This window comes from Ruegeria sp. YTSA144 (assembly GCF_059610125.1).
Window position 1 is genome coordinate 225,858 of sequence record NZ_JBXWNA010000006.1, and the last position, 56,298, is coordinate 282,155.

56 protein-coding genes (2 of these 56 running past the window's edge) are annotated in these 56,298 nt (G+C 58.9%); 30 read left to right on the top strand and 26 right to left on the bottom strand.

Going from position 1 to position 56,298, the window contains the following annotated elements:
• The 5 genes from AC2FF8_RS14495 to miaB form a co-directional block, all read right to left on the bottom strand.
• Positions 1-211, bottom strand: partial view of a hemolysin family protein gene (locus tag AC2FF8_RS14495; RefSeq protein WP_257600179.1) — the start only. Its footprint begins 677 nt before the window's first position; the window shows 211 of its 888 coding nt (coding positions 1-211); the start codon lies at positions 209-211; its stop codon lies off the left edge, out of view.
• A gap of 36 nt (positions 212-247) precedes the next feature.
• Positions 248-742, bottom strand: coding sequence for an rRNA maturation RNase YbeY (gene ybeY / locus AC2FF8_RS14500; protein WP_480685325.1), 495 nt, complete (start codon positions 740-742; stop codon positions 248-250).
• A gap of 36 nt (positions 743-778) precedes the next feature.
• Positions 779-1,801, bottom strand: coding sequence for a PhoH family protein (locus tag AC2FF8_RS14505; protein ID WP_170344912.1), 1,023 nt, complete (start codon positions 1,799-1,801; stop codon positions 779-781).
• Between the two features lie 136 nt (positions 1,802-1,937).
• A complete protein-coding gene (locus AC2FF8_RS14510; protein WP_496880057.1) occupies positions 1,938-2,666 on the bottom strand; it encodes an outer membrane protein in 729 nt (242 codons plus the stop codon).
• Between the two features lie 209 nt (positions 2,667-2,875).
• A complete protein-coding gene (miaB, locus tag AC2FF8_RS14515; RefSeq protein ID WP_496880017.1) occupies positions 2,876-4,195 on the bottom strand; it encodes a tRNA (N6-isopentenyl adenosine(37)-C2)-methylthiotransferase MiaB in 1,320 nt (439 codons plus the stop codon).
• A gap of 123 nt (positions 4,196-4,318) precedes the next feature.
• On the opposite strand from miaB, the gene AC2FF8_RS14520 reads away from it, so the two are divergent.
• Positions 4,319-5,182: a hypothetical protein gene (locus AC2FF8_RS14520; protein ID WP_496880018.1), complete on the top strand. Its 864-nt coding sequence runs from the start codon at positions 4,319-4,321 to the stop codon at positions 5,180-5,182.
• On the opposite strand, the gene AC2FF8_RS14525 is transcribed toward AC2FF8_RS14520, so the two are convergent.
• Positions 5,165-5,986: a phytanoyl-CoA dioxygenase family protein gene (locus AC2FF8_RS14525; protein WP_496880019.1), complete on the bottom strand. Its 822-nt coding sequence runs from the start codon at positions 5,984-5,986 to the stop codon at positions 5,165-5,167. The genes AC2FF8_RS14520 and AC2FF8_RS14525 overlap by 18 nt on opposite strands.
• An 84-nt stretch (positions 5,987-6,070) precedes the next feature.
• Between AC2FF8_RS14525 and AC2FF8_RS14530 the strand changes: the two genes are divergently transcribed.
• Positions 6,071-6,967 carry a LysR family transcriptional regulator gene (locus tag AC2FF8_RS14530; RefSeq protein WP_170344908.1) on the top strand — a complete coding sequence of 299 codons (897 nt, stop codon included), beginning with the start codon at positions 6,071-6,073 and terminating at the stop codon, positions 6,965-6,967.
• Positions 6,968-6,973: 6 nt separating this feature from the next.
• Here the strand turns inward: AC2FF8_RS14530 and irrA are convergent, their stop codons facing one another.
• On the bottom strand, positions 6,974-7,390 hold the full coding sequence (gene irrA / locus AC2FF8_RS14535; RefSeq protein ID WP_170344907.1) for an iron response transcriptional regulator IrrA: 417 nt from the start codon (positions 7,388-7,390) through the stop codon (positions 6,974-6,976).
• Between the two features lie 186 nt (positions 7,391-7,576).
• Between irrA and fabA the strand changes: the two genes are divergently transcribed.
• From fabA to AC2FF8_RS14550, 3 genes are read left to right on the top strand one after another with little or no spacing between them, the layout of a single operon-like run.
• Positions 7,577-8,086, top strand: coding sequence for a bifunctional 3-hydroxydecanoyl-ACP dehydratase/trans-2-decenoyl-ACP isomerase (fabA, locus tag AC2FF8_RS14540; RefSeq protein ID WP_152457158.1), 510 nt, complete (start codon positions 7,577-7,579; stop codon positions 8,084-8,086).
• 31 nt (positions 8,087-8,117) lie between these two features.
• Positions 8,118-9,347 carry a beta-ketoacyl-ACP synthase I gene (gene fabB, locus AC2FF8_RS14545; protein ID WP_170344906.1) on the top strand — a complete coding sequence of 410 codons (1,230 nt, stop codon included), beginning with the start codon at positions 8,118-8,120 and terminating at the stop codon, positions 9,345-9,347.
• A gap of 5 nt (positions 9,348-9,352) precedes the next feature.
• The gene (locus AC2FF8_RS14550; protein ID WP_170344905.1) at positions 9,353-10,144 is read left to right on the top strand and encodes an enoyl-ACP reductase FabI; all 792 of its coding nucleotides are present in this window, start codon (positions 9,353-9,355) and stop codon (positions 10,142-10,144) included.
• A 271-nt stretch (positions 10,145-10,415) separates the two neighbouring features.
• Here the strand turns inward: AC2FF8_RS14550 and AC2FF8_RS14555 are convergent, their stop codons facing one another.
• Positions 10,416-10,844, bottom strand: coding sequence for an FKBP-type peptidyl-prolyl cis-trans isomerase (locus tag AC2FF8_RS14555; RefSeq protein WP_496880020.1), 429 nt, complete (start codon positions 10,842-10,844; stop codon positions 10,416-10,418).
• Between the two features lie 126 nt (positions 10,845-10,970).
• Here AC2FF8_RS14555 and AC2FF8_RS14560 point away from each other — a divergent pair, with 126 nt between their 5' ends.
• The 9 genes from AC2FF8_RS14560 to AC2FF8_RS14600 all read left to right on the top strand — a co-directional run bounded on the left by AC2FF8_RS14560 (position 10,971) and on the right by AC2FF8_RS14600 (position 19,161).
• Positions 10,971-11,657: a haloacid dehalogenase type II gene (locus tag AC2FF8_RS14560; RefSeq protein WP_257600173.1), complete on the top strand. Its 687-nt coding sequence runs from the start codon at positions 10,971-10,973 to the stop codon at positions 11,655-11,657.
• On the top strand, positions 11,657-12,487 hold the full coding sequence (locus tag AC2FF8_RS14565) for an alpha/beta fold hydrolase (protein ID WP_496880021.1): 831 nt from the start codon (positions 11,657-11,659) through the stop codon (positions 12,485-12,487). Before AC2FF8_RS14560 ends, AC2FF8_RS14565 begins: the two co-directional genes overlap by 1 nt.
• Positions 12,484-13,458, top strand: coding sequence for a threonine ammonia-lyase (locus AC2FF8_RS14570; RefSeq protein WP_496880022.1), 975 nt, complete (start codon positions 12,484-12,486; stop codon positions 13,456-13,458). Before AC2FF8_RS14565 ends, AC2FF8_RS14570 begins: the two co-directional genes overlap by 4 nt.
• Before the next feature lie 60 nt (positions 13,459-13,518).
• Complete coding sequence (pcaD, locus tag AC2FF8_RS14575) at positions 13,519-14,307, top strand: 3-oxoadipate enol-lactonase (RefSeq protein WP_496880023.1); 789 nt, start codon at positions 13,519-13,521, stop codon at positions 14,305-14,307.
• A 12-nt stretch (positions 14,308-14,319) separates the two neighbouring features.
• On the top strand, positions 14,320-15,009 hold the full coding sequence (locus tag AC2FF8_RS14580) for an alpha/beta fold hydrolase (RefSeq protein ID WP_496880024.1): 690 nt from the start codon (positions 14,320-14,322) through the stop codon (positions 15,007-15,009).
• 123 nt (positions 15,010-15,132) lie between these two features.
• Positions 15,133-16,332: a TCR/Tet family MFS transporter gene (locus AC2FF8_RS14585; protein WP_425079837.1), complete on the top strand. Its 1,200-nt coding sequence runs from the start codon at positions 15,133-15,135 to the stop codon at positions 16,330-16,332.
• Positions 16,333-16,414: 82 nt separating this feature from the next.
• Positions 16,415-17,509, top strand: a complete 1,095-nt coding sequence (locus AC2FF8_RS14590; RefSeq protein WP_170344897.1) for a Zn-dependent alcohol dehydrogenase — start codon at positions 16,415-16,417, stop codon at positions 17,507-17,509.
• A gap of 19 nt (positions 17,510-17,528) precedes the next feature.
• A complete protein-coding gene (locus AC2FF8_RS14595; RefSeq protein ID WP_496880025.1) occupies positions 17,529-18,761 on the top strand; it encodes a mandelate racemase/muconate lactonizing enzyme family protein in 1,233 nt (410 codons plus the stop codon).
• A 112-nt stretch (positions 18,762-18,873) separates the two neighbouring features.
• The gene (locus AC2FF8_RS14600; RefSeq protein ID WP_171205760.1) at positions 18,874-19,161 is read left to right on the top strand and encodes an ArsR/SmtB family transcription factor; all 288 of its coding nucleotides are present in this window, start codon (positions 18,874-18,876) and stop codon (positions 19,159-19,161) included.
• Between the two features lie 3 nt (positions 19,162-19,164).
• Here the strand turns inward: AC2FF8_RS14600 and AC2FF8_RS14605 are convergent, their stop codons facing one another.
• The gene (locus tag AC2FF8_RS14605; protein ID WP_496880058.1) at positions 19,165-22,161 is read right to left on the bottom strand and encodes a cyclic nucleotide-binding domain-containing protein; all 2,997 of its coding nucleotides are present in this window, start codon (positions 22,159-22,161) and stop codon (positions 19,165-19,167) included.
• A 244-nt stretch (positions 22,162-22,405) separates the two neighbouring features.
• Here AC2FF8_RS14605 and AC2FF8_RS14610 point away from each other — a divergent pair, with 244 nt between their 5' ends.
• A complete protein-coding gene (locus AC2FF8_RS14610; RefSeq protein ID WP_374041614.1) occupies positions 22,406-22,768 on the top strand; it encodes a DUF3307 domain-containing protein in 363 nt (120 codons plus the stop codon).
• On the opposite strand, the gene AC2FF8_RS14615 is transcribed toward AC2FF8_RS14610, so the two are convergent.
• The 7 genes from AC2FF8_RS14615 to AC2FF8_RS14645 form a co-directional block, all read right to left on the bottom strand.
• Entirely contained in the window at positions 22,723-23,505 is a 783-nt protein-coding gene (locus AC2FF8_RS14615) for a hypothetical protein (RefSeq protein WP_496880026.1), read from the bottom strand. The two genes, AC2FF8_RS14610 and AC2FF8_RS14615, sit on opposite strands and share 46 nt — an antisense overlap.
• Positions 23,506-23,561: 56 nt before the next feature.
• Positions 23,562-24,866, bottom strand: a complete 1,305-nt coding sequence (locus tag AC2FF8_RS14620) for an NAD(P)/FAD-dependent oxidoreductase (RefSeq protein ID WP_496880027.1) — start codon at positions 24,864-24,866, stop codon at positions 23,562-23,564.
• The gene (locus tag AC2FF8_RS14625; protein ID WP_170344892.1) at positions 24,863-25,537 is read right to left on the bottom strand and encodes a TetR/AcrR family transcriptional regulator; all 675 of its coding nucleotides are present in this window, start codon (positions 25,535-25,537) and stop codon (positions 24,863-24,865) included. Before AC2FF8_RS14625 ends, AC2FF8_RS14620 begins: the two co-directional genes overlap by 4 nt.
• Positions 25,538-27,082 (bottom strand): trimethylamine methyltransferase family protein, encoded by a 1,545-nt coding sequence (locus tag AC2FF8_RS14630; RefSeq protein WP_496880028.1) that lies wholly within the window; start codon positions 27,080-27,082, stop codon positions 25,538-25,540.
• Between the two features lie 2 nt (positions 27,083-27,084).
• Complete coding sequence (locus AC2FF8_RS14635) at positions 27,085-29,487, bottom strand: GcvT family protein (RefSeq protein ID WP_496880029.1); 2,403 nt, start codon at positions 29,485-29,487, stop codon at positions 27,085-27,087.
• Between the two features lie 111 nt (positions 29,488-29,598).
• The gene (locus AC2FF8_RS14640; protein ID WP_496880030.1) at positions 29,599-30,228 is read right to left on the bottom strand and encodes a glutathione S-transferase family protein; all 630 of its coding nucleotides are present in this window, start codon (positions 30,226-30,228) and stop codon (positions 29,599-29,601) included.
• An 18-nt stretch (positions 30,229-30,246) separates the two neighbouring features.
• Entirely contained in the window at positions 30,247-30,744 is a 498-nt protein-coding gene (locus AC2FF8_RS14645) for a class I SAM-dependent methyltransferase (RefSeq protein ID WP_368040345.1), read from the bottom strand.
• A gap of 233 nt (positions 30,745-30,977) precedes the next feature.
• On the opposite strand from AC2FF8_RS14645, the gene AC2FF8_RS14650 reads away from it, so the two are divergent.
• Genes AC2FF8_RS14650 through AC2FF8_RS14670 form a run of 5 tightly spaced genes read left to right on the top strand, consistent with a single transcriptional unit; the run spans position 30,978 to position 38,202 of the window.
• On the top strand, positions 30,978-32,750 hold the full coding sequence (locus AC2FF8_RS14650) for an ABC transporter ATP-binding protein (RefSeq protein WP_496880031.1): 1,773 nt from the start codon (positions 30,978-30,980) through the stop codon (positions 32,748-32,750).
• Entirely contained in the window at positions 32,743-34,656 is a 1,914-nt protein-coding gene (locus AC2FF8_RS14655) for an ABC transporter substrate-binding protein (protein WP_496880032.1), read from the top strand. Before AC2FF8_RS14650 ends, AC2FF8_RS14655 begins: the two co-directional genes overlap by 8 nt.
• 14 nt (positions 34,657-34,670) lie before the next feature.
• Positions 34,671-35,699 carry an ABC transporter permease gene (locus AC2FF8_RS14660; RefSeq protein WP_152457137.1) on the top strand — a complete coding sequence of 343 codons (1,029 nt, stop codon included), beginning with the start codon at positions 34,671-34,673 and terminating at the stop codon, positions 35,697-35,699.
• Positions 35,696-36,850 carry an ABC transporter permease gene (locus AC2FF8_RS14665; RefSeq protein WP_170344886.1) on the top strand — a complete coding sequence of 385 codons (1,155 nt, stop codon included), beginning with the start codon at positions 35,696-35,698 and terminating at the stop codon, positions 36,848-36,850. Before AC2FF8_RS14660 ends, AC2FF8_RS14665 begins: the two co-directional genes overlap by 4 nt.
• Positions 36,847-38,202, top strand: a complete 1,356-nt coding sequence (locus AC2FF8_RS14670; RefSeq protein ID WP_496880033.1) for a CoA transferase — start codon at positions 36,847-36,849, stop codon at positions 38,200-38,202. The genes AC2FF8_RS14665 and AC2FF8_RS14670 overlap by 4 nt, the downstream gene beginning before the upstream one ends.
• Before the next feature lie 86 nt (positions 38,203-38,288).
• Here the strand turns inward: AC2FF8_RS14670 and AC2FF8_RS14675 are convergent, their stop codons facing one another.
• Positions 38,289-40,664 (bottom strand): mechanosensitive ion channel domain-containing protein, encoded by a 2,376-nt coding sequence (locus tag AC2FF8_RS14675; RefSeq protein ID WP_496880034.1) that lies wholly within the window; start codon positions 40,662-40,664, stop codon positions 38,289-38,291.
• A 386-nt stretch (positions 40,665-41,050) separates the two neighbouring features.
• Here AC2FF8_RS14675 and AC2FF8_RS14680 point away from each other — a divergent pair, with 386 nt between their 5' ends.
• The 7 genes from AC2FF8_RS14680 to AC2FF8_RS14710 are packed head-to-tail and all read left to right on the top strand — an operon-like array spanning position 41,051 to position 47,544.
• Positions 41,051-42,265, top strand: coding sequence for a glycosyltransferase family protein (locus tag AC2FF8_RS14680; RefSeq protein ID WP_496880035.1), 1,215 nt, complete (start codon positions 41,051-41,053; stop codon positions 42,263-42,265).
• Positions 42,262-43,509, top strand: a complete 1,248-nt coding sequence (locus AC2FF8_RS14685; protein ID WP_496880036.1) for a glycosyltransferase family 4 protein — start codon at positions 42,262-42,264, stop codon at positions 43,507-43,509. Before AC2FF8_RS14680 ends, AC2FF8_RS14685 begins: the two co-directional genes overlap by 4 nt.
• Entirely contained in the window at positions 43,509-44,585 is a 1,077-nt protein-coding gene (locus AC2FF8_RS14690) for a glycosyltransferase family 4 protein (RefSeq protein WP_496880037.1), read from the top strand. Before AC2FF8_RS14685 ends, AC2FF8_RS14690 begins: the two co-directional genes overlap by 1 nt.
• On the top strand, positions 44,582-45,166 hold the full coding sequence (locus AC2FF8_RS14695) for a histidine phosphatase family protein (RefSeq protein ID WP_496880038.1): 585 nt from the start codon (positions 44,582-44,584) through the stop codon (positions 45,164-45,166). The genes AC2FF8_RS14690 and AC2FF8_RS14695 overlap by 4 nt, the downstream gene beginning before the upstream one ends.
• Positions 45,163-46,305 carry a glycosyltransferase family protein gene (locus AC2FF8_RS14700; protein WP_496880039.1) on the top strand — a complete coding sequence of 381 codons (1,143 nt, stop codon included), beginning with the start codon at positions 45,163-45,165 and terminating at the stop codon, positions 46,303-46,305. The genes AC2FF8_RS14695 and AC2FF8_RS14700 overlap by 4 nt, the downstream gene beginning before the upstream one ends.
• Entirely contained in the window at positions 46,302-47,057 is a 756-nt protein-coding gene (locus AC2FF8_RS14705) for a polysaccharide deacetylase family protein (protein ID WP_496880040.1), read from the top strand. Before AC2FF8_RS14700 ends, AC2FF8_RS14705 begins: the two co-directional genes overlap by 4 nt.
• 10 nt (positions 47,058-47,067) lie before the next feature.
• Complete coding sequence (locus AC2FF8_RS14710; protein ID WP_496880041.1) at positions 47,068-47,544, top strand: class I SAM-dependent methyltransferase; 477 nt, start codon at positions 47,068-47,070, stop codon at positions 47,542-47,544.
• Here the strand turns inward: AC2FF8_RS14710 and AC2FF8_RS14715 are convergent, their stop codons facing one another.
• Positions 47,545-48,687, bottom strand: a complete 1,143-nt coding sequence (locus AC2FF8_RS14715) for an alpha-D-ribose 1-methylphosphonate 5-triphosphate diphosphatase (protein ID WP_496880042.1) — start codon at positions 48,685-48,687, stop codon at positions 47,545-47,547.
• Positions 48,688-48,739: 52 nt separating this feature from the next.
• Here AC2FF8_RS14715 and AC2FF8_RS14720 point away from each other — a divergent pair, with 52 nt between their 5' ends.
• Complete coding sequence (locus AC2FF8_RS14720) at positions 48,740-49,423, top strand: DUF1045 domain-containing protein (RefSeq protein ID WP_496880043.1); 684 nt, start codon at positions 48,740-48,742, stop codon at positions 49,421-49,423.
• Here the strand turns inward: AC2FF8_RS14720 and phnN are convergent.
• The 8 genes from phnN to phnG are packed head-to-tail and all read right to left on the bottom strand — an operon-like array spanning position 49,405 to position 54,998.
• On the bottom strand, positions 49,405-49,953 hold the full coding sequence (gene phnN / locus AC2FF8_RS14725) for a phosphonate metabolism protein/1,5-bisphosphokinase (PRPP-forming) PhnN (protein ID WP_496880044.1): 549 nt from the start codon (positions 49,951-49,953) through the stop codon (positions 49,405-49,407). The genes AC2FF8_RS14720 and phnN overlap by 19 nt on opposite strands.
• Positions 49,950-50,633 (bottom strand): phosphonate C-P lyase system protein PhnL, encoded by a 684-nt coding sequence (phnL, locus tag AC2FF8_RS14730; RefSeq protein WP_496880045.1) that lies wholly within the window; start codon positions 50,631-50,633, stop codon positions 49,950-49,952. The genes phnN and phnL overlap by 4 nt, the downstream gene beginning before the upstream one ends.
• A 22-nt stretch (positions 50,634-50,655) precedes the next feature.
• On the bottom strand, positions 50,656-51,426 hold the full coding sequence (gene phnK / locus AC2FF8_RS14735; protein ID WP_496880046.1) for a phosphonate C-P lyase system protein PhnK: 771 nt from the start codon (positions 51,424-51,426) through the stop codon (positions 50,656-50,658).
• Positions 51,423-52,283 (bottom strand): alpha-D-ribose 1-methylphosphonate 5-phosphate C-P-lyase PhnJ, encoded by an 861-nt coding sequence (locus AC2FF8_RS14740; RefSeq protein WP_496872869.1) that lies wholly within the window; start codon positions 52,281-52,283, stop codon positions 51,423-51,425. Before AC2FF8_RS14740 ends, phnK begins: the two co-directional genes overlap by 4 nt.
• Positions 52,280-52,876, bottom strand: coding sequence for an HAD family hydrolase (locus AC2FF8_RS14745; RefSeq protein WP_496880047.1), 597 nt, complete (start codon positions 52,874-52,876; stop codon positions 52,280-52,282). The genes AC2FF8_RS14740 and AC2FF8_RS14745 overlap by 4 nt, the downstream gene beginning before the upstream one ends.
• The gene (locus AC2FF8_RS14750) at positions 52,873-53,961 is read right to left on the bottom strand and encodes a carbon-phosphorus lyase complex subunit (protein WP_496880048.1); all 1,089 of its coding nucleotides are present in this window, start codon (positions 53,959-53,961) and stop codon (positions 52,873-52,875) included. The genes AC2FF8_RS14745 and AC2FF8_RS14750 overlap by 4 nt, the downstream gene beginning before the upstream one ends.
• A gap of 3 nt (positions 53,962-53,964) precedes the next feature.
• A complete protein-coding gene (phnH, locus tag AC2FF8_RS14755; protein ID WP_496880049.1) occupies positions 53,965-54,540 on the bottom strand; it encodes a phosphonate C-P lyase system protein PhnH in 576 nt (191 codons plus the stop codon).
• On the bottom strand, positions 54,540-54,998 hold the full coding sequence (phnG, locus tag AC2FF8_RS14760) for a phosphonate C-P lyase system protein PhnG (RefSeq protein WP_496880050.1): 459 nt from the start codon (positions 54,996-54,998) through the stop codon (positions 54,540-54,542). Before phnG ends, phnH begins: the two co-directional genes overlap by 1 nt.
• Positions 54,999-55,101: 103 nt before the next feature.
• On the opposite strand from phnG, the gene phnF reads away from it, so the two are divergent.
• Complete coding sequence (gene phnF / locus AC2FF8_RS14765; RefSeq protein ID WP_496880051.1) at positions 55,102-55,812, top strand: phosphonate metabolism transcriptional regulator PhnF; 711 nt, start codon at positions 55,102-55,104, stop codon at positions 55,810-55,812.
• 169 nt (positions 55,813-55,981) lie between these two features.
• Positions 55,982-56,298: the start of a ribulose-phosphate 3-epimerase gene (gene rpe / locus AC2FF8_RS14770; RefSeq protein WP_480685294.1), read on the top strand. Its footprint extends 373 nt past the window's final position; only the first 317 of its 690 coding nucleotides appear in the window; the start codon lies at positions 55,982-55,984; the stop codon falls past the right edge of the window.

Genomic DNA, 56,298 nt, shown 5'->3' on the forward strand with positions numbered 1-56,298 from the left:
CTTCGACGCGCATCCGGCGCAAGTTCATCATCCCATGAGGCCGAGCGGCCGCTGCGCTCTGCCCATTCATCACCGGGTTTTGAGGAGTCTCCTGACCCGAAAACGCATCGAAAATTCGGGAAATAAACCCGCTTTTCTCTTCTGTATCATTGCCGCTGTCCTGAGGTTGCGCGCTTTGCGCTGCCCCAGAACTGCCGTCTGTTTCGCCCATTACCTTTTTCCAACTGATCGGGTCACATGACCCACTTTATACCTTATATGGGTCATCTATACCCAACTTGCCAAGTATCTCGACCTCAATCCCTTCCATCAAAGCGGCATCGGGGTCACGAATGTGATCATATCCCAGCAAATGCAACGTTCCGTGAACAAGCAAATGAATGACGTGATCGTCAATGTCCTTGCCTGCCTCATCGGCCTCTCGCGCACATGTGTCGAAGGAAATCGCAATATCGCCCAAAGGAATTTCACCGGTGAAATCCGGCTTTGGCGGATGCGGCGCTTGCCCGGCTTCGTCCGGGGCCAAATCTTCTGCCGGCCAGCTCAGAACGTTGGTGGCGGTAGGTTTGCCGCGAAACTCGGCGTTCAGTTCCGAAATGCGCGCGTCATCGCATCCCAGAACGCTGACCTCGCAACACTCCGGGTCCAGTTCCGCATGGGACAGGACGGCGGATATCGCCTGCCGCGACAAAGCTTCAAGCCCTTGCCACCGGTCGTCTTCGACAGTGAGTTCCAGATTCATCTTATCGCACAACAGCCCTGTGAATGAGCCTTGCAATCAACTGGTTTCGCGGCCCGCATCCGCCTCATACGCCTCGATGATCGCGGCCACAAGCGGGTGGCGAACCACGTCTTTGGACGTGAAATAGTTGAAGCTGATATTGGGAATCGTTTTCAACAGTCTTTCCGCATCCTGAAGCCCGGACTGAACGCCGCGTGGCAAATCGACCTGAGACCTGTCGCCGGTGATTACCATGCGGCTGCCCTCGCCCAGACGAGTCAGGAACATCTTCATCTGCATGGTCGTGGCGTTCTGTGCTTCGTCCAGCACCACGAACGCATTGGCCAACGTGCGTCCACGCATGAACGCCAGCGGCGCTATTTCGATTCGCTTTTCCTCGATCAGCTTGGCCAGTTGCTTGCCGGGCAGAAAATCATTCAGCGCGTCGTACAGCGGCTGCATGTAGGGATCGACCTTGTCTTTCATGTCACCGGGCAGATAGCCCAGTTTTTCCCCCGCCTCGACCGCCGGGCGGCTGAGGATGATTCGATCCACATGTCCGCCAATGAACATCGACACGCCCACGGCGACAGCCAGATAGGTTTTCCCCGTGCCGGCAGGTCCGATGCCAAATGCAAGCTCGTTTTGAAACAGTGACTGCACATAAGCCTTCTGGGCGTCCGTGCGCGGTTCGACCAGTTTCTTGCGGGTTTTGATCTCGACTGAACCGCCCTTGAACATTTCCAGCTGATCGCCGTCTCGGCTGCCGGTCCCCTGTTCCGAACCACCCATCCGCAGTTCCCGGTCCACGTCCGCGGCCTCGACCTCACGCCCGCCTTCCAGCCGCGTGTAAAGCGATTGCAGCACCTCGATAGCCTGCTTCTGAGCGTCCTCATCGCCCATCACGACAAGCTGATTGCCGCGGCGTACGATCTGGACGGAAAGCTTGCTTTCGATGTCGGTCAGATTGCGGTCGTATTCGCCACACAGGTCAATCAACAATCGGTTGTCGGGAAACTCTACAAACGCCTCGCGTTGGGGCATTTCATCTTGCGGTGGGGTCAGGGCACCGATGGCCAATCCGTTCTCCTGTCTTGGCGGTTCACCCCGAGCGTAGCCAACAAATCTCGGTGGGCGCAAGCCACAGTTTCAAAAATAAGCCCACGGATGACAAAAGCGCCGATCACAGTAAAGAAAAATGCATGTCAGACGGACATCAGAAAGTATAGTTCAGCCCGAATCTCAAACCGCCGTATTTCGGTGTCGACTTCGTGGAAAAGCCCGAACCGAATTGAATGTCTTCGGATTTGAACTGGACGTATTCGTATTCGCCGGTGACTGACCAATTGTCGGTCAGCTTGTGTTCGGCACCGATGCTTGCGGTGTATCCGCCCCGCCTGTCCGACGCCGAAAAGCTCTGTACCGAAGTTCCCGATGTGATGCTGTTGGTCGTTTCAACATCGCCCCACAGGTACCCGACGCTGAAAAAGTAGAGAACCCGACCGTTTCGGCTTGTCAGGCCGCTTCGATATTTGAGGGACAAAACGTCAGATATCTCGGCCCCACCCTCGACGTTAGACCCGCCGATCTGCGCCCGTACACTGTCATCCAAGGATCCGAAATCATAACTGACTTCAAAACCATAGACGAAATCACGCCCCCACCTGGAAGGCAGAACACCGCGCCAACCACCGCGAAAGCCACCATAAGTTCCGGACACTTTGAGGTCGCCGACATCAAACAGCCCGGCGGGCGTTCTCAGACCAAATCGATCGTCCCTGCCCGAACCGTAGCCACCAGAAATCCCCAGGTAAAATGCACTGACGTCACTGCTGAATTTCTTGGGGCTAATTACAACTGGATCGGTTGTTTTGCCTTTCAAATCCCCGGCAATCGTCGCGCTGGCAAGTAGAGTGACCGCGGAAGCCAGGGGCAAGGTTTTCACCAGGCTCAAGGCCCTGAAGCTCTTCAAGATTGACACTCGTACCTCCATCACTCCGACCTTCGGATCGGCGTATAATCGTTTTTTAGACGCAAAAACTGGCGCCCCAAAAAACATGGCTCCTCTCGGAACATAGTTCCAAGCAATAAATCAAGGGTAAATTTTGGAAACAAACACCAACTATGGTGCCTGAACGGCGGAATCTCACCGTCTCAGAGCAGTTCGCCCGCCAAAGAGTTGGCGCCTGACTCGGTGATCCGGACCTCTTTCAGATCACCAACGGCAATCTCGGGGCCTTTTACGTGAACCGAGTGAAGATACTCGGATTTTCCGACCATTTGACCAGGCAGACGGCCCGGTTTTTCGAACAAGACGCGGACTGTACGGCCAACCATACCGTCCTGAATTTCCCTTTGATGACGGGTGATAAGGGCCTGAAGACGCTGCAACCGATCATCCGCCTCAGCCGGATCAACCTGAGCCCGCTCGGCCGCAGGTGTTCCCGGGCGTGTGGAGTATTTGAAGGAATAGGCGTAGCCGTATTTGACCTCTTCAACCAAATCCATCGTTGCCTGAAAATCCTCTTCGGTTTCTTCGGGGAAGCCGACGATGAAATCCCCCGACATCACGATATCCGGGCGTGCCGCACGAATGCGCTCGATCAGGCGCAGATAGCTTTCTGCCGTGTGGCTGCGATTCATTCGCTTGAGGATACGGTCCGAGCCCGACTGAACCGGCAGGTGCAGATACGGCATCAGCTTGTCACAGGTGCCATGCGCCTCGATCAGGTCATCGGCCATGTCATTGGGGTGGGACGTGGTGAAACGGATACGTTCCAGCCCGTCAACCTTGTTCAGTTCCCAGATCAACCCGGCCAGGGTCATATCTCCGTCGGGTCCGGCCCCGTGGTAGGCGTTGACGTTCTGACCCAACAGCGTGATCTCGCGCACGCCGCGTTCAACCAGATCATGGGCTTCGCGGATGATGCGATCCGCCGGACGGCTGACTTCGGCCCCACGTGTATAAGGCACGACGCAGAAGGCGCAGAACTTGTCGCAGCCTTCCTGAACCGTCAGAAACGCCGTCGGGCCGCGTTTGGCCTTGGGACGGTTCTTCAGCTTTTCGAACTTGTCTTCTTCTGGGAAATCAGTGTCCAGCGCCTTTTCGCCCGCTCGGGTCTTGGCCTCCATCTCGGGCAGACGGTGATAGCTTTGCGGGCCAACGACCAGATCGACCAGCGGCTGGCGGCGCATGATTTCTTCACCTTCGGCCTGCGCAACACATCCCGCCACACCGATTTTCAGGTCAGGCTTTTCGGCCTTCAGCCCCTTGAAGCGACCGAGTTCCGAATACACTTTCTCAGCCGCTTTTTCGCGGATGTGACAGGTGTTCAGCAGAATCATGTCGGCATCGTCAGGCGTTTTGGTTTCGACATAGCCCTGCCCGCCCAGCGCCTCGGACATGCGTTCGCTGTCATAGACATTCATCTGACAGCCATAAGTCTTGATAAACAGCTTTTTCGGTTCGGACATGGGACGGGCCTTTGCATTCGCTGGATCGGCGTCATCTATACACTTCGAACGCCGCTTGCAATGCGGGCGCAATTACCCGAATTTGGCAGGACTTTCCAGAAAGGCCGGACCAAAAAGCACCCGATGACGTACGATTCCCTCGACCATTTCCTGAAATCGGGACAGGCCGCACTGGCCAAAGGCCCCGTAGCATTGATTTTTGCCGAGGACGAAGTGGAGCTGGCCAGCACGCTGCACCATCATCTGAGGCTGGGCTTCAAATCCGTCATCGTCTTTGCACCGGACGAGTTTCACCTGACAGAAGACCTGTCCGCCAAGGTGCATCGGGTCAATTTGAAGTGTTTTCCCCGGCTGGTCGTCTTCGAAACCATAAACAGGATCATTCAGGCCGCACCCGGTATCTGGATGTATTATTGCTACAACGCCGAATACCTGTTTTTTCCCTACTGCGAAACGCGCAGCGTGGGCGAGATGCTTGTCTTTCACAGTGAAGAGCGTCGCAATGCGATGCTCAGCTATGTCATCGACCTGTACGCACAGGATCTGATCGCACATCCCAACGGCGTGGCCCCCGATCAGGCCATGTTCGACAGCGCTGGGTATTATGCCCATACCCGCCACGACCCAAGCGGCCAACCGCTGGACCGTCAGGTGGATCTTTCAGGCGGGTTGCGGTGGCGGTTCGAGGACCACATTCCCTACGAACGTCGCAGGATCGACCGTATCGCAGTGTTCAAGGCGCAAAAGCACCTGGTGCTGAGGCCCGACCACACCTTCAACGAACCGGAATACAATACCTATTCCTGTCCCTGGCATCACAACCTGACGGCCGCCATTTGTTCCTTCCGGGCCGCGAAAGCGCTGAAATCCAATGCAGGGTCAACATTTGACATCCGAAGCTTTCGCTGGCGCAACTCGGTACCGTTTGAATGGCAGTCCCGCCAGTTGCTGGATCTCGGACTGATCGAATCAGGACAGTGGTTCTGAGCCGGCCTGGCGCTGCAACAAAATCGGAAACCAATCCTCGCGCAGGCGCTGCCCCGGCGTCATGTCATGACCGGGAAACGGGGGCGAGGTTCGGCCGGGGCGCTCTACATACCGGGCATCGTCGCCAACCAGCCGCAAGGAAAAGGCGCGGCGACGGCTGTCTGACTGGTTTCCGCGCGCGCCGTGCAGCGTGCGATAGTTGAATGCAACGGCATCGCCGGGCTCCATCTCGAATTCGATGACCTTCATACCTTCGGCATCCGGATCCGGCACGGGGATGTACTGACCTTCATCCGGGAAAAAGCCGTCCTCGGAAACCCAGCGGGTCGGCAGAACCTCTTTCTTCCAACGGTGTGACCCGGCAACACAACGCAGCGTGGCCTGCCTGACCGGATCAAGCGGAGACCAGAAGCTGATCGTCTGCTGACCCTCGACGAAATAATAGGGACCGTCCTGATGCCATGGTGTCGCCATCGACGTACCGGGTTCCTTGACCAGCACGTGATCGTGAAACATCTGAACGCGTTTCGATTGCATCAGATCCGCGGCGACCTCGGCTGCGGGAGATGTCTCAATCACTTCGCGGAACTGTGGAATCCGGGTCCAGTTGCAATAATCATCAAAGAAACGACCTGTTTCACCGGCCTTCTTGTTTTCGGACGCATACGGACCGGGATCGGCCATATTCGCAGCCACCCCGTCCCGCAACTGATCCACGTGATCGGCAAACAGCCCTTTGACCAGTACGACGCCATCCGCCTGATAAGTGTCGATCATCTGCTGAGAAACAAGAGGGTGTGGCATCGGAAGCTCCTGAAGTTTTTTTTGTTTTTGCCCGCAACAGTGTATTCTGTTCAAATCATATCTTTCGAAGTTATTATTAATCTCATGTTATATATTTCGCTGCGCCAATATGAATATGTCTGTGCAGTCGGGCGTCACGGCAGTTTGTCGGCGGCGGCCCAACATCTCAACGTTTCACAACCGGCCTTGTCTACTGCGCTGACGCGCGTTGAAGCCCATTTGGGGTATCCGCTGTTCGTCCGCCGGCGTGGGGCGGCCATGGCACTGACACCTCAGGGGCGTACGTTCATAGATCATGCCGAGGTCCTGCTGAAAAATGCCGCCCGAATCGAGGCGTCCGATACCTCCGTACCGGAAACAACCAAACTGAGATTGGGCTGCTTTACGGACCTGGCCCCCTTCCTGTTGGCTCCGGCCCTGCAACTTCTTCGCGACACATTCGCCGATATCAACCTTACGTATGTGGCCGGGTCCTTCGAAGGGCTGCTGAATGGATTGATGGATGGCCAGATTGACATCGCAATCACATACGACCTGACCATGGATGCGGGGTTCGCCCGTACAAAGCTGTTCGACAGCAGACCAAAGGCCTTGATGTCCCCGGATCATCCGTTGGCGGCAACCACAGAAGTCACCCTTGCAGCGCTGGAAGGTTATCCGCTGATTCTGTCTTCGGAAGGATTGTCCGCTCAACACATTCTCGGCCTGTTCCGCCAACACGGGCTGCGCCCTACCGTCGCGCACCGGGCCGCATCCCTTGAGATTCAACGCAGCCTTGCGGCTCATGGTGAGGGAATCGGGATCAGCTATGCCAGCCCACCCAGCAGCTTCAGTTATGACAACAAGCATCTGGTCAGCGTGCCGATTGCCAATCCGGACACAGCAGAATCCGTCGTTCTGGCACGGCACGGAACGGGACCCTCTGACACGGTCATAGAAAAGACAGAACGCGTTTTGGTGGCCGGGCTGACAGGCGTTTAAGGTCTTTTACTTCTTGCGCAAGCGAATGACGACATCGACAGACGCGATTTCGACACCTTCCGGCGCCTCGGGAAGACGCTGAATGACCAACTGATCCGATGGCGCATCACTTAGCCTTGCGTCGTCTTCCCAATAAAAATGGGGATGATCATGCGTGTTCGTGTCGAAATAGCTTTTGGATCCGTCCACTGTGATTTCTTGCAGCACACCTGCATCGCAAAAAGCACGCAGAGTGTTGTAGACCGTTGCCAGAGACACGGCATCACCATTCGCCTTTGCCGATTCAAAAAGGCTTTCTGCGGTGACATGGCGATGGCGGCCGTCGCCCACCAGAAGCTCGGCCAGCGCCACGCGCTGACGCGTCGGTCGCAAGCCGGCATTCACCAGCCAACCCGTTGCGATTTCGCGGCTCTGAGGTGTCATCGATCCGATACCCATTATTGCTGCCTTTATATATAGGGGCGCATCACCGGCAATTACAAATGAAATTCATTCGCAGGATAAGAACCAACACAACATGATGTGGCGCACCGCTCTTGCAGGACCTTGCAAACGGGTGCTAGACGAGGCCAGATATAAAGACAGACCCCCGGCAGGAAAGGCGGCAGAATGGCCCAGTTCCCAAGCAGTTTTGACAAAGATGATCTGCTGAAATGCGCTCGCGGCGAGTTATTTGGCCCCGGCAACGCACAATTGCCCGCCCCACCGATGCTGATGATGGACCGGATCACCGACATCTCTGCCGATGGCGGCCTGCACGGCAAAGGCCATGTGCTGGCCGAATTCGACATCACACCCGACCTTTGGTTCTTTGAATGCCACTTCCCGGGCAACCCGATCATGCCGGGCTGTCTGGGGCTGGACGGGCTTTGGCAGCTGACCGGTTTCAACCTTGGCTGGCGTGGATGGCAGGGGCGCGGCATGGCCGTCGGCGTCGGCGAAGTAAAGCTGACCGGCATGGTGCGCCCGGACCGCAAGATGCTGACGTACAAAATCGATTTCAAAAAAGCGATTCAAACGCGTCGCCTGACAATGGGTGTGGCAGATGGCATTGTCGAAGCCGATGGCGAGATGATTTATGATGTCAAGGACATGAAGGTCGTTCTTTCCGAGGCCTGAGCCCGAACGGTCTGAAACAAGGAGTGCGCACATGCGTCGAGTAGTCGTCACCGGTCTGGGGGTTGTATCCTCGATCGGGAACAATGCCGAAGAAGTTCTGACCTCGCTCAAAGCAGGTAAATCCGGGATCGTGGCAAGCGAGCAGATGGCGGAACATGGTTTTCGCAGCCAGATCGCGGGTACGCTCAAGATCGACGTGGCCCAGCATGTGGACAAGCGTACACTGCGCTTCATGGGTCCCGGGGCCGCCTATGCACATATCGCCATGAGCCAGGCGATTGCCGATTCCGGGCTGACCGAAGACCAGATCGTCAATCCCCGCACCGGACTGGTTGCGGGCTCTGGCGGACCATCGACCAGCGCCATGCTGACGGCGCATCAGACCGTTCTGAAGACGGGCGCGACCAAACGGATCGGGCCATTTGCCGTGCCGAAATGCATGTGCTCGACGATCTCGGCCAATCTGGCGACCGCGTTCAAGATCAAGGGCATCAATTATTCGATCACGTCCGCCTGCTCGACTTCGCTGCATTGCATCGGCAACGCGGCCGAACAGATCATGCTGGGCAAGCAGGATGTGATGTTCGCCGGCGGCGGCGAGGAACTGGACTGGACCCTGTCCTGCCTGTTCGACGCAATGGGCGCGATGTCGTCGAAATACAATGACACACCCGACAAAGCCTCGCGCGCGTTCGACGAAAACCGCGACGGTTTCGTGATCTCGGGCGGCGGCGGAATCGTTGTTCTGGAAGAGCTGGACCACGCCCTGGCCCGCGGCGCCAAAATTTATGCTGAAGTTACGGGTTATGCCGCAACTTCAGACGGCCACGACATGGTTGCCCCTTCAGGTGAGGGCGGCGAGCGCGCGATGCGTCTTGCGCTGGATACCGTGCCCGAGGGGCGCAAGGTTGGCTATATCAATGCCCACGGCACCTCGACCCCCGTCGGCGATGTGGGTGAGGTCGAGGCCGTGCGCCGCATCTTTGGCGAAGGCAATGTGCCCCCCATCTCGTCGACCAAGTCTATGACAGGCCACGCTCAGGGCGCGGCTGGCGCGCTCGAGACGATTTTCTGCCTGCTGATGCTGGACAATGATTTCATTGCGCCATCCATCAATGTCGAAACGCTTGCCGAAGGCATTCAGCCCGGTGAAATTGCAACTCAAGTGGTTGAAAATGCAGGACTGGACAGTGTCATGACCAACAGCTTCGGCTTTGGCGGCACGAACGGATCCATGGTTCTGTCAAGGTATAACGGGTGAAAGTAATGTCGGATCTTCTCAAAGGTAAACGCGGCCTGATCATGGGCGTGGCCAATGACCGCTCGATTGCGTGGGGCATTGCCAAGGCCATGCACGAGGCTGGCGCCGAACTGGCATTCACCTATCAGGGCGAGGCATTCGGAAAGCGGCTGGAGCCGCTGGCTCAGAGCCTGGGCAGCGATTTCATGGTCGATGCGGATGTCACCGACGACGAGTCGCTGGATCGCGCTTTTGGCGAGCTGGCCGAACGCTGGCCAACCATAGACTTCCTGGTCCATGCGATCGCCTATTCGGACAAGTCCGAGCTGACAGGTCGGTTCCTGAATACCACACGAGCAAATTTCAAACATTCGATGGATGTCTCGGCCTATTCCTTCATCGAGGTCGCGCGCCGCGCCTATCCGTTGATGAAAGACAATGGCGGGTCTCTGCTGACCCTGACTTATCAGGGCTCCAACCGGGTTGTACCCAACTACAACGTGATGGGTGTCGCAAAGGCTGCGCTGGAATCAGCAACGCGCTATCTGGCCAACGATCTTGGCCCCGATGGCATCCGCGTGAACGCGATTTCCCCAGGGCCGATGAGAACCCTTGCCGGTGCAGCCATCGGCGGCGCCCGCAAGACCTACAAATTCTGCGATCAGAATGCACCGATGCGCTCTAACGCCACACTTGAAGCTGTCGGCGGTACGGCTGTGTACCTGACGTCAGATGCAGGTGCCTGCACGTCGGGTGAGATCATCCGCGTTGACGGTGGTTTCCACGTACTGGGCATGCCACAGCCCGAAGCCATGTGACCATATCTTTCCCTGCCGCTGCCCAGATTTTACCATCATTGCGCGGCAGGTAATCGATATGAGCAAACTTGACCAAATCATTGCAAACAATGCACGCGCGACGCAAAGCCGGCGAAAGCCCGGCTTTCTCAGCCAACGGGCCAGGGTGCTATTGCTTACGTTGACTTCACTGTTGCTGGTGTTTGTCTTCTTTACGCAGCCACAGGTGCGGGCCGCGATTCACGCTCTGATAGGGTGAGATCCGGGCCGGACGTCCGGCCCGAAACATGTCTCAGTTGACTGAAACGACTTCGATCTCGAAAATCAGATCCTGCCCTGCCAGCGGGTGATTTGCATCCAGGGTAACGGTGTCTTCGTTTGCATCCACGACCGTTACAGGCACGGCCTGACCTTCTGGCGTTTGCATCTGCAACTGTGTCCCGGGATCCAGGGGGATGTCGTCTGGAATGCCTTCGCGGGGAATTTCCTGACGCATCGCAGGGTTGATCGGGCCGTAGGCGTCCGTGCAGGCAATCTCGACCCGCGTCTTGTCCCCGGTGGACAGACCCGGCATGGCACTGTCCAAACCTGGGATGATCTGGCCCGACCCGACCACGAATTCCAGCGGATCACGCCCGTCCGAGCTGTCAAAGACTTTGCCGTCCAGCAACGTCCCGGTGTAGTGGATGCGAACCGTGTCGCCCTGTTTTATTTCAGTCATCGTGGCCTCCGGCCGTTCTAAGGGGTTAAGCAGCCAACCCTAGAGGTTGCCACAATGTTGTAAAGCCTCGGCCCTTTCACCCCATTCCCCGATGTGCCAACCTGCGCGCAATCAGAGGAGGATCATATGGCGATCACGACCTGTGTGTTCGACGCCTACGGAACACTGTTCGACGTTGCTGCCGCTGCCCGACAGGCGGCAGACGAGCCGGGTTTCGAAGCCCTGAAAGACAAGTGGACCACAGTTGCGGCGCATTGGCGTCTGAAACAACTGCAATACACATGGCTGCGCGCCGTGGCGGATGCACATGCGGATTTCTGGGACGTTACCCAGGACGGGCTAGATTGGGCTCTGGAGGCCGCAGGCCTGCAAGGCGACCCGGACCTGCGCCAACGTCTGCTTGATCTCTATTGGGAATTGCAGGCCTATCCCGAAGTTCCGGCCATGTTGAAAGCCCTCAAGGAAGCCGGGCTGCAAACGGCGATCCTGTCCAACGGGTCACCCCCCATGCTGGATGGAGCCGTGAAATCCGCCGGAATCGGGGATGTATTGGATGATGTGCTGTCGGTCGAAAGCGTCGGCGTCTTCAAACCCCATGCACGCGTCTATGATCTGGTGCAAGACAGGTTTGGCTGCGCACGCGGTGACGTGTTGTTCGTCAGTTCGAATGGCTGGGATGCTGCCGGGGCCAGCGGGTACGGTTTTGTGACCGCATGGGTCAATCGAATTGGTGAACCCATGGACCGCCTTCCCTGGACACCTGCGCATGTGCTGTCTGATCTGACCTCGATTCCCAAGCTGGCCGGTCTCTGATGTCAGAGTTCATGACAACGGACGGCAGGCGCATCTATTTCGAAGAGACCGGCACCGGCACGCCGCTTTTGTGTCTGGCTGGTCTGACCCGAAACAGCCGCGACTTTTCGTTTTTTGCGCCACATGCCTCGGGCCTGCGCATGATCGCCATGGATTACAGGGGGCGCGGGCGTTCGGAATACGACCCCGAATACATGAACTACAATATCTTTCGCGAGTCCCATGACGCGATTGAACTGCTCGATCATCTGGGGATCGCGAAAGCAGTCATTCTGGGAACATCGCGCGGCGGGCTGATCGCCATGGCGCTGGCCGCAAGCCATCCTGAACGTCTGGCCGCCGTAATTCTGAATGACGTGGGGCCGGTAATCGAGCCGTCAGGTATCGCCAAGATCATGGCCTACGTGGGGGCGCAACCCACGGCCAAAACCTATGATGAAGCCGCCGCCGCATTGAAACACGTAATGGAGCCGCAATTTCCCGGTGTTCCACTGGAAACCTGGCGCAAACAGGCAGAATTTCAGTATGAAATGCGCAAAGATGGGCTGAAGCTGCGATACGATCCAGCCCTGCGCAAGGCGCTTCTTGAACAAGCTGCAAGCGGGGCAGCCCCTGATCTATGGATGTTCTTCGAAGCCTTGCGCGACATTCCCACCGGTGTGATCCGGGGCGCGAATTCCGATGTTCTGGGCGTGGCCACTCTGGCCGAGATGCACAGTCGCCATCCTGGCCTGATCTCGGTCGAGGTACCGGATCGCGGGCATGTTCCGTTCCTGAACGAACCCCAATCACTGGACCTGATACAGAAGGTATTGAAGAACGCCGCATGAGCACACTTGAGATGATCGAAGCCGCCGCAGATCGGCTGAAAGGACACGTCCGCGAAACACCGATCCTGTCGTCGCCCTTTCTCGACACCCTCGCGGGCCGCCGGATCTGGGTCAAACCGGAATGTCTGCAACATACCGGCAGTTTCAAGTTTCGCGGCGCGTGGTCGGCCATTTCGGCGCTGGATGAGGGCATACGCAAGCGCGGCGTGATCGCATATTCATCGGGCAACCACGCGCAGGGCGTTGCGATGGCCGCTTCGAAGCACAGGATTGCCTCGGTCATCGTCATGCCGTCGGACGCGCCGCAACTCAAGATCGACAATACCCGCGCGCTGGGCGGAGAAGTCGTTTTGTACGATCGCGCGAATGAAAGCCGGGAGGAGATTGGCGAAGCCATCGCGGCAGAACGTGGTCTGACCCTGATCCGCCCCTATGACGAACCGCAAGTCATCGCGGGGCAAGGCACAACCGGGCTGGAAATCGCCAGGCAGGCAGCGGAAATTGGGGTTTCGCAGGCGGATGTTCTGATCTGTTGCGGCGGCGGAGGTTTGACCTCGGGCATTGCGCTGGCGCTGGAGAAACACGCGCCGAATTTGCGGGCGCGCCCCTGTGAGCCGGAAGGGTTCGATGACGTCAAACGATCATTGGCGTCAGGTCGCATTCAAAACAACACTGCGGCGTCGGGTAACATATGCGATGCGATCCTGACACCGCAGCCTGGCGATATCACCTTTCCGATCCTCCATCGTCTTTGTGGGCCCGGACTCTCTGTCACCGAAGACGAGGCGTTGCAGGCCATGGCCCATGCCTTTCTGCGCCTTAAAATCGTGTTGGAACCCGGCGGCGCCGTAGCCCTGGCCGCGGCCCTTTTCCGGGGTGACGAGATCGAGGGTGACGATGTGATCGTCGTCACATCGGGTGGGAATGTCGATCCGGGAATATTTGCTAAGGCGTTGGAATTCCTGACCTGACATGGGTGCGAAAGCTGTGCAAATTGCATCAGGACCGCCGTGACGACAAGGACCTTTGTCATGATGATCGCTGATCTGGGCGACGTGAAACTGAACTATCGCATCGACGGCCCCCCGGACGGTGCACCCATTGTGTTTGCCAATTCCCTGGGAACCGACCTGCGTCTTTGGGATGCGGTGCTGCCATACATGCCCGACGGGCTGCGCATCATCCGGTATGACAAACGTGGGCACGGGCAATCCTCGGTGCCCCATGCACCCTATTCGATGGGCGCTTTGGTGCGGGATGCCGAAGCGCTGCTGGATCATCTTCAGGTTCGCGATTGCGTCTTTGTCGGCCTCTCGATTGGCGGGATGATCGCACAAGGGCTGGCAGTCAAACGCATGGACCAGATACGTGCGCTGGTGCTGTCGAACACCGCTGCCAAGATCGCCACGCCTTCGATCTGGCAAGAGCGCATTCAGGCGGTGCGAGAGGGCGGGATCGAGGCTCTGGCCGATGCCACGATGGAGCGCTGGTTCTCGCGCGAATTCCGCCGCGCGCAAAACCACCTGCCCTGGCGCGATATGATGGTCAGCCAACCAGTCGAAGGGTATCTGGGCTGCAGTGCCGCCATTGCCGGTACCGATTTTTATACCCCCACAAGCGGCCTGCGCCTGCCCACGCTTGGGATTGCGGGCAGCGAAGACGGATCGACCCCACCCGATCTGGTGCGGGAAACGATTGATCTGGTTCCCGGATCCCGGTTCCAGCTGATGCGCCGCGCAGGGCATTTGCCTTGTGTTGAGAAACCCACGGAATACGAAGAAATCCTGACCGGATTTCTGACCGAAATCGGACATGTCTGAAGGAGAATGACAATGGCATCCTTCCTGTTGGTCCATGGCTCGTGTCACGGCGCCTGGTGCTGGCGCGACCTGATCCCCGCTTTGGAAGCCCTGGGCCATACCGCCCGCGCCATCGACATGCCCAGCCATGGTGCAGATCCCACACCGGTGGCCGACGTCACGCTGGACAGTTGCCGCGATGCCATATTGAACGGCTGTACACCCGATACGATTGTCGTGGGCCATTCGTGGGCCGGCTTTCCGATCAGCGCCGCGGCCGAGGCGCGCCCAAATGCAATGCGCGCCTTGGTTTACCTGTGTGCCTATGTCCCTCGGGATGGTCTTTCGATGGCAGAAATGCGCAGGCGCGGGCCACGGCAAACCATTGCGCACGCAGTGGAAAAATCTGCGGACGGGCTTTCCTACACCGTATCCGTGGATGCCATCCCACAGCTGTTTTATCACGATTGCCCGGACGACATCCTGCCATACGCATACGCGCGCTTGTGTCCGCAAGCCATCCATCCACAAGAAACACCGCTGCCGGTTGGTCCGCGCTTTGCCAAAGTCCCCAAGGCCTATATCCGAACAACCGATGACCGCACGATTCCAACCGAGTACCAGGCAGACATGAGTGCCTGCGTTCCCGAAGATCTTCGGCGCGCAATCGACAGCTCACATTCACCTTTTTTTCACATCCTCAGGAATTGGCCAAGCTTTTGACCGAACTGGCAAACGAACTTTAGTAACCTGTCGCGACGACATGGGGCATGAGGGCGAACTCTCTCTTCCCTCATTCGTCGGGCGCGCCTAGGGTGCCGCACACAACTCACTTGTTCAGGTCCTATGCGTCTGCCGTTTTTCTTCATCCTCAGCATCGTCATGATCGATGCCATGGGCATTGGCCTTGTGATGCCGATCATGCCGCAACTGATTGTCGAGGTTCAGGGCGGCACCCTGGCCAATGCCGCAATCTGGGGCGGTGTGCTGAGTACTGCGTTTGCGGCAATGCAATTCATCTTCGGGCCCATTCTGGGAAACCTGTCCGATGCTTACGGACGCAGAACGGTATTGCTGGTGTCCCTGTTCGTCATGGCGCTGGACTACATGGTCATGGCCGTGGCGGGCAGCATCTGGCTTTTGCTGGTCGGACGCATCATTGGAGGCATCACGGCGGCCACCCATTCTACAGCGGCGGCTTTCATGGCGGATGTGTCCGACCCAAAAGACAAGGCCGCAAATTTCGGCCTTCTGGGTGCCGCTTTTGGCGTAGGTTTTGTCCTGGGTCCGGTGATCGGCGGATTGCTTGGCGAATTTGGAACCCGGGCGCCATTCTGGGCTGCGGCAGGGTTGGCGGCGCTGACCTTTTGCATCGGCTGTTTCGTGATGCCCGAAACAGTGACCGCCGAGAACCGGCGTGAATTCAACCTGCGGCGTGCAAATCCGGTGAACTCGCTTCGCGCCATTGCAGCATTGCCGGGAATCCGGCCGATGCTGTGGGTCTATTTCCTGTATTCGGTTTCAATCTACGTCTATCCCGCCATCTGGTCTTACTTCACGACCGAGCGCTTCGGTTGGTCCGCGCAGATGATCGGCCTGTCGCTTGGTGTCTATGGTATCGGCATGGCCGTCGTGCAAGGCGGCCTGATCCGCCCGGCCATCCGGCTTTTGGGCGAGCGGGGTACAATCATCTATGGCATGGTTTTCGAAATCATAAGCTTCGCCATTCTGGCCTTTCTGACCAACGGCCTGATCGCACTGCTTCTCATCCCAATCACCGCCATTGGGGCGGTCATCACGCCCGCTCTTCAGGCCATGATGTCAAGGGCCACTCCAGATTCGCAGCAAGGCGAATTGCAAGGTGTCCTGACTGCGTTGCATGCGCTTTCCATGGTGATCTCACCGTTGGTGATGACCAGCGTATTCGCGCAGTTCATTCGACCCGACACCCCGCTCTACCTGCCCGGCGCCCCTTTTCTGTTGGCACTCTTGTTGATGCTGGCAGGATTTCTTCTGTTTAGACGGTCCCGGCCTGTCGTAGCGTAACAACGACATGCAAATGGCGGTTTCTGCCTTGCGAGCCGCCTTTTCCCGCGCCACCGTGAACCCAACGGGAATGAGGGAAAACATGCAAAAAATCAAAGCCGCAGTCTGCCGGGCATTTGGCGAACCACTGGTGATCGAAGACGTTCATCTGGCCCCCCCCGGCACGGGCGAGGTCGAGGTGACACTGGAGGCCGTGGCCATCTGCCATTCGGACATTTCCTATGCCGACGGCGCATGGGGAGGGTTCCTGCCAGCCGTTTACGGGCACGAAGCCGCAGGCGTGATCAGCGCGGTCGGAGAGGCGGCCGGGGACTTCAAGGTCGGCGACCCAGTGGTGGTGACCCTGATCCGCGCCTGCGGGTCTTGCCCTGCCTGCGCAGGCGGGAAACCGACTATTTGCGAAACGCCCTACGATACTGTCAAAGGTCCGTTGAAAACAGGCGATGGCGGCCCGCTCGAACAGGCGATGGCATGCGGGGCCTTTGCCGAAAAGGTCGTGGTAAGCCACCGCCAGATCGTCAAAATCCCGGATGACCTGCCCAAGGAACTGGCCAGCCTGCTGTCCTGCGGTGTGATCACCGGGGTCGGCGCTGCGGTGAATGCGGCGGGCGTGCGCCCCGGTCAGGACGTGGTGGTCATTGGGGCGGGTGGTGTCGGCCTGAACGCAATTCAAGGCGCGCGGATTGCAGGCGCGCGGCGGATCGTGGCCGTGGACATGACCGAAGAAAAGCTTGAGATCGCCAAGGAGTTCGGCGCAACCCACGGCGTCCTCGCCAGCTTGGATCAACCATGGAAAGCCGCATACAGGGCGCTGGGGGGACGCGGCGCCGATGCCGTTCTGATCACTGTCGGCGCGATTCCCGCCTATGATCAGGCCCCGCGCTATCTTGGGCGCGGCGGCAAGGCGATCATGATCGGGATGCCACATTCCGGTGACATGGCCAGCTATGAACCCGTTGTATTGGCAGCCCTGGGTCAGGGCGTTGTCGGGTCGAAAATGGGCGACGTGGTCATTCAGCGCGACATACCCTGGATGGTGGACCTGTATAAACAGGGGCGGCTGAAACTGGATGAGCTGATCTCGGGCCGCTGGTCACTGGATCAGATCAACGAGGCCATCGCCGACACAAAAACCGGATCGGCCAAGCGAAATGTGATCCTGTTCGACAGGACCTGACCCACCGAAAGGATTTGGGATGAAACTTCGGGATCTCGACGTCATCGTCACCGCCCCGCCCGCCCCGGGCTGGGGCGGGCGCTACTGGATACTTGTCAAAGTGACGACCGATACCGGCATCACGGGCTGGGGTGAGTGTTATGCCTCGTCCGTGGGGCCCGAGGCGATGCGTCATGTCATTCAGGACGTGTTCGACCGGCATATGTTGGGCGAGAACCCCGAAAACATCGAGCTCATGTTCCGTCGCGCCTATTCCAGCGGCTTTACGCAGCGCCCGGACCTGACGGTGATGGGCGCATTCTCGGGGTTGGAAATCGCCTGCTGGGATATTCTGGGCAAAGATCGCGACAGACCGGTCCATGCGCTGCTGGGTGGCAGGATGAATGATCGGATCCGGGCCTATACTTACCTGTATCCCCTGCCTCAGCACAACCTGAACGATTTCTGGACCTCGCCCGAACAGGCGGGCGAAACGGCGGCGGAAATGGTGCGCCGCGGCTACACCGCCGTGAAATTCGACCCGGCCGGTCCCTATACGATCCGCGGCGGCCATATGCCCGCGATGAGTGACATTTCCATGTCTGTCGCCTTCTGCAAAGCGATCCGCGAGGCCGTGGGGGACAGGGCGGATCTTCTGTTCGGCACACATGGCCAGTTCAACACGGCCGGGGCTATTCGGCTGGGACAGGCGTTGGAACCATATCAGCCCCTTTGGTTCGAGGAACCTACACCGCCTGACAATATCGAAGACATGGCCCGCGTCGCCCGCAACGTACGCATTCCGGTTGCAACCGGAGAACGGATGACCACAAAGGCCGAATTCGGAGCCGTCCTGCGCGCCGGAGCCGCCGAGATTCTGCAACCGGCGCTGGGACGTGCAGGCGGAATCTGGGAGATGAAGAAAGTCGCAGCCATGGCCGAGGTCTTCAACGCGCAGATGGCACCGCATCTGTATGCCGGTCCGGTCGAATGGGCCGCCAACATCCATCTGGCAGCTTCCATTCCCAATCTGCTGCTTTTAGAAACCATCGAAACACCGTTCCACGATCAACTGATCAAGGGCTCGATCCGGGTCGAGAATGGGTTCGTCGCCGCCCCGGATGCTCCGGGCCTTGGGATCGATGTCGACGAAGACCTGGCCCGCGCGCACCCATATGACGGCGACGGGTTGCATCTGCAAATGCAGGAGGACCCATGCAATTACGTTGAAGGCAACGCTTTTCAGGGGGGTGCGCCGGCAACCGAGGGGTGACAATACCAGTCGCCTTGATGCATATTGCCATCACAAATCGCGATATGACGGTCAGAAAGTGGCACTTAACGAAACCGAAGCTCAGGCACGCCCAACGGACGCTCTGCCGGACATGAAAGACAATGCTGCACGCGCGGCTGCATTTCTCAAAACACTGGCGCATGAGGGGCGCCTGATGATCTTGTGCCATCTTGGCGGTGGTGAAAAATCCGTCGGCCAGCTTGAGGAGCTGCTTCAGTTGCGGCAGGCCGCAGTCAGCCAGATGCTGGCGCGCCTGCGCGAGGAAGAGTTGGTCTCGACGCGTCGGGAAGGCAAAACGATCTATTATTCATTGCGCGACGGAGCCACGGAAAAAGTGATCCGTCTGCTTTACGATTTGTTCTGCGGCACGGACTGCTGATCGCTAATTGGACACATAACCGGCGATAACCTGCAACAGCTTGAATGCGGTCGCTGCATCGTTTTCCACAACGGCAAGGAATTCTTCTTCACCGATCCGCAAGCAGGAAAGCTGGGTTTCCGCCACCATGCTCAGCGCACGTGGTTCTTTTCTGATCAGGCCCAGCTCTCCGACCAATGCGCCGGGCCCGACTTTGGTGATCAGTTGGTCAGGCCCCTGTTCTTGTGGCAGGTACAGACCTGCTTCGCCCTCCAGCACCACATAGGCACCGTCGGTGGGCTGGTCATCTTTCAAGAACACCACCTGCCCCGGCTCGGCATCAAACCAGCGCGCGCCAAAGGCCAGCAGGCGCAGCTGACGCCGATCCAGACCCGAAAACAAGGGGGTTTGCTCCAAGGCGCGTAGTTTCCGCGTCAAATCCGCCGATGCCGCACTGTCTTCCTCCACCTCCACAGGCCCTCCGTCCGAGACCACACGACCTTGCCGGATTTCCACATACATGTCGAATGCACCGGGGTTTTCGAACTGATCATTCAGATAGACAACAGTGGTGTCCGGCAGCAGTTCACGGAGCCGTTTATAGACCGCCACCTGCGTTTTCATGTCGTAGCTGGCCAGCGCATTTTCCAGAATCAGGATGTCAGGTTTCTTGATCGTCGCACGGGTAAAGGCCAAGGGCTCGGCAAATACCGCCGGAAGATTCTGACCGCCCAAAGCAACCTGGACATCATATATCAACTCTGTGACCAATGGGCGCGCGCCGTTTTCAGCCAACACATCGACAATCAGCTTGCGGGCTTCGTCTGAACGGGAACCGCCAATCTGGCTGACTTTTCCGAATAGCGCATTTTCCATGACCGTCAGTCCGGGCGCAAAGACATTTGGATCCAATGGAACGAAGACGTCTTGCAAACGCTCCATCAGTTTCTCGGAATGGCTGTGCCGCAGTTCGAGGATGCGATCCTTGAGTTCATCGGTGAACGCAGGTCCGATCTGTTCGGCAGAGATCACAAATGGCACCGCCAACATGTTTGCAAGCTGCTCGTCATCCAGCCCGTCCGAACCATCTTTGCGAGTCTGGTCCACCAGATCCACGGCAATTTCATAGGTTTTTGCATCAAGACCAAGTTTTTGAAACAGCGGGTGGTCCGTTCCATCGATCCCGAAGATCTGGCGCAGCATTTCGATCACGTCGCGAGTCAACGCGATCAGTGTCTCGTCCAGCCCCAATTCGCGCAACTGTCCCAGAAAAACCTTCTGTTGCGCAAGCAAAGCTTGTGTCACGGGAACACGTGGCGTTGCGAAAAGCAGGTTTTCAGCCACAGGCAGGGCCGCGTTATACGCGTTCCGGTCAAAGACAAGCGCCTGTTGTTCCAGCCCGGCATCACGAACAGCCTGCTGAACAACCGGGCGCAGCTCGATCAGTTTCTTTGCCAGTTCACAATGCTCGGCCGCATCGAAAATCTGTTCGGCGCCCCGTTGGAACAGCGCTGCGCCAAAACCCATTCCGTCAATCAGCTGCAACCACCAGGCACGCAGTTCTGCGGCGTCCTGAAAACCGGCCAAAGTTGGGTCCAGCCATTCCGCTCTGAACGGATCGGCACTGTTTCCCGCCCTCAGGGTTTCGAGAAAGTCCGGATCGTCCGGCGGGTCAGTCAGCGGTTTGAACCGCATCGGCATCATCACGTTGTCGCCCAGCGTACCCTGAAACATGACAGGGCGTGATGTGACATACCCGATACGCGCGGCGACAACCGCCTGATGCAGCTCGGCCAGTTTCAGGTCCCCGATCCGCACCTGGCCAGCACTGGGGCGTATTTCCCGTGTCAGCAATTCGCCGATGGCGCGTCGATCTTCCTCGCTGGGGGCGGCGATCCCGATTGTCTTTCCAGCAGGAAAGCTGAGGTCCAGATCATCGAGCACCTGATTGCCATCCATGTCACGCACCGAAACGTGGTCCAGCACGATGTTGCCGTTCAGGTGCGGCCACTCGGCAGGTTCACCTTCAAACAAGGCTTCATCGAGCATTCCGGCCGGAGCAAACCGGTCAATGACCACATCCCAACGCAGCGACATGTCCTGGGTCTGGTTGTAATAGGTCAGCAGCTCTTTCCATGGTGAGCTGAGATCCTTGTACGCGGCCAATGCGGCAACCAGCGCCCCCAGCGAAACCGAACCCTGAAGCACCAACAGACCGCCAACCAGATAGAACATGAACGGTGTAAGTTGCGAGATGAAGTTGTTCAGGAACTTCATGAAGAACTTCTTTTGATAGATCTGGAAACGGATGCCGAACAGGCGGCCCAATTGCTCCGAGACCATCGACCGGCGATAACGCCAGCCGCCATTGGTCCGCAGGGTGGACGCGCCCACCGCGTTCTCGCCGATCTGCGCCGCCAGAACGCGAACCTCCTGAATGCGTTTTTTGTTCAGCAGGTTGATCTGGCGTTGCAGCTTGGGGATCAACCAGGCCTGCAAGGGTATCAGCGCCACGGCGGCCAGCCCGAACCAGACGCTTTGCAGGAACAGGAAGGAAAGTATGGTGATCATTTGGCCGGCCTGAAGAACCGGCTGGCTGATCGCGTCGCCCATCAGGCCGCCCATCGGCTCGCTTTCGGCGGTGATCATTGACACCATTTCACCCTGGCTGACACGCTCGAAATAGGGTTGAGGAAAGCGCAGCGCCCGGCTGATCAACTGATACCGAAAGCGCCGCAGCATCCGTTCGCTCAGCACGCCTTTCATGGTGTTGATGCGCATTTTCATCAGGCCGTGGCACAGCACAGCCGCCAGAAAGGCAAAGCACAGAACAATCAGAAAATTGGTCTGCGACATGGAATAGCCCCAGACCGTTACCTCAGTGGTGGACGACCCGATCGCGTCATTGATTATTCGTTTTGGCAGCTCAAGTGTGAGGTACAGCAAAGGAAACAACGTCGCTGTCACGGCCAGCAGGATCAGCTGTTCGCGTTTGGAGTATTTCCAGATAAAGCGGAAAATCGTGCGTTCTATGGAACCTGCCCCTGCTGCTGACCGACGACGCGGATTGAACGTAATGCATGCAATTTCAACAGCATGAATCAAATACCATCCAGACAGGATAAGCAAATTTTTCCCTTTTGGAAAATTTCTTGACCGTATGTGAACTAGTTCATTTACGCGCGCCCGTTTTATTGCCTAATGTTGGCGTGAGAACGATATCGGGAGGGTTCTTTTGACTGCCAGTATTGGCGCAGTGTTTCTTATGCTTTGTCTTTTGCTGATCAAGCATATGTTCGCTGACTATTACCTCCAGACACCGAAGATGCTTTCCGGCCGGGGTGAGTATTTTCATTTGGGACGCGCGCAACATGCCGCTGTGCATGTTGTGGGTTCTGTCGTCGTTTTTTTGGTGTTCGGCGCGCCGCTGCTTTTTATTCTGATCGTCGCGGCGCTGGAATGGTTCATCCATTTCAATATCGATTTCGTCAAGGCCAGCTATTCAGACAAAAAGCGGCTTGAGCCAACGCAACCCGCGTTTTGGCGCGCCGCCGGTTTGGATCAGTTGATGCACAACCTGACTTATGTGGCGATGGTTTGGGCCTGGGTTACCTTCGCCGCCGCCTGACCCTGCCAGGCCGCGTTTTCCGATTCGGCTAGCTGATAGGCCCTTAGCCACATCCGATCCAATACATCAATCTCATCAGGATCGAACCGGTGTTCAACTTCCCAATACCGGCCCGAAGCAACATAGTATCCAAGTTCATCTTCAATTTGCCGCACATTGTGCATGGCAGTTACATCGGGAAGCGGTACGGTCGTCAGGTCAGATATGTTGACGGACGGAAATACAAGCCGGCTTGGCGCGCTGGACAACCGCACGGTTCTGCACCCCTGTGCGGCTGCGTAGAGCCCCAGGCGGGCGGATTTCGCTTCAAGCGAACGCAGTGTCACGTCCTCTCGCAAAGGGTCCGCAGTGCCATTTCCGTAAAAATGTGTTCGTCCCGATCCTGAATACATCATGTCGCAGCCGGAAAAAGCCAGAACATCCGGCTTCAGGGCTGACAAAGCCCAATAGCCTGCCGTGAAAGCCATCGTTCCGCCGGCATAGACGAACCCACCATAGTCATTCTGTCTTGGGACGTATTCGTCGGCAGTGACTATGTGTTGAGTACCAAGAACTTTATCAGGGCGGCGCTCTGCCGGGAAGTCTTCGGGATGGATCAGGTAATCCCAGTCTTCTCGGATGCGCCATGCGTTGTTGATGGCGACGATATGTGTGAAAGGCGCGCGCGACCATGCCCGCGCCGCCAGCGCCGATGGGGCGCTGCCAAGGATCAATACGGTGGTCTTTGGGTCGGTCATAGTGGGGCCACGCTTGTTGACAGCCCCACATGACATAGACCTATTGCGAACCGCGGCTAGCCCAGAACCGAGAAACTGCTTTCCTCATTGATCGGGCGTTTGCGTGAGTAGAAACCCACGTCGATTGTCCGCTTGATGTATGGCAATTCAAACTGCAAAGGGTTCGCGTCGTGATCGGCGCCGTTTTCACAGTAATCGATCAGTGCCGCCATCATCTTGCCCGCAATCGGCGCATTCTTGTACTGGTTTCCGCTGGAACCACAGGCCATGTAGAACCCCGGCAGGCTGGATTTGTCATAGATCGGAATCCAATCGGTAGACGCATCATACAGGTCAACCACGCCCCGCGTTTTTGAAGGAATGCCAAGGCTGGGCACACGCTGCGCGTACCGCATGGCCTGTGTGGTCCATTGGTCGGTGAATTCCCGATTGTAGTTCACATCGTCCTCGCACCACTGATGCGGATCACATTCCGGGTCTTCCGATCCGACAAGGATGTGATTGCCGTGTTCCGGGCGGCAATAGCAGGCGATGTCACTGTCCGAAACGATGGTTCCGTCGTGTTCAAAATCGAACCCATCGGGGGCGGGAACATGCACGACCTCCTGCCGCAAGGGCCGGGTTTTGATGGTCATATCGTCCAGAACGCCGGCCATCTTGTTGATGATCGACGAACCAGGTCCCGCAACATTGACAACGACCTTGGCGTGGATTTCCTCGCCCGAAGCCAGCTTGACGCCGGAAACGCGCCCGCCCTCGGTCAGAATCTCCGTGACTTCAGCGCCGGTTCGCACCTCGGCCCCGTGCAGCTTCGCAGCATCCATCAGGTTCTGCGCCGACAGGGCCGGGTCGGTGACATAGCCCGCCTGCGGCCAGTACACCCCGCCCGTCATTTTGCGCCCGTTGGGCTGGCCGAATTCCGGATCGTCCATGCGCCGCGCCGGGGCAAAGCTGTCCAGCGAATAGACCGGCAAGCGGTCCAGCACTTTTTCACCTGACCATTCCTCGAACGGGCAATCCAGCTCGGACGAATTGCGCATGTGCTTCTCCAGCATCCCGTTCGCCTCGGTCTTCATGACCAGACAGCCGGTTTCGCGGAACTGCGCAAGGTTGGCGTCTTGCGGCAAGCCAAGATACTCGGCCCAGTCGCGCCAGTAGTGGTAGCCTTCCCAGGCAAACGCGGTTCCATCGAATGTGGAATAATGCATCCGGATAATTGCGCAGGACCCCGCGGTAGAACCGTGCCCGACCTGAGAATTCCGGTCCAATGACAGGGTTTTCCAACCTGCCTTGGACATCTCGAACGCAATGGCCGCGCCGATCACGCCAGTACCGATGATGATTGCGTCTGGTTGGCTCATGTCTGGTTTCCTTTCCAAAAGCGCAGAGAATACGCGCTGAATTCTTCAACTTCTTCAGGCTTCGGCTCGACACCTGTGAAGGCGTAAAGGTAATGCGGCACCATCGACAGCCGCATCTCGATAGGTTCGTTCAATTGCGCCAGATCATAACCGATCTGCATGTAATACAGCACGCGTGCCCGGGTTTCGGCTTCGATCTCGGAATAGCCGTAGCGGGCGAACATGGCGTGCAGGGCTTCCAGCCTGCGGGCGTCCGACTGGTCCAGCATACGCCGCACCTTGCCTGACTTTCGCGCCCAGTCACGTACGGCAAAATCCAGCGCAGTATCGAACAGATCGGTGTTCACCACGCACCGATGAACGTTGCAGACGGCCGCTGTGATCGTCTTGGCCGGAGCTTCGGCCTGCGCGATCAAAGCGGCTGTGTTGGTGGCCTGCCAGCGGGCCAGCAGCGCATCCAGCAACTCTTGTCGGGATTTGAAGTACCAATAGAACGACGACCGCGATACTGCCATCCGTTCGGCCAGGTTCAGAACCTTGATCTGATCCACCCCGTCCGAAATCAGCACATCCATCGCCACGTTCAGCCAGTCGTCACGCGTGACCTTGATGTTGCCGATCAAGGGTTCGGCCTCGGGGTCATCGCGATGAAGGATCGGTTTCGGGCTCATTCAACTCTCCGGCGGTGCCCCGCCATCGGCGGTACGACGGGCAATGAAGTCATGTAAATCACCTATCCGATCATTGTCGACAGCGGGCGCCTGAAAGTCATTCAGAATGCCCTTCCAAACGTCCGTTGCCCGATGGTTTGCGTCCACGGACCCGCGCTCGGCCCATGTGCCGAAATTGGCGTAGTCATGGACATGCGGTTGATAGAATTCAGTGTTGTAGCGCTCCATCGTCTGGCTTGATGCAAAGAAATGGCCACTGGGTTCAACCTCACTCAATGCAGATTCAAACCCAATCTCGGACGGCCCCGCCTGCGCACCTGCGCACAGTTCGGCGACCATGTTCAGCACATCCGCATCGCAGACCAGCTTTTCGAAGGAAACCGTCAACCCTCCTTCCAACCAGCCTGCGGAGTGGATGATCACCGTTGCCCCGGCCATCAGGCATCCCCAAAGGCCAAACTGGTTCTCGTTCGCGGCCTGCACGTCGTTGATGTTTGACGCCGATCCGGCAGCCGAACGCCAGGGCAAACCAAGATGCCGCGCCAGTTGACCGGCAGCCAGCGATGCCTGAAAGTGCGACGGCGTCCCAAAGGCGGGCGCGCCGGACTTCATGTCCACGTTACTGGTGAACGTGCCATAGCAGACCGGAGCACCAGGATTGGCAAGTTGGGTCAAAGTCAGCGCGGCAAGGGCCTCGGCATGAGACAAGGTGATCGCCCCGGCCACGGTGATCGGTGCCATCGCGCCCATCAGGGTAAAGGGTGTGATGATCGACATCTGACCGTGGCGGGCAAAGTCGATCAGACCTTGCGCCATGGGGATATCCAACGTGCGCGGGCTGTTGGTGTTGATGATGGTGTAGCAGTGGGCATGGCCCCGGAACGCATCATCCGAAAGACCGCGGGCCGTGGTCAGCATCTCAAAGCAGTCCATCACCTGCGGGGTTCCACGCGAAAAGAAGAACGGAAACTTGTCCGTCAGTTCCATCTGCGCCCGAGTCGTGAAGTAATGACGCAGATGGGTCGGCACATCCTGCGGCTCGACCTGTGGCGAGATCATCTGGAACACGTCGAAATGATGGGTGAGCTTGAGGAACTCCAGATAATCCTGACCCGTCGCCGGGCGCCGACCGCGTTCAAGATCGGTGGCATTCGGGGCGCCGGCTCCGGGCTGGAAAACCAAAGAACCCAATTCCAGCGTGAAATTGCGACGCCGGGCACCGGCGCGACAGGCGATGGATTTGGGCGCTGACGCGACTGCGGCTTCAACCATCTCGCGCCCGATAAACACCATCTCACTGTCTTCATCCACCCGCGCGCCGCCCTGTTTGAACAGTTTCCGCGCCTCGGGAAGCAGGGTCTTTACCCCCAACTCTTCCAGTGTCCGCAACGCGGTGTCATGCATGTCCGCGATTTGGTCGGCCGGGAACACTTCCATCAATGGAAAAGGATTCCTGAGCTGGCGATAGTTCACATCGCGACCGGGCTGCGGGGCGGCTTCAGCCCCCCGCCCCCGCCGTCGGCGTCCGCGCTCCGCAGCAGTCATGATCAGCCTCGCATCGCTTTGCCCTGAGGATCATAAGGCGACGGCGCAATCACGCGCGCCGGACGTTCAACGCCCACCACATGGACGGACAGTTCCGTGCCCGGTTCCGCCTTGTCCCGATCGATCAGGGCCATCGCCAAAGACTTGCCGGTATAATGCCCGTAGCCGCCCGAGGTTACGAAGCCAACGCGCTCGCCATTGGCCCAGACCGGTTCGTATCCGCTGGCATCTGCATCCAGTGCATCAATTTCCAGTGTCGCCTGAATTTGCGCGGGGCCGTTGCCGTCACGTTCGGCAAGCGCGCCCGCCTTTCCAACAAAGTCCTTGTCCCAGTCGATCCAGCGATCCATTCCTGTCATGCCCGGTGTATAGGCCTGCGTGAACTCTGCCGACCAGATGCCAAAGCTCTTCTCGAGCCGTGTTGACAGCATCGCGTTGAAGCCGCATTCGCGGATACCTTCCCCGGCCCCCGCTTCCAGCAGGATGCGGCGCAGCTTGATGTGGTCGCCATAGCGGCAGTTGATCTCGTACCCTTTTTCTCCGGTCACCGACATGCGGGCAACGCGGGCGCGCACGAGGCCGATATCGAAATCGCCGCAGCCCATGAATTTCAAGCCCGAAATATCCTGTTCCGCCAGTTTTTCTACAACCGCCTGTGACTTCGGCCCGACCACAGCAAAGCCACAGTATTCCTCGCCCAGATCACGGATATTGACCCCATCCATCATGTGATCGTCGAACCAGCGCATATGCCAGGCCCGCAGGTAATAGCTGCCCATGATCCACCAGGTCCCGTCGCCCCAGTTGAGCACCGTCAGATCGCCCTTCAGGCGCCCATCCTCACCCAGCATCGGAGCCAATTTGGCGCGCCCCGGTGCGGGCAGTTTCGACGCCATGACATTGTCGAGCCAGGCTTCCGCATTCGGACCGGAAACCTCGAACCGCGAAAAGCCCGAAATATCCAGCAAACCCGCACCTTCGCGGATCACTTTGCATTCCTCGGCCACGATGTCATGCGCGTTCGAACGCTTGAGCGTCGGCGTTTCCTCGAACCCTTTCGGCGCGAAATAAAGCGGTACTTCAAGGTCCCAGCTCACGCCCCATTTGCACCCTGCTTCGGTCATCGCATCATGCGCCGGTGCCATTTTCAGCGGCCGCCCGGCGGGCAGTTGCTCGTTCGGATAGGTCATCACGAAGCGGCGGGAATAGAACTGCCCCGTCGTCTCGCGGATGTAGCGCTTGTTCTGGGCAAAGTCGCCATAGCGCGCCACATCCATAGGCCAGGCGTCGGCCTCGGGCTCGCCATGGATCATCCATTCGGCCAGCGTCTTGCCGACGCCGCCGCCTTGCAGGAACCCGGCCATCACCGCGCAGGCGGTCCAATAGCCGCGCTTGCCCGGCACCGGACCGACCAGAGGGTTGCCGTCGGGCGAGAAGGTGAACGCACCGTTCACCCATGTCTTGATACCCACGTTCTGGATCGCCGGGTAGCGCTGGAACCCCAGCATCAGCTCGTTCTCGATGCGGTCCAGCTGTTCCTGGAACAGCTCCTCGCCATAGTTCCATGGCGCGCCGTCCATGGCCCAGTGCTCGTGATCGACCTCGTAGATGCCGACCAGCACGCCCTTCTGATCCTGCCGCATGTAGGTGAAGCCCTCAAGATCCACGGTCATCGGCATCTCGAAATCGGCCGCTGCGACCTCGGGCACAGTGTCGGTGATCAGGTAATGGTGCTTCAGCGGAGAGACCGGCAGTTCGACCCCCGCCATGCGCCCCACCTGCTTGGCCCACAGGCCGGCAGCGTTGACCACATGTTCGCAGGTGATCGTGCCCCGGTCGGTCACCACCTGCCAGCCATCCGCCGTCTGGATCAGTTCCTCAACCTTGGTTTCCTCATAATACTCGGCACCGCGCTTCTTGGCGGCAGTGGCATAGGCCTGCACGGTGCCTGTGGTGTCGATATACCCTTCGCGGTCGGCCCACATCGCGCCCAGAATGCCGTCGGTGGACATGATCGGGCAGCGTTTCTGCGCCTCTTCGGGGCTCAGCAATTCGCAATCGTCTATGCCGATGGACTGGAAGATGCGGTAATTGGCCTGCAACCACTCCCACCGTTCGGGGGTTCCGGCCAGCGTCAGACCGCCGGTCATGTGCAGGCCGATATTCTGGCCCGATTCCTTTTCGATCTCGCTGAGCAGATCAATGGTATAGGCCTGCAAAGACGCCATGTTCGGATCGGCATTCAAAGCATGAATGCCCCCCGCCGCGTGCCAGGACGACCCAGACGCGAGCCGCCGGCGTTCCAACATGACCACATCCGACCAGCCGAACTTGGCCAGGTGATACAGAACCGAGGCCCCGACAACGCCTCCTCCGATGACCACGACGCGATATTGGGACTTCATCCCGACCTCCCCTGAACAGAATCTGAGGAGACGCTAGTGGCACTGTTCACATCTGTCTAGACATTTCTGTACAGTACAAACCACAACGCAACCCGGCTCGGCTTGGCAGGTTTACAGGCTTGCGCTTGGTCGAGATTGAATGGCTTGAAACCACGCCAGGGTGGCCGCGTTGTCTTCCGGGATACGCATCTTGATGACGCGGGCGAAATCGACAAAAACGAAGGCCGAGATATCCGCCAAGGAAAATACATCACCGGCCACAAACCGGCTTTCCGACAGACGTGACTCCAGCATTTCAAAGAAGGATGCCACACGCTCGCGCCCGCGCTGCGCAAGTTCGGGGATCTGCGCATGATTGGAGGGGCCCGGAATGGCGCGATCCTTGAAGGCGGGATGGCCGTTGCGCAAAGCCTCGGCAATCGGCGCCCCGCCCTGCTGTTCGACAATCGCGTTCCACATCAGGACCAGACCCTTTTCCTCGGGGGTTCGGCCCATCAAAGGCGGTTCGGGAAACTGCGCCTCAAGAAAAGCGGCAATGCCCAGGTTTTCCGTCAGAACGGTTCCGTCATCCGTTACCAGAACCGGTATCGTGGCCCGTGGGTTCACGGCGCGAAAGGCTTCGCTCAATTGTTCACCTTTCGCAATCGAGACCTCACGGGTTTCGATATCCAACCCTTTTTCGGCAATGAACATCCGCGCGCGGCGCGGACTCGGAGCAGTGGAGCAGTCGTAAAAAATCATGCCGTTACCCCTTTTCGGTCAGCGGCGATAGATGAAACAGCGCCCTTCAACGGCGCCTTCGGGCAACGGCATCTCGGTCAGCCCCTCGAAATACATCCGATCACTCGAGACCATCAGCCCGCCCGGAGCAAGCAAAGGCTCGATGAGCGGAGATACAAACCGCGCGAATTTGTCATTCTTTTCGCGATTGTGCCCACCAAGATCCGCGTGGATCAGGCTGGCTGACGCGCCGAACCGTTCAACCGATGCAGGCAGGGTGTCCCGCACATCGCCCAGAATCACGCGATCTTCGGGCGGGGTCGAGTCGGGGTGCGAGGCCACCGCGCGTTCGAACACATAGACCGGGCGGCCATCCATGTGCTGCACAAGATGGTGATATGTACGCCCGTTGCCCAAACCCAATTCGAACACCGGACCCGCCATGCCCGCAGTGAGCCGGATTGCGTGATCCAGACAAGCGCGCTGTGACACCATGCGATCGATGAACAGATCCAGACGGCTTTGATTCTCGGACACCGGAAAATATCTCCTTGATACCAATCGAGAGCATAAATGCGCCCGATGCCGCCCTTGATGACAAAATCTCAAGACTTTGTGTAGCGACGAAGCCCATAGTTTCACGATTTCGCGACATTTCGGCCCAAGAACGGGTTTGACTAGACGGGCGGAACCGCGCGACACTGAACAAAAAATCACGGGGAGTTGAAGTAACCGATGTCATCGAACGGTCAAACGGGTGGAAAACCCGCATGAGCGCGTTGTTGTCCGTAAGAGACCTCAGTATCGGCTTTGGTACGGGCAATTCCGTGGTCACGAATGTGAACTTCGATGTCGAAGCGGGACAGACGCTGGCCCTGGTCGGTGAATCGGGATCGGGGAAAACAATCACCTGCCGCGCCGTCTTGCGCATTCTGCCCCGCACGGCGCAGATTCGAAGCGGTACGATTACCCTGAACGATTCCAAGGGCATGTGCGAGCTCACCACAGTGTCCGAACGTGAGTTGCGCGACATCCGCGGCAATCGGGTTTCAATGATCTTTCAGGAGCCCATGAGATCGCTGTCCCCGCTGCACAAGATCGGCAATCAGGTCAGCGAGGTTTTGTGGCTGCATCGCGGGCTGTCCGAGTCCGCGGCACGCAAAAAGGTCCTGACGCAGTTCGAACGCGTCGGTTTCCCAGATCCGCAACGGGCCTATGACTCGTACCCTTTCGAGTTGTCCGGCGGTATGCGCCAACGTGCCATGATCGCCATGGCCATGGTGTCCAAACCCGAATTGCTGATCGCGGATGAGCCAACCACCGCTCTGGACGTGACCACGCAGGCGCAGGTTCTTGGCCTGATCAAGGAATTGCAGCGCGAAACCGGCATGGCGCTCATTCTGGTGACTCATGATCTGGGTGTCGTCGCCAACATGGCCGAGCAGGTCGTCGTCATGCACAAGGGACGTATCATGGAGGCTGGCCCCGCCGCCCCGATCCTGACCGCGCCCGCACACCCGTATACCAAGCAGCTGTTTGATGCCGCGCCGGAAATACCGGATCAGGATGCGGTGGGCATACCGATGCCCGACACGGATCTGATCCTTCAGATGAAGGATGTGTCCAAGACCTACACCATGCGATCCAGCAAAGGCTGGCAGTCCGACAAAGCAATCTATGCCTGCCGTGGAGTCGACCTGAATCTGGCGCGCGGCAAGACTTTGGCAATTGTCGGTGAAAGCGGATCGGGAAAGACGACGGCGGCCCGCATCGCGTTGGGGGCTGAATTGCCCGACCCCGGTGGTGAAGTCCTGTTTCGCACCGCCCCCGATGCCGACCCGATCACGGTGCACAACATGACCCGAGCCCAGCGCACGGCGTTTCAGCGCAAGGCGCAGATGGTGTTTCAGGACCCCTATAGTTCGCTCAGCCCCCGGATGCGCATCCAGGACGCCATGACCGAACCACTGGAAATCCACCGCATCGGCACAACAGCCGAACAGCGCGACAAAGCCGCCGAGATGTTGCAGCGCGTCGGCCTGACGGGTGATATGCTCAAACGCTATCCGCACGCGTTTTCCGGCGGGCAACGACAGCGCCTTTCCGTGGCCCGCGCCATGATGCTGGACCCGCAGTTGATCGTGTGCGACGAACCCACCTCGGCATTGGATGTATCTGTTCAGGAACAAATCCTGACCTTGCTGGAAAACCTGCAGGACAGCCTGAATCTGTCCTACCTGTTCATCTCACATGATCTGGCCGTTGTCGCACGGATCGCTGACGAAGTTGCCGTCATGCGGCGGGGTCTGATCGTCGAACAGGCACCGCCTGAAACTCTTTTCTACAATCCGCGCCACCCATACACCAAGGCGCTGATTGCCGCTCAACCCGAACCCGACATCAATCGCCCGATTGACCTGCAATTGGTTTCTCAGGGTGCCGGCGCGCCGGACAGTTGGGATGAAGCCTTTCGTTTCTCGGACACCGTGATACCCTCATTGGTGGAATTGGAACCGGGCCATAAGGTACGTTGCCATGTTTGATACCATTCGCCCTCTGCTGCTGGCTGCAATGCTGGCGTTTTCCGGGACCCTGTCCGCGGCGGCAGAGACAATCCCGACACCTCAGGAAAGCGCCTTCTGGAGCGCCGAGGTTGAAAGCGGCAATCTTCCGCCGGTGCAGGAGCGTTTGCCCAAGGACCCTCTGATCGTGGATCTGGCCGCAAAAGGAAGAGAATTCGGGAAACCGGGCGGTACTCTGCGTACCATGGTCACGCGATCCAAAGATATCCGGCAGATGGTTGTCTATGGTTATGCAAGGCTGGTCGGGTTCAACCAGGATTACGAACTGGTACCCGACCTGCTGGCCTCGTATGAAAACGAGGGCAATCGCAAATTCACCCTGAAACTGCGTGAAGGGCACAAGTGGTCGGACGGCTCACCCTTTACCTCGGAAGACTTCCGCTATTGGTGGGAGGACGTCGCCAACAACGAGTTGCTCAGCCCGTCTGGCCCACCTGATTTTCTGATCGTCGAAGGCAAAGCCCCCAAGGTCACGTTTCCTGATGAGACCACAGTGATCTTCGAATGGGATGACCCCAACCCGGACTTCCTGCAATCTCTGGCACAAGCACGACCACCGTTTATTTACCGGCCGGCCGCGTTTCTGAAACAGTATCACGAGAAATACGCGGACGCGGAAGAGCTTGCCTTTCAGGTTGAAGATGCCCGGGTCAAAAGTTGGGCGGCGCTGCACAACAAGCTGGATAATCTTTACAAATTCGACAACCACGAACTTCCCACGTTGCAGCCGTGGCTGAACGCCAGCTCGGGCAAGAAAATCCGTCACAACTTTGTGCGCAACCCCTATTATCACCGCATCGACAGCAAGGGGGTGCAGCTTCCCTATATTGACGTGGTCGAGATGGAGATCGTCGCCCCCGGTCTTGTTGCCGCCAAGACCAACGCCGGTGAAAGCGATCTGCAAGGCCGTGGCCTTGCCTTCCGAGACGCGTCGATCCTGAAGAAAGGCGAAGCACAAGGCGGATACAAAACGCTGCTGTGGAAAACCGGCGTGGCCTCGCAGATCGCGATCTACCCGAACCTGAACTTCTCTGATGACGTCTGGCGCGATGTACTGAGGGACGTTCGCGTGCGGCGCGCCTTGTCGCTGGCCATCGACCGGCAGACCATCAATCAGGCCCTATATTTCAAACTCGCACACCCTGCCGCGAACTCAGTTCTTCCCGCCTCGCCCTTCTACAGTGAAGAAAACGCCGCGGCCTGGGCGCAATACGATATCGATCAGGCCAATGCGCTTTTGGATGAAGCTGGTCTGGATCAGCGCGACAAAAACGGCATTCGCCTGTTGCCTGACGGCCGTCCGATGGAGCTGGTGATCGAAACCGCAGGCGAGCGGCAGGAGGTCGAAAACGCCCTTCAGATCGTAACCGACACCTGGCGCGATATTGGGGTCAAACTGGTCATGCGCCCGCTGGACAGGGACATCCTGCGCAACCGCGTGTTCGCGGGCAACTCAATGGCATCCGTCTGGTACGGTTGGGATGACGGCATTCCGCAGGCGCACACCTCCCCGGCTTATCTGGCCCCGACTGACCAGGTGTTCCTGGCCTGGCCAAAATGGGGGCAATACTACCAGACCGGTGGCGAAGCGGGTGAGGCCCCCGACATGCCAGAGGCGCAGCGCCTGATGGAATTGGCGCATGAATGGCAAATCGCCACGACCGATGAAGAACGCACAGCTGTCTGGAGCGAAATGTTGAACATCCACGCCGATCAGGTCTATGCCATAGGCATCCTGAACGGTGCTCCCCAACCCATTGTGGTGTCAAACCGTCTGCGCAATGTTCCGGAACAAGCTATGTGGGCCTGGGAACCCGGTGCACATTTCGGCATTCACCGGCCGGACGAATTCTTTTTCGCCGACTGAGCAGGAGCAGCTAAATGATCATGCTGCGCTACGTGGTGTATCGCTTTTTCACGATGCTGCTGACTTTGTTGGTGGTCTCGGTTCTGGTTTTCGTAATCATCAACCTTCCGCCCGGCGACTATCTGAGCAACCAGATCGCCGAACTTCAGGCCTCGGGCCAGTCGGCGGGTGTCGCAAAGGCAGAGTTTCTGCGCGCTGAATATGCGCTGGATCGCCCCATGTGGGAACAATACCTGATCTGGATGGGTTTCTGGCCCGGACCACACGGATTTTCAGGGTTGATCCAGGGCAATTATGGCTGGTCTTTTGAATTCGACCGCCCCGTTTCCGAAATCGTCGGTGACACGCTTTGGTTGACGGTTGTGGTCAATCTGGCTGCGATCCTGTTTGTCTATGCCGTGGCACTACCATTGGGCGTTATCGCCGCCGCGCGGTCCCGGACATGGATCGATTATACCTCGGCCTTCGTGGGGTATCTGGGGCTGGCAACGCCGAACTTTTTGCTGGCGCTGATCCTGTTCTACTACGGCCACCAGTATTTCAACCTGCCGATCGGGGGCTTGATGGATCCAAGTTTCGAAGGCCAGCCGATGAGTTGGGAGAAATTGAAATCCATCCTCATCCACCTGATCGTACCGACCTTCGTCATCGGCACTTCAGGCGCGTCGGCGATGATGCAGCGTCTGCGCGCGAACATGCTGGACGAGTTGGGCAAGCCCTATGTGGAAACCGCCATCGCGAAGGGCATGGCCCCGTCACGGATGCTGACCAAGTATCCGCTGCGGGTGGCCTTCAACCCCTTTGTCGCCGATATCGGCAACCTGCTGCCATCAATGGTGTCCGGCTCGGTTCTGGTATCGGTCGTTCTGGGGTTGCAAACCATCGGCCCTACATTGCTGACTGCTTTGAAGACGCAGGATCAGTTCCTGTCAGCGTTCATCCTGATGTTCGTCGCCCTGCTGACGCTGATCGGCACGATGATTTCGGATATCCTGCTGGTGATGCTGGATCCGCGCATTCGGTATGAGGGGCGCGAAGCATGACTGACCGTCCTGACAACCGCTACGTCGATGATGCGCCGTTTGATCCGCAGGCCTCGATTCAGCAACTGGAACGCGCCGATCTGGATGCCCCCAACTGGGTTCTGGTCTGGCGCAAGTTCAAAACCCACAAGCTGGGCCTGATCTCGGGTATCTTCCTGCTGTTTTGTTATCTTATGCTGCCCTTTGCGGGGTTTGTTGCGCCTTACGGGCCAAATGACCGAAACGGAGAGCACCTGTACGCGCCGCCACAATCGGTAAACTGGTTTCACGAGGGTGAGTTCATCGGCCCCCACGTTTACCCGATCGTCGCCGAGGCGGACCTTGAAACCTTCCAATGGAAGTTCGTCCCCGACACGGAAGACCCGCGCCCGATCCGGTTCTTCTGCGAAGGCTCTGAATACAAGCTGGCCGGTCTCATACCGTCGGACACACACCTGTTCTGCCCGCCGGAAGGAACCACGCTGTTCCTGTGGGGATCCGACCGGCTGGGCCGAGACATTTTCAGCCGTATTCTCTATGGCGCGCAGTTGTCTCTGACGGTGGGTCTGATCGGTATCTCGGTGTCCTTCTTTCTTGGCATCCTGTTCGGTTCGATGGCCGGCTATTTCGGCGGACGTATCGACTGGACCATCAACCGTGTCATCGAAATCCTGCGTTCGTTGCCGGAACTGCCGCTGTGGCTGGCGCTTTCTGCCGCCGTGCCTTCGAACTGGAGCCCGGTCGCGGTGTTCTTCATCATTTCGATCATTCTGGGTATCCTTGACTGGCCGGGCCTGGCGCGCTCGGTTCGCGCGAAATTCCTGTCTTTGCGGGAAGAGGAATACGTCAGAGCCGCCGAGATGATGGGCGCAAGTTCGGGCCGTGTGATCCGCAAGCACCTGCTGCCCAACTTCATGTCGCACCTGATTGCATCGGCCACATTGTCGATCCCAGCCATGATCCTGGGGGAAACGGCGCTCAGCTTTCTTGGCCTCGGCCTGCGCGCACCCGCAGTCAGTTGGGGCGTGATGCTGAATGACGCGCAGAACCTCGCTTCGATCGAGATCTATCCCTGGACGGCAATCCCGATGCTGCCGATCATTGTCGTGGTGTTGGCGTTCAACTTCCTTGGTGACGGGCTGCGCGACAGTCTCGACCCCTATCAGCAATGAGTCTTCTGGCCACTCTTCCCGCTGCTGACAGCTATCACAGGGTCGCTGCCGGTGTTCTGCCAAGCGCCTTCGCCGTTTCCGAACTGGCCACCGCCAGTTTCGCAGCCGTGGGGCGGGAAATGGCCCGGTTGATCCAGGCTCTCAACCTGTCTCCGAAGACACCTGAGGTCACAATCGATCACCGGCTGGCATCTCTGTGGTTCGGCTATTCCTTCAAGCCGGATGGTTGGGACATGCCCAGTTTGTGGGACCCGGTCGCGGGCGATTACAAAGCCGCGGATGGCTGGATCAGGCTGCACACAAACCTGCCCCGCCATCGCTCTGCCGCGTTGAAAGTCCTTGGTACCCGGCCAGAGCGTGAAGCCGTGGCAAAAGCCGTCAAGTCTTGGGCAATATCGGATCTGGAAACGGCGGTTGTTGCCGAAGGTGGGGTGGCCGCTGCCATGCGCAGCCGAGTGGAATGGCTTGATCATCCGCAAGGCCGCGCCGTGTCGCGCGACCCATTGATCGGATGGCAGGGACCGCGCTATGTCAATTTGCGCGACAGACCTCGGGCTACCGCTGATCGGCCTCTGGCAGGGTTGCGGGTGCTGGATCTGACGCGCGTTCTGGCTGGTCCGGTTTCCACGCGAACACTTGCAGGGTTCGGAGCCGAGGTTTTGCGCATCGACCCACCTGGCTGGGATGAACCTGGGGTGATCCCTGACATCTCGCTGGGGAAACACTGCGCCTATCTTGACCTGAAATCCGAAACCGGCCTTGAACGTCTGCACGGGCTGTTGTCTCAGGCCGATGTGTTCGTACACGGGTATCGGCCCGGCGCGCTGGATGCACTGGGATTGACACGGGCCAAACGTGACGAGCTGGCTCCGAACCGGATCGAAGTCACGCTGGATGCCTATGGTTGGCAAGGTCCATGGTCGACCCGGCGCGGGTTTGACAGCCTTGTCCAGATGAGCGCGGGTATCGCCCATGCCGGGATGGGTTGGGCGAACGCGGACAAGCCGACCCCGTTGCCGGTTCAGGCTCTGGACCACGCAACGGGCTATCTGATGGCTGCGGCCGTCCTGTCCGCACTGGCCGAGGCCGCATCGGGCAATTCCATCATGCACGCACATCTCTCTCTGGCGCGTACCGCCGAACTTCTGGCCGTGCTCGGCAAGGACGACGCAGAATCCGCGCCCATCAGCCCGGCAACAACAGATTACGGCACGGCGACAGAGACTTCCGGCTGGGGGCCGGGCCATCGCCTCAACCCTGCGCTGAGGGTCGGCAAAGCGACGATGCGTTGGGATTTGCCTGCGTCGAAACTGGGCGCTTCGGACCCTGTCTGGCCCTTCACCGCCAACTGACCATCCGCCGCGCGGGACGCGCGGCCGGGCCCAACGCTTTGGGTGGCGTCTCGTCAGAGACGCAGTCCAAAGCGACGGGAGCGCCCCTAACGATCATCGCCGCCTGGCCCGATATCGTCCAGATAATCCTCATCAATCGCCGCCTGCACCGCACCTGTCACGGCCTCACGTTGTTTGGGCGTCAGGTCATCGGCCTCTTTGCCATCCGCCAACCTCACGGTGACTTCGCGATGCGCGAATTTTATGCCTTCCCGCGCGAACAGCTCGCGAATTTCCTGATAGACCCTCTTGCGTACCAGCCACTGATCGCCCGGTTTGGTCATGAACTTGACCCGGATGATCATCGCTGAATCCTGCATTTCGATAACACCCTGGGACTTCAGCGGCTGTATGAAGTTTTCGCCGATCACAGGATCGCTCAGCAATTCCTGCCCCAGTTTTTTGATCAGCTTTCGCACCTTTTCCACGTCGGTGTCATAGGTCACGCGCAGCGGCAGTTTCATGATCACCCAGTCACGGGAATAGTTCGTCAGAACCTTGATTTCGCCAAAAGGAATCGTGTTCAGCGCGCCAAGATGGTGACGCAGCTGGAAGGACCGGACCGAGATTTTCTCGACCGTTCCCTTGACGTCTCCGATATCAATGTACTCACCCTTCCGAAAGGCATCATCCATCAGGAAAAACGCCCCTGAAAAGATGTCTCGCACCAGTGTTTGAGACCCGAAGCCAACGGCCAGACCAACCACACCGGCACCTGCAAACAACGGGCTGACATTGATACCAAGTTCCATGAGAACGATCAGCATGATCGTCACGACCACAACGGCCAGAATAGCGCCGCGGAACAATGGCAGCAGTGTCGCCAGACGGCTTTGGCCGCCTTCTCCGCCCTCATCGCCCAGTTCGGCCTCGGTGCCATCATCGACTTCTTCCGCTATTTTGCTGTCGATCCAGATCCGAAAGAAATGAAACAGAATATAGCCGATGAAGATGATGACCATCACGTCCAGCATGCGTGCAATCGGCAGGTCCTCGCTCCAGTCCGCATCGGGATACCAAATCACCACAAGGGCATAGGCACCGATCACAAAGGCCAGAATTCCAGCCACCCGGCGGGCCAGATCTTCATAGGTCAGAAGATACTGTTTGCGCTGTTCTGCCTCGGGCGTTTCCACGGGCTCTGCATCCGCTTCGGCAGCGGCGGTTTCTTCGTTTATCTCGTTGATCTTGCGTGAACGGTCAAAATACCGCTCCAGCACGTAGTTCATCGCACCATAGGCAACGACGACGGACATGAAGATCATATAGCTGCTTGCGATCAGCGGCAGCGGCGTGGGGTTCTCCAGTGCAAGATCAACCGCCAGACGGAACCAGCTGAACACGACATAGACGATCAGTGCAGGCGCCCAGCCGAAGGATACGAACCGCAACAACCAGGACACCTGATCCGGCGCTCGTCCGCCACGGATTGCATTTGAAATGGCCCGGGCATTGAACAGGATCATCAGAATATTGCCGAAAGCGCCCACCATTGTCAGGCAGCCATAGACCATGGCGTAGACGTTATAATTCAGCCCGAAATCCGCAACCCAGGTCGAAAACAGAACAACTGTGATGTCATAGGTCGCGAGGGCAGAAGCCCAGAGATACAGCCGCTTGGCGTCCCGGTCCGAGAACGGTGGCAGCCGGTATTGACTCAGGTAGGGTGACAAAACCATCCGCCACAGATCGGACACCGTGCGCGACAGGAAGAACGCCGTGAAGATCGCCGTGACCGTGAACTGAATCGAGATATCGTCTGCTTCGCCAAAAAACAGATATCCGACGATCAGGGCCATGAGCATGGCAAATATCGTCGCTCCGATACCCATCAGGAACCGGAACAGAAGGAAGGGCATCTTTTCACGGTAGCCCTGCGGTTCATCCTTGATCCGCGCAACAACCCAGCGGCGCGCGATGCGTTTTCCGTAAATCTCGATAGACAGCCAGCGCCCCAACAGCAGGAACAGGATGTTCCAGCCCAGAACTTCTACATAGGTCTGAATACGACCGTCCGGGCTGGTCTGACGCAGGACATACTTCACTTCGAACACCGAATACGGCAACGCCTCGAGCCGGGACTGCATGGACTCACGGAATTTCGAGAACCGCTCCTGCGCCTTCATCAGCTGCGATCCCTCACCCATGGGATTGTTCGAATCGCCCGCCGCATCACCCGTGCCCGCATCCGTGCCGCCGGCTGTTGTCACAACCTGCCCGGCGCTGTCGATGACGATCACACTTGCCCCGGCTTCACTGGCCGCGCGAATTGCCGCCGCCAAATCACTTTCTTGCGTGGTTTCAGACGAACTGCCCGAGCTATACCCCGGAATCAAGGAAGACTGCGCTGAGACGCTGACCGGAAGTGCCAGAACAAAAGCCCAAAAAGCCAGAAATATTGCGGCCGGAAAGGTGTGTTTCATAGGGTTTTGCATCCAGTTTTTCCGATAACGGCCAGACTACAGAAGGGTTTCAGGCAGTTCAAACATTCGGGCGCGCCCTGCTCAATATCGTGTTCCGGCGTGTTCTTGGCGCACCGCCTGATTCCGGATGTTTTCAATCTGGCCAAAATTGAATATGAACGGAGTTTGAAGGCCCTGCCCCTTTGCCAGTTCACCGGTTCTTTTGCGATCCCTCTCAAGCCTTGGTGCGACATGACGCGAAACCGTCAATATGCTGTTGCCAAATCGCAATGCTTGGAACATTTGCGGAAGAGCATTTCCTCCTTTGGCAAGCGTGACGGGGATATATACAGTAACGCTTGCAAACGCGCGGATTTCGAACCGGGATCAAGAAGACAGGCAACACGATGAGCCTAGGCAAAACCAATTCCAAACCGGGCCGCGCGCCGCGTATCCTGTTTTACAGTCACGACACGTTCGGGCTGGGCCATCTTCGTCGGTCTCGGGCCTTGGCGGCCGCGATCACGCAGGCGGACCAAAGCGCGTCGGCGCTGATCCTGACGGGATCACCCGTGGCCGGACGGTTTACCTTTCCCCGTCGCGTTGATCACGTGCGCCTGCCCGGTGTCACCAAACGCGCAGACGGGTCTTATGCTGCACGCACGATCGGAATGGGTATCGAAGAAGTGACCGAATTGCGGTCGGGTCTGATTCAAACCGCTGTTCAGCAGTTCGACCCCGATGTTCTGATCGTCGACAAGGAACCGACGGGGTTCCGGGGTGAGCTGCTGCCGACACTGAAATACCTGCAAAAGAACTGCGGCACAAAAATGGTGCTTGGCCTGCGCGATGTTCTGGATGAACCCGAAGTCCTGGCCGCCGAGTGGGCGCGCAAGGAAGCCGTTGAAGCCACCGAACGGTTTTATCACGAAATCTGGGTTTACGGCTTGCAGTCGATTCATGACCCCACACAGGGGTTGCCGCTGAGCGCTGCGGCGCAGTCCCGCATCCACTGGACAGGATACCTGCGCCGCGATCTTGGTCCGGTCGGCGAGCCTCCGCAACAACCCTATATCCTGATCACGCCCGGCGGTGGCGGCGACGGCAAGGCGATGGTCAACCTTGTCCTGTCTGCATATGAAAAAGATCCGGATCTGTCGCCGCGCGCGGTTTTGGTCTACGGCCCCTTCCTGTCTGGCGAGTTGCGCGAAGATTTCGAAACCCGCGTTGCCGCATTGAACGGTCGCGTCACCGCCGTTGGTTTCGAATCCCAGATCGAAACACTGTTTGCAGGCGCCGAAGGCGTCGTCTGCATGGGCGGCTACAACACGTTCTGCGAGGTTCTGTCCTTTGACAAACGCGCCGTCATCGTCCCGCGCACCACGCCCCGTCTGGAACAGTGGATACGGGCCTCGCGTGCAGAAGGGCTGGGCCTTGTCCGAATGCTGGATGAAAACCGGGATGGCCTGACGCCCGAGGCGATGATCCGCGCCATTCGGGAACTGCCGCACCAGTCCCTGCCGTCCCAAGCCATCCAGAGCGGATTGCTGGACGGGCTGGACTATGTCACCGACCGCATCGAGAGCCTGCTGACCAGGGAACAGGAACGAGCCACCGGATGACCTCAGATTTTCCTAGATTGGCGGTTGTGGTCAAAGGCTGGCCACGACTGTCTGAAACGTTCATTGCGCAGGAACTTGTCGCCTTGCAGGATGTCGGGCATCATTTTGACATCTGGTCTTTGCGGCACCCGACCGACACGAAACGCCATCCTTTGCATGACCGTTTCACAGGGCAGGTCCGATACCTTCCCGAGTATCTTCATGACGAACCCAAACGGGTCTGGGCGGCACGGGCTTTGGCCCAAACGCTTCCCGGTTACGACAGGGCCTATCGGATCTGGCGTCAGGACTTGAAGCGCGACCCGACACCCAATCGCATCCGCCGGTTTGGGCAAGCCTGTGTTCTGGCCGCTGAATTGCCAGCCCAGACGCAAGGGTTGTACGCTCATTTCATGCACACGCCGTCTTCCGTTGCCCGTTACGCCGCCATCATGCGCGGATTGCCGTGGAGTTTTTCGGCTCATGCCAAGGATATCTGGACGTCGCCGGATTGGGAAAAACGTGAAAAGCTGCAAGCCGCATCCTGCGGGGCCACGTTCGGCGCCACCTGCACGGCCATCGGAGCCGAGCATCTGCGCAGCCTTGCTGATGACCCCAAGCGCGTGGACCTGATCTATCACGGTTTGGACCTGTCTCGCTTTCCCAAGCCCCCAACGCGAAACCTGCGGGCTGCGGGCAGTCCTTTTCACATGATTTCCGTCGGGCGGCTGGTCGAGAAGAAAGGCTTCGATCGTCTGATCGCGGCCTTTGCATTGCTGCCCGATGACCTGAACTGGCACTGGACCCATATCGGCGGTGGCGCGTTGGGTGACGCTTTGCGGGCACAGGCGAACGCAGCCGGCATCGCGAACCGGATCACCTGGAAAGGGGCCTGCGACCAGCCCGAAGTCATCGAAGCGATGCGTGATGCCGACCTGTTCGTTCTGCCCAGCCGCATCGCGAAGGACGGAGACCGCGACGGGTTGCCGAATGTGTTGATGGAGGCCGCGTCTCAGCTGTTGCCAATCCTGTCGACTCCGGTCTCGGCGATCCCCGAGTTTATTGAAACCGGAACGCATGGGGTTTTGTCCGATGACGACCCCTCTGCACTTGCAGAAGCCATGGAACGTTTGTCAGCCAATCCGCAGCAAGCGTCAAAGATGGCGCATGCGGCCTATGATCGCCTGATCGCCGAGTTCCGGATGGCCCCCGGCATCGCACGGCTGTCTGAACGCCTCAATTCCATGTGCATGGAAAACGCGTAATGGCGCGGTTCGCGTTTTATGCCCCGATGAAATCTCCTGACAGCCCGAAACCTTCGGGCGACCGTGAAATGGCCCGGAATCTGATGCAGGCGCTGACCGCCGAGGGTGATACGATCGATCTGGCGTCCGACTTGCGCATCTATGACAAAAGCGGCGACGAAGACCTGCAACATGCCCTGAGGCGCGCAGCAGAAGAAGAAGCGAAACGACTTGTCGCTGACATGCCATCAGATACCGGTCTGTGGGTGACCTACCACAACTATTACAAGGCACCTGACCTGCTGGGCCCTCGGGTTTGCAAGGCGCGTGGCATTCCCTATGTGCAGCTGGAAAGCACCCGCGCATCAAGCCGGTTAAGCGGGCCGTGGGCTGAGTTTGCCAGGGCTGCGCATCAGGCCTGCGATGCAGCGGATGTGATCTTTTATCACACGGCCAACGACCTGATCACTTTGGAGCGGGATCGTTTTGGCGATCAGGCTTTGGTCGAATTGCCTCCGTTCCTGCCAATGGCCGAATTGCCCCCCGCCGCCATCGGGGGCAAACCCATGCTGACCGTCGGCATGATGCGGCATGGGGACAAGCTGGCATCCTATCAGATATTGTCCGAAGCCCTGGCGCATTTGACCGGGGACTGGCACCTGAACATCGCAGGAGACGGCCCGGCGCGCAGGCAGGTTGAAGCACTGATGGCACCATTCGGACATCGGGTGCGTTTTCTGGGTCAGCTTGACCGGGAAGAACTGCAACGCGCCTATCAACAGTCATCTCTGCTTGCATGGCCCGGAGTGAATGAGGCTTACGGGATGATTTACCTTGAGGCGCAGGCCGCGGGATTGCCTGTCGTCGCGCAGGATCGGCCCGGTGTACGCGATGTTCTGTCCCCTGCGGCCTATCCGTCTGTCGAAAGCGGTGCCAGGGGATTTGCGGAAGGCATGCAGGCCCTTCTTTCGGATTCCATGCTGCGCCACTCTCTCGGCGCTGCGGCACGCAACTACGTGGCAGAGCGCCACCTGATGCCACAGGCGACCGAGCGCTTGTGGGCAACCCTCCGACCCCTGCTGAAGGACGCATCATGACCCGGCTTGCTCTGCTCCGCCACGGGCACACCCATTGGAACCGCGCGGGACGGATCCAGGGGCGCAGCGACATACCGCTGGACGATGACGCCCGAGCCGAATTGGCGGGCTTTGGATTGCCGCAGGACTGGACCAGGGCTGACATCTGGTCCAGCCCCCTGCACCGCGCCAGTGAGACGGCGCGGATTGTGACAGGTCGCGACCCGAACACCTCGGACGCGTTGACCGAGATGAACTGGGGCGATTGGGAAGGTCAGCGCGGGGTTGACCTGATCGCGGACACATCCAGCGGATATCGTCACATCGAGAGTTGGAGCTGGGACTTCCGCCCACCAAACGGGGAAAGCCCGGCCGAGGTTCGGGACAGGCTTGACCCGTGGCTGTCCGAGTTGCGGCAAGATACGGTTGCGGTCTGCCATATCGGTATCATGCGGGTCATTCTGGCTCAGGCCTGGGGTTGGAATTTTGAAGGGCCTGCCCCCTTTAAGATCAAACGCAATCGGCTGTATATCGTCGACATGAAAACCATGACCGCCGCCGCCGACCCCGTTCGCCTGATCAAACGCGAGGCCCCGCAATGAAGGTGATGATCATCGTCACGCACCTGTTGGGCACCGGGCACCTCAGCCGGGCGCTGACATTGGGGCGGGCCTTTCGGGATGATGGTCACGACGTCATGGTCGTGACCGGTGGCATGCCCGCGCCGCAATTGGACAACACGGGCATGACCCTGTTCGGCTTGCCGCCGCTCAGGTCAGACGGAACCAACTTCACCCGTTTGCTGACCGAAAGCGGCGACGAGGCTGACGCGGCCTATCACGCCGCGCGTGAGGCCGCCCTGGTGCAGGCGGTGAACAGCTTCCAGCCTCAGATCCTGATCACCGAGCTTTACCCCTTTGGTCGACGATCACTGTCGGCCGAGTTCGATGCGGCCCTGAATGCGGCGATCGCGTTGCCTGAGCGTCCCGTCATTCTCGGATCGATCCGGGACATTCTGGCTCCGCCCTCCAAACCTGCCAAAGTCGAGCGCGCGGATGAAATCGTGTCCCGGTATTATGACGGCATTCTGGTTCATTCCACCGAAAGCGTTACGCCCCTGTCGGTCAGCTGGCCGGTGTCGGAGCGACTGGGCAAGCGACTTCACTACACTGGCTTTGTGGCGCCTGCATTGCCCCGACCGCACCCCGACGCGGCGGGTCAGAATGAAATCCTGGTCAGCGCTGGCGGCGGATCCGTCGGGCAACCGATCTTTCGCGCGGCCATCGAGGCCGCCCGAAAGATGCCCAACAGGCGCTGGCGCCTGCTGGTCGGTGGAACGGATGCGAAGGCGCGGATCGCGGAATTGTCCCGGATGGCCGAAGGAGCTTCGGTTGTTCTGGAACCTGTGCGGCCGGATTTCCGCCAGATGCTGCCCCTTGCAGCGGCATCGGTCAGCATGTGCGGCTACAACACTGCCATGGATATCCTTCAAAGTGGTACCGCCGCCGTGTTTGTGCCTTTCGACGACGGCAAAGAAGTGGAACAGGGGCTGCGCGGGCAGAGCCTGTCCGATCTGCCCGCAATCGAAGTTCTGGAAAGCAGAGCGTTGAGCGGGGCGGCATTGGCGCAGGCGGTGGAGCGTGTCGTGGCCGACGGCCCCCGTGTACAACAGGATTTCGGTTTTGACGGGGCCATCCAATCCGTTCACATCGCCAAGCGCCTGCTGGAGCAGCGTACATGAACCCCGACTGGCGCCCACTTGATGTCGAGTTGAACCATTGGCGTGCCGAAAGCTTGCCCTTGCCTCTGTGGTGGCGCGATGATGATGCCATTGCGCCAACACCGCAATTGGACCGCCTTTCCGGGCTGGCCGACAAACTGGGCCTGCCCGTGCATCTGGCCGTCATCCCACGCGACGCGACGCCCGCGCTGGCGGAATACGTCGCCGCGCGCACGTCACTTGTTCCGGTCGTGCACGGGTGGGCGCATACAAACCATGCGCCCCGTGGTGAGAAGAAGGCCGAGTTTCGGCTCGACCGTCCGCTGGACGTGATGGTGACGGATGCGCAGGCCGGTATGGCGCGTCTTCGGTCTCTGTTTGGTGACAATGTGCGACAGATGTTCGTGCCCCCTTGGAATCGCATTGCGCCCGAGATGGCCAAACAGTTGCCAAAGCTGGGATACCGTATCCTGTCCACCGCAACGCCCCGCAAATCGCGTCTGGCCGCACCGGGGCTTGAGCAGATCAACACCCACCTTGACCCGATCGACTGGCGTGGGTCGCGTGGCTTGATCTCACCCGACGCCCTGATCGCACAGACTGTTGGTCTTCTGCGAGACCGACGCGAAGGCCGTTCAGACAACACCGAGCCCTTTGGCATATTGACCCATCATCTGGTCCATGACCGGGGTATCTGGGCCTTTACCGAGGCCCTGCTGAACAAATTGCTGAGCGGGCCTGCCACTGCTTGGATCGCGCCAAAGAACGAATGAGGACATCACCATGAGCCGATTGGATTCCATGCTGCGCCGACTGACGGCCCAACGTGACGGACTGAACTGGGCAGCCGAGCGGATCAGCGGTCAGCCGGGCGATGTACTGGACATGGGGTTGGGCAATGGCCGCACCTATGATCACCTGCGTGAAATCCTGCCAGAACGCCGGATCTGGGTGATGGACCGGGTCCTGCAATGCCATCCGGACAGCACCCCCCCGGCCGAGGATTTCCTGATGGGTGAAGCCGAACCAATGCTGCACAGACTGGTAGCCGGCGGGCATCGGATCGCGCTGGCGCATTACGATTTCGGACGCGGCATCAAGCACGAGGACGTTGCCGAAGCAGAGCGGCTCAGCCCGCTGATCGCGAAAGTCATGCAGCCCGGAGGGTTGTTGATATCAGGTCAGCCCCTGGTCGGCTTTACCCAGATCCAGGGGCCCAGGACAATCGCCCCGGACCGTTACCTGTTCTACACGGCCTGATTACGCCACGCGTCGACCGCGCACCCAGACCGAACTCGGGACGGGTACACCCGCGCGTATCCGGAAGCGGATGACATCAGCGCGGGCGCCGGCGCGCAATTCACCCCGTTCCTCCAACCCTGCCGCCCGAGCCGGAGCCAGCGTTACCGTCTTCATCCCGCGTGCCATGTCGCCCCAGATTTCGCCCAGCCTAACCGCCGACAGCAACAAGGCCGACGGCACATAATCCGAAGACAGGATGTCCAGATACCCAAGCTGGGCCAGCTCACAGGCCGCAACATTGCCAGAATGCGATCCCCCACGGATTATGTTCGGCGCACCCATCATGATCTGAATGTCGTTTTCGTGGCAGGCGCGTGCCGCCTCGACGGTCGTGGGGAACTCGGCCAGACGGATGCCGTGACCTGCGGACACTTTCACCTGATCTTCCGTCGTGTCGTCATGGCTGGCCAATACTGCTCCGAAACGGCAGGCCGCCTTGACAGCTTCGGCCTCGTGCAGATCGCCATTACGATCTCGAAGCCCTTTCAGTTGCGTCACGTGCTGAAAGTACATGTCATCGTCCATGGCATATTTGGCTTTCAGATAGGTTTCCAGCTTGTTCATATCTCGAAACTGACGCTGTCCGGGTGTGTGATCCATTATGGACACAAGCCCAACCCTGTCTTCCGGTCCAAATTCGTTCAGCTCTTCAACCAGAGTTTCCGAACACACCTCGGCCCGCAAGTGCAGAAAGTGGCTGATCCTGAGCGCGTCCTGTTCGCGCAGGTCCCACAACTCCTGCGACAGGCCACGGGCGTACTTCCCGTACCGCCGCGCGCCCGACGGGATCGATCCAACCCGCATGGCATCGAACACTGTCGTGATACCGGTGCTGGCCAATTCCGCATCATGCGCAAGAATGGCGGCGGCATGGGGCCAGTTCACCTGTGGACGCGGTTGAATGTGACGTTCAAGGTTGTCCGTGTGCAACTCGACAAGCCCGGGGCTGACATAGTCGCCCTCGCAGTCTATCGCACCCGCGGGAACCCCGTTTCCGGTGTCGATTTCAGCGATGGTCCCACCCACAATCCGGACACTGCCGGTTACGGTTTCATGCGGCAATACAAGCGTGGCATTGGCAAGGATCAAGTCTTCTGTCATCTGAGCTTCACGCATGTTGAGACCGAGGCAGGCCACGCAAACGGAGGCCGATATGACATTCACGCGATACGCGATCTATTTTGCGCCACCGGCGGGCGCGGAATGGGCGAAATTTGCAACCAGCTGGCTGGGTTGGGACATGGAGGCGGGAAAGCTGGTTGCCCATCCGATTGTCGAAGGCATCGACGTTGCCGCTGTCACGGAGGTGCCGCGCAAGTACGGGCTGCACGCGACGCTGAAGCCACCGTTCAGACTGCGCGACGGCAAAACGTTCGAAGCCCTGCAAGAGGCGTGCATCTCGCTCGCCTCCCGCCAACCGACTGTGTCGCTGGGTGGCCTCGAGATCGCTCGGTTTGGCCGTTTTCTGGCCTTGCGCCCGCTGGGTGAGACGCGGGCGCTGAATGCGCTTGCCGCGGCCTGTGTTCGGGAACTGGACAGTTTTCGTGCGCCCACCTCCGAGGCCGAACTGGCCCGCCGCCGCGCCGCCGGGTTGACCCCAGAGCAAGACGCCAACCTGGTTCAGTGGGGCTATCCTTACGTACTGGACGCGTTCCGCTTTCACATCACGCTGAGCGGCAAGCTGGACAAACCAACCCTGAGAGCAACTCGAAACGCGCTGCAAACCCATCTGGCCCCATTGCTGCCGCAGCCCTTCCAGATCACGGATCTGGCCCTTGCGGGCGAGGCTGAGGACGGGCGGTTTCACCTGATCCATCGCTACGCGCTCTCCGGTTGAAGCTGCGAAAGGATTTCGGCAACCGTATCTTCCATCGCACCAGAGTTGTCGATTTCCAAGACCCGGTTCAAACCGTTGGGCAAAGACGTTTGGGCCCGGTCCAGACGCCGCGTCTGTTCCGCCTTGCTTTCCCGTCCTCTTAAGGACAGGCGTTCGGACAGAACCTCGGGCTTTGCCGTCAGGGAAATCACGATCAGATCACCAAACACTTCCTGCGCCTGAAGCAACACCGTTCGTGACAGGTTGACCAGAACGGCCGCGGCCACCTGCCGCTGCCGCGTGATCGTCTTCGGTACGCCGTAACAAAGCCCATGCGCATGCCAACTCAGCGCAAACGCACCATCCCGTTCCATCCGCTGAAATGTTTGGACCGAGACCCGGTCGAAATCTTCGCCGTCTTCGCCTTCGGGGCGGGTAATCACCCGCCGCAGTTGCTGAACACCCGACGCCCGGGCCACCAACGCGTTCATTACACTGTCCTTTCCGACACCCGAAGGGCCGACGACCGCTATGACCTTAGCAAGCGTCATGCAGCCTTCCCCGGCGTGAAGTCCGAGACATCGACCTCGCGGTCACAGACCCGTTCGCGTGCGTCGAGATCATGAAAAATCCCGACAATCGTCACGCCCTTGTTCTTGGCCTCTTCGATCAGGGACAAAACGGTTTCCCGGTTCTGTGCATCCAGGCTTGCCGTCGGTTCATCCAACAGCATTGCCGGATATTCAGGCGCAAAGCCCCGCGCGATGTTCACTCTTTGCTTTTCGCCGCCCGAGAAGGTCGTTGGGCTGAGGGTCCACAGGCGTTCGGGAATATTCAGCCGTTTCAGCAACCCGGCTGCCCTGTCCATTGCCACTTGTCTGTCACAGCCCACGGCCAGCAGCGGCTCGGCCACAACGTCCAGCGTCGACACCCGGGGCACGACCCGCAGGAACTGGCTGACATAGCCCAGAGTGTCACGACGCAGCAACAGGATCTGTCGCGGTTCAGCCCGGGCCACGTCCAACCCGGCAACCAGCACCTGACCAGAGGCCGCCAGATAGTTGCCGTAGATCACCCGCATCAGCGTGGATTTGCCTGCACCCGACGGCCCGGTCAGGGCGACGCACTCACCCGGCTCCGCTTTCAGAGACGCGCCTTTCACCACCGGGATCGTGGCGCTGCCCTGATTGTGCAGGGTGAAGCTTTTGCTGACATCAACAAGTTCAATCATCGCTTCATCTTTCCCCAAAGCCTCAAACCTGCAAAACGCTGGATACCAGCAACTGCGTATAGGCATGTTGCGGGTCGTCCAGTACCTGATCCGTCAGCCCGGCCTCGACCACGCGGCCGCTTTTCATCACCATCAACCGGTCCGCCAGCAGACGCACCACGGCAAGATCATGGGTGACGATGATCGCACTCAACCTCATCTCACGCACAAGTCCGCGCAACAAATCCAGTAAACGCGCCTGCACCGACACATCCAGACCACCAGTCGGTTCGTCCATGAACACCAGCCGAGGACCTGTCACCAGATTGCGCGCGATCTGCAAACGTTGCTGCATCCCGCCCGAAAACGCGCTGGGGCGGTCATCGACGCGGCTCTCGTCAATTTCGACCCGGCTCAGCCAGTCAATGGCCTTGCCCCGAATGCTGCCATAGTGGCGTTCGCCGACGGCCATCAGCCGCTCGCCTATGTTGCCTCCTGCGCTGACAGACATCCGCAACCCGTCGCGCGCGTGTTGATGGACAAAGGCCCAGTCGGTGCGGCTCAGCATCCGGCGCTCTGGCTCGGACATTGTGACCGTATCGACCGGGCCGTCTGCACGAGTATCAAAAATCACCTGCCCGGCGTCAGGCTTCAGAAGACCGGCCATACAGTTGAGCAAGGTCGACTTGCCGGACCCACTTTCACCAACGATTCCCATCACTTCTCCGGGGAAGAGATCAAAATTCACATCCGCGCATCCGATCCGGCGGCCATAGCGTTTTTCAACGCCCTTGACTTGCAACAAAGGAGTCATTGCGCGTTCTTTCCGGCCAATCGGCCTGCATGCCCCGCCTCACGGAGTGACCGGCAGTAATCCGTGTCGGAACAGACAAACATCCGGTTGCCCGCGTCATCCATGATGACCTCATCCAGATAGCTGTCTTCGGCCCCGCACAGGTCGCAGGGATGATCGGCCTTGGTGGCCTCGAACGGATAGTCCTCGAAATCGAGGCTCACGACCCTGGTATGCGGTGGCACCGCATAAATGCGCTGCTCGCGCCCGGCGCCAAACAGCTGGATCGCGTCCATCTCAAGCTTTGGATTGTCGAATTTCGGAATTGGGGACGGGTCCATCACATAGCGCCCCGACACCTTCACCGGATAGGCATAAGCGGTCGAAATCGCCCCGTGCTGGCTGATATCCTCGTACAGTTTCACATGCATCAGCCCGTATTCCTCAAGACTGTGCATCTTGCGCGTCTCGGTCTCGCGCGGTTCAAGAAAGCGCAGAGGTTCCGGAATCGGCACCTGATAAACGATGATCTGGTCTTCGCGCAACTTCGCCTCGGGGATGCGGTGGCGGGTCTGAATGATTGTGGCCTTTTCCGTCTTTTCCGTGGTGGCGACCCCTGCGGTGTTTTCAAAGAACTTGCGGATGGATACGGCGTTGGTCGTGTCGTCTGCGCCCTGATCGATCACCTTGAACGTATCCTCGGGCGTCAACACAGCGGCTGAAACCTGTACGCCCCCGGTACCCCAGCCATAGGGCATCGGCATCTCGCGACTGGCAAACGGCACCTGGTACCCCGGGATGGCCAAGCCTTTGAGGATCGCCCGGCGGATCATCCGCTTGGTTTGCTCGTCCAGATAGGCGAAATTGTATGCGCTCATAAGCAGCCTCTTTCTGCAAGAGCACGTTCCAGCGCGTGCGGCGCGGAGAAGTGGATCCCATCCATGCCCACAGCACGCGCGCCTTCGACATTGTGCAGCCCGTCATCGATGAAAATGCAGTTCTCAGGTGAAAGCCCGGCCCGCTTGCACAACAGATGGAAAATCTCTGGCTGAGGCTTCAAAAGCTTTTCCTGCCCCGACACGACGGTGACACCAAACACTTCGCCCAATTCAGGATGTGCCCCCACCCCGACAGGCCAGGTTTCCGCTGACCAATTGGTGATCGCGTGAACCGGAGTGCCCTTTTCTTTCAACCGATAGAGCACCTGCCAGGTCCCCTCGATCTTTTGCGGAACGGTTCTGGCATAACGTTCAACGTAAACACTGAGGCGCTGCCGATCTTCCGCATTATCCAGTTCAGCGGCCAGATCGGCGAACATCTCTCCTCCATCGGCCCTCAGGTTGCGCTCGGGGAAATTGATGCGCGTCAGGAACTCTGTCACCGCCTCGCGGCTGCCCATCTCCTCCAGCCATGCCAGATGCGGATCCCACTGGACCAGCACGTTTCCGATATCAAAAACGACGGCTTTCATTCCACGGCCTCCTCTGATATGCGCTCTTGGGCCTTTCGGCGCAGTTTGCGGAGCAGTTCCAGCTCGGACTGGAAATCGACGTAATGCGGCAGTTTGATATGTTCGAGAAAGCCGGTAGCCTGAATGTTGTCCGCATGGCTCAGGACAAATTCTTCATCCTGCGCGGGCGCGCCCACGTTGTCTTCACCCAACTCTTCCCACCGCAAGGCCCGATCGACCAGTGCCATCGCGATGGATTTTCGTTCAGACTGGCCAAAGACCAGCCCATAGCCGCGCGTGAACTGCGGCGGTTCCGTTTTCGAACCGGTGAACTGGTTCACCGTTTCACATTCGGTCAGCTCGACCTCGCCGATATCGATGGCAAAGCCCAGCTCGGGGATGTCCAGCTCAACCACGACCTTGCCGATACGCAATTCTCCGACAAAGGCGTGGTTGCGGGCGTAACCGCGCTGGGTCGAATAAGCCATGCCCAGCACAAAACCCTCGTCCCCACGGGTCAACGACTGAAGGCGCACCGGGCGGGTGGACGGGAACTCCATCGGTTCACGGGTCAGATCGCCCGGAACGTCATCGCGGGCCGGTTCATCCTGAATGATACCCTCATCCTTCAGGAATGCGGTAATATGTGGCGTCGGTTCCAGCCGCACGGGGCCTTCAGGCGCCTTTGGAATTTCGCCCTCGGCCGCCAGCTTGAAATCCAGCAGTCGGTGGGTGTAGTCGAAGGTTGGCCCCAGAACCTGACCACCGGGAACATCTTTGAACGTGGCCGAGACCCGGCGATCACAGGCCATGTCGCCGGTTTTGACGGGATTGGAACAGCCGAAACGAGGCAGGGTCGTGCGGTAAGCGCGGACGAGGAAAATCGCTTCGATCAGATCGCCGCGTGCCTGTTTGATCGCCAGCGCAGCAAGGTCGGGATCGTACAGCGACCCCTCGGCCATGACCCGGTTCACCGCAAGGCTCAACTGTTCACGGATCTGCGCAAGGCTCAGTTCCGCGACATCTGTTGCACCGCGGCGTTCTTCGGCAAGCCACGCATGGGCATTCTCGATGGCTTTTTCGCCTCCTTTGACAGCGACATACATGGCTTACCCCCTGGACCTGATTTGCGTGCTACGCGGCAGAGCCGCGACCGCCTCACCGCAGGTAAAGAAAAAATCACACCCCAAAGGGTAAAGCAGCGCATTGTTCTGAAGAGCCTGAACATCCGGCAGAGAAAGCCGCGCCGTGTCCCGGATGCCAGGGCCGCTCAGAACCGCACCATTCTGCTCCAGCCGCCTGCATTCCACAACAAGCGTCGCGGACCGGTCCGGGTATTCCGGCGTCCCGATACGATAGGTTTTGAGCGGCGCCAATGCATCCCACGTGCCAAGGACAAAATCAGCCTCTTCCGCCGCCACTATCGGTGCACCCGTGTGAAAGGTCAGCCATTCGCGCACCGAACCGGTATCGGCTTCACCCGCCAGGTGAACATTTGTCTCGGCGTCGCAAAGCGTCACGAGCAGCGTGCCAGCCGCGACGGACAAGGGCGCAGGTGGTCCACAGCCAGCCAGCGCGCGGATTTCACCCGGACGCGCCATGACGGTCATGGCCGCCCGGAATGCATGTGCCGCGTCGACAGCTGCGTCTTGAAAGCCCCCCGAGAACCGCATTTGATCAGGCATCAGTCTTCCCCCCGAACCAGCGTGAAAAACTCGACCTTGGTGGCCGCTGCCTTTGCGGCGCGCGCTGTCTTGATCGACTGCATTTGCAGCCTCAGCGGATCAAGCAGCCGTGTCTGCAAATCATCAGCAGCGGCCGTCTGCATCATCGCATCAATCAATGCCGCGGCTTCTGCCTTGGATTTCGACCTGCCCTGAACATAGCCGTGACCGACCGTACCATCCTGCAACACGACCGAGCAGCGCGTAACGGTCATTTCACCCAGGTTGAACAAAGCGCCGGTTCCTCCGATGCGGCCACGCACCATGACACCACCCACTTCGGGCCTGCGCAGCCATTCGAAACTCGGGCAGTCCTGAATGCCGTCCCACAGCGTCATCAGGGCGACGTCCGGCGCGCGCGCCAGCAGACCCATCCAATCCTTCCGTGCCTTGATCCCGATTTCCGCCTGATTTGCCATCAAAGCCTCTTGGACAGGTTGTCTAGTTGAACTATACAACTAGACAAATACTAACTGACAGGTTGTCAAAACGCAATCTGCGACCGTTTGAAGGTTTGGTGAAATGAGCAAAACGCCGATCTGGAAAAGTATTGCCCTGCGCCTGACGTCGGACATCGCCGAGGGACGATATCAAACCGGAGATCGCCTGCCGACCGAAGCCCAGCTGGCCGCCACCTATGGCGTCAACCGCCACACTGTGCGGCGCGCTTTGGCTGACATGTCTGATCAGGGTCTGGTACACGCTCGGCGCGGTGCAGGCGTTTTTGTTGCGGCACGGCCAACGGATTATCCGATCGGCAAAAGGGTGCGCTATCACAAGAACATCTCGGCCAGCGGCAAGATACCGGGCAAGAAAATCCTGGCTTTGACCACACGCGTCGCCGATGAAGCCGAAGCCAAAGCCCTGGGCCTGAACAAGGGCGATCCAGTGCACGTCTATGACGGATTGTCCCTGGCGGACGGGCAACCCATAGCCCTGTTTCAGAGCGTTTTCCCCGCGGAACGGTTTCCGGATATCTTGCAGACTTTGACCGAAACCCAGTCGGTGACCAAAGCGCTGCACGCCTGCGGCGTCAGGGATTACGTCCGCGTGTCGACTCGCCTGACCGCGCGCGGGGCGACCGCCACGCAGGCTCTGCAACTTCGATTGTCTGAAGGTGCTCCTGTTCTCTTCTCGATCGGCGTCAATGCCGACCCGGATGGACGACCAGTCGAGTACGGCCGTACAATTTTCGCGGGTGAGCGTGTAACGCTGACCCTGAGCGAGGCATAAGCCAACAAGGCTTCTAAGCCGCTTCCGACCGCCGGTCCGAGGCCTTACTCCATTGGGTCAGATGCCGCGCGGTGAGAGTTTTGTGGCAACACAGCGTTTGCGGGGGCTATCCATCCCACCGGCTCACAGGTATACGCATCCGCGACTCTTCAGCTGATACGAGGCCACCATGAGCTTTGACCGCACCATCAAGATCGCGCCGTCTATCCTGTCCGCCGATTTCGCCAATTTCGGGCAGGAAATTCAGGCCATCGAAGCACAGGGCGCAGACTGGGTTCATGTGGACGTGATGGACGGCCATTTCGTTCCTAACCTGACCTTTGGCCCTCCAGCCGTGAAAGCCTTTCGCCCGCATGTCAAAACCGTCATGGATGTGCATCTGATGATCACGCCGGTCGATCCCTACATCCAGGCCTATGCCGATGCCGGAGCGGACATTCTGACCGCACATGTCGAAGCTGGCCCCCACACCCATCGCACCTTGCA

Bases quoted from the DNA above. Each gene is read 5' to 3' on its own strand.
- ybeY (WP_480685325.1), bottom strand. From the start codon at position 742: ATGAATCTGGAACTCACTGTCGAAGACGACCGGTGGCAAGGGCTTGAA.
- miaB (WP_496880017.1), bottom strand. From the start codon at position 4,195: ATGTCCGAACCGAAAAAGCTGTTTATCAAGACTTATGGCTGTCAGATG.
- AC2FF8_RS14520 (WP_496880018.1), top strand. From the start codon at position 4,319: ATGACGTACGATTCCCTCGACCATTTCCTGAAATCGGGACAGGCCGCA.
- AC2FF8_RS14525 (WP_496880019.1), bottom strand. From the start codon at position 5,986: ATGCCACACCCTCTTGTTTCTCAGCAGATGATCGACACTTATCAGGCG.
- AC2FF8_RS14530 (WP_170344908.1), top strand. From the start codon at position 6,071: ATGTTATATATTTCGCTGCGCCAATATGAATATGTCTGTGCAGTCGGG.
- irrA (WP_170344907.1), bottom strand. From the start codon at position 7,390: ATGACACCTCAGAGCCGCGAAATCGCAACGGGTTGGCTGGTGAATGCC.
- fabA (WP_152457158.1), top strand. From the start codon at position 7,577: ATGGCCCAGTTCCCAAGCAGTTTTGACAAAGATGATCTGCTGAAATGC.
- fabB (WP_170344906.1), top strand. From the start codon at position 8,118: ATGCGTCGAGTAGTCGTCACCGGTCTGGGGGTTGTATCCTCGATCGGG.
- AC2FF8_RS14550 (WP_170344905.1), top strand. From the start codon at position 9,353: ATGTCGGATCTTCTCAAAGGTAAACGCGGCCTGATCATGGGCGTGGCC.
- AC2FF8_RS14555 (WP_496880020.1), bottom strand. From the start codon at position 10,844: ATGACTGAAATAAAACAGGGCGACACGGTTCGCATCCACTACACCGGG.
- AC2FF8_RS14560 (WP_257600173.1), top strand. From the start codon at position 10,971: ATGGCGATCACGACCTGTGTGTTCGACGCCTACGGAACACTGTTCGAC.
- AC2FF8_RS14565 (WP_496880021.1), top strand. From the start codon at position 11,657: ATGTCAGAGTTCATGACAACGGACGGCAGGCGCATCTATTTCGAAGAG.
- AC2FF8_RS14570 (WP_496880022.1), top strand. From the start codon at position 12,484: ATGAGCACACTTGAGATGATCGAAGCCGCCGCAGATCGGCTGAAAGGA.
- pcaD (WP_496880023.1), top strand. From the start codon at position 13,519: ATGATGATCGCTGATCTGGGCGACGTGAAACTGAACTATCGCATCGAC.
- AC2FF8_RS14580 (WP_496880024.1), top strand. From the start codon at position 14,320: ATGGCATCCTTCCTGTTGGTCCATGGCTCGTGTCACGGCGCCTGGTGC.
- AC2FF8_RS14585 (WP_425079837.1), top strand. From the start codon at position 15,133: ATGCGTCTGCCGTTTTTCTTCATCCTCAGCATCGTCATGATCGATGCC.
- AC2FF8_RS14590 (WP_170344897.1), top strand. From the start codon at position 16,415: ATGCAAAAAATCAAAGCCGCAGTCTGCCGGGCATTTGGCGAACCACTG.
- AC2FF8_RS14595 (WP_496880025.1), top strand. From the start codon at position 17,529: ATGAAACTTCGGGATCTCGACGTCATCGTCACCGCCCCGCCCGCCCCG.
- AC2FF8_RS14600 (WP_171205760.1), top strand. From the start codon at position 18,874: ATGAAAGACAATGCTGCACGCGCGGCTGCATTTCTCAAAACACTGGCG.
- AC2FF8_RS14610 (WP_374041614.1), top strand. From the start codon at position 22,406: ATGCTTTGTCTTTTGCTGATCAAGCATATGTTCGCTGACTATTACCTC.
- AC2FF8_RS14615 (WP_496880026.1), bottom strand. From the start codon at position 23,505: ATGACCGACCCAAAGACCACCGTATTGATCCTTGGCAGCGCCCCATCG.
- AC2FF8_RS14620 (WP_496880027.1), bottom strand. From the start codon at position 24,866: ATGAGCCAACCAGACGCAATCATCATCGGTACTGGCGTGATCGGCGCG.
- AC2FF8_RS14625 (WP_170344892.1), bottom strand. From the start codon at position 25,537: ATGAGCCCGAAACCGATCCTTCATCGCGATGACCCCGAGGCCGAACCC.
- AC2FF8_RS14630 (WP_496880028.1), bottom strand. From the start codon at position 27,082: ATGACTGCTGCGGAGCGCGGACGCCGACGGCGGGGGCGGGGGGCTGAA.
- AC2FF8_RS14635 (WP_496880029.1), bottom strand. From the start codon at position 29,487: ATGAAGTCCCAATATCGCGTCGTGGTCATCGGAGGAGGCGTTGTCGGG.
- AC2FF8_RS14640 (WP_496880030.1), bottom strand. From the start codon at position 30,228: ATGATTTTTTACGACTGCTCCACTGCTCCGAGTCCGCGCCGCGCGCGG.
- AC2FF8_RS14650 (WP_496880031.1), top strand. From the start codon at position 30,978: ATGAGCGCGTTGTTGTCCGTAAGAGACCTCAGTATCGGCTTTGGTACG.
- AC2FF8_RS14655 (WP_496880032.1), top strand. From the start codon at position 32,743: ATGTTTGATACCATTCGCCCTCTGCTGCTGGCTGCAATGCTGGCGTTT.
- AC2FF8_RS14660 (WP_152457137.1), top strand. From the start codon at position 34,671: ATGATCATGCTGCGCTACGTGGTGTATCGCTTTTTCACGATGCTGCTG.
- AC2FF8_RS14665 (WP_170344886.1), top strand. From the start codon at position 35,696: ATGACTGACCGTCCTGACAACCGCTACGTCGATGATGCGCCGTTTGAT.
- AC2FF8_RS14670 (WP_496880033.1), top strand. From the start codon at position 36,847: ATGAGTCTTCTGGCCACTCTTCCCGCTGCTGACAGCTATCACAGGGTC.
- AC2FF8_RS14675 (WP_496880034.1), bottom strand. From the start codon at position 40,664: ATGAAACACACCTTTCCGGCCGCAATATTTCTGGCTTTTTGGGCTTTT.
- AC2FF8_RS14680 (WP_496880035.1), top strand. From the start codon at position 41,051: ATGAGCCTAGGCAAAACCAATTCCAAACCGGGCCGCGCGCCGCGTATC.
- AC2FF8_RS14685 (WP_496880036.1), top strand. From the start codon at position 42,262: ATGACCTCAGATTTTCCTAGATTGGCGGTTGTGGTCAAAGGCTGGCCA.
- AC2FF8_RS14690 (WP_496880037.1), top strand. From the start codon at position 43,509: ATGGCGCGGTTCGCGTTTTATGCCCCGATGAAATCTCCTGACAGCCCG.
- AC2FF8_RS14695 (WP_496880038.1), top strand. From the start codon at position 44,582: ATGACCCGGCTTGCTCTGCTCCGCCACGGGCACACCCATTGGAACCGC.
- AC2FF8_RS14700 (WP_496880039.1), top strand. From the start codon at position 45,163: ATGAAGGTGATGATCATCGTCACGCACCTGTTGGGCACCGGGCACCTC.
- AC2FF8_RS14705 (WP_496880040.1), top strand. From the start codon at position 46,302: ATGAACCCCGACTGGCGCCCACTTGATGTCGAGTTGAACCATTGGCGT.
- AC2FF8_RS14710 (WP_496880041.1), top strand. From the start codon at position 47,068: ATGAGCCGATTGGATTCCATGCTGCGCCGACTGACGGCCCAACGTGAC.
- AC2FF8_RS14715 (WP_496880042.1), bottom strand. From the start codon at position 48,687: ATGACAGAAGACTTGATCCTTGCCAATGCCACGCTTGTATTGCCGCAT.
- AC2FF8_RS14720 (WP_496880043.1), top strand. From the start codon at position 48,740: ATGACATTCACGCGATACGCGATCTATTTTGCGCCACCGGCGGGCGCG.
- phnN (WP_496880044.1), bottom strand. From the start codon at position 49,953: ATGACGCTTGCTAAGGTCATAGCGGTCGTCGGCCCTTCGGGTGTCGGA.
- phnL (WP_496880045.1), bottom strand. From the start codon at position 50,633: ATGATTGAACTTGTTGATGTCAGCAAAAGCTTCACCCTGCACAATCAG.
- phnK (WP_496880046.1), bottom strand. From the start codon at position 51,426: ATGACTCCTTTGTTGCAAGTCAAGGGCGTTGAAAAACGCTATGGCCGC.
- AC2FF8_RS14740 (WP_496872869.1), bottom strand. From the start codon at position 52,283: ATGAGCGCATACAATTTCGCCTATCTGGACGAGCAAACCAAGCGGATG.
- AC2FF8_RS14745 (WP_496880047.1), bottom strand. From the start codon at position 52,876: ATGAAAGCCGTCGTTTTTGATATCGGAAACGTGCTGGTCCAGTGGGAT.
- AC2FF8_RS14750 (WP_496880048.1), bottom strand. From the start codon at position 53,961: ATGTATGTCGCTGTCAAAGGAGGCGAAAAAGCCATCGAGAATGCCCAT.
- phnH (WP_496880049.1), bottom strand. From the start codon at position 54,540: ATGCCTGATCAAATGCGGTTCTCGGGGGGCTTTCAAGACGCAGCTGTC.
- phnG (WP_496880050.1), bottom strand. From the start codon at position 54,998: ATGGCAAATCAGGCGGAAATCGGGATCAAGGCACGGAAGGATTGGATG.
- phnF (WP_496880051.1), top strand. From the start codon at position 55,102: ATGAGCAAAACGCCGATCTGGAAAAGTATTGCCCTGCGCCTGACGTCG.